Genomic DNA, 57,671 nt, shown 5'->3' with positions numbered 1-57,671 from the left:
GGTCCGCCTCCCTTATGGCGGGGACTTCCTGCACAATCAGGCTACGCTGGGTCATTTCAGACCAGAGACGGATGGCAATACCGGGAGCCTGACGCCCCGCACGGCCTGCCCTCTGTTCCGCCGTTGCCCGGGAAATGCGCCGTGTATGAAGGCGGGGCAGCCCCGTACCGGCATCACGCTGGGGCAGACGCCGCCAGCCACCATCCACCACCACACGCACACCGGGAACCGTCACGGACGTTTCAGCAATGGATGTCGCCAGCACGATACGCCGCCCGGACTCCGGAGCCAGCGCACGGGCCTGATCCTCCACCGACTGCTCCCCGTACAGAGGATGGACAGGCACCCGGTCCCCAAGAAGTCCCTGAAGACTGGCCTGCGCCCTGCGGATTTCTCCCACCCCGGGCAGGAACGCCAGAATGGAGCCCTCTTCCTCCCGCCAGGCCTGTGCCACGGCCTGGACACAGCTCTCCGGCAGATCACGCAGATGGGCAATGTCCCGCCGGTAGCGGACCTCCACCGGGTGCTGCCGTCCGTCACTCTCGATCAGCGGGGCCTGAAGGGCGGTCGTGAAAATGCCCGCATCCAGCGTGGCCGACATGGCCACGAGCCGCAGCTCCGGCCGCAGGCTCTGCTGCATGTCCCGGCAGAACCCCAGAGCCGTGTCGCCATCCAGTGACCGCTCATGCACTTCATCAAACAGGACGGCAGATACGCCATCCAGCAGGGGGTCTGCCAGCAGACGGCGGACCAGCAGACCCTCCGTGACGACCTCAATGCGGGTCCGGGCCGAAACGGCACTGTCGATGCGGGTGCGATAGCCGATCACCCCGCCGGGGGCTTCACCCCGCAAGGCCGCCATGCGCTGGGCCGCTCCCCGCACGGCCACACGCCGTGGCTCCACAAGCAGGATACGGCCATCCCCCAGCCAGCCAGGCGCAGCCTCCAGCAGAAAAGGCGGCACGGCCGTAGTCTTTCCGGCACCCGGCGGCGCCACAAGCACAGCATTGGAGCCAGCAGCCAGTGCCTCCAGCAAAGCCGGCAGGACCGCCGTCACGGGCAGGGAATCCGACATCATGCTGCCTCCTGTAGGCCCTGTCCCGGCTCAGTCCTCGTATGTCAGAAGGGACGTGACCGGCACGTCAACCTTTCCACGGCCTCCCAGAGCCAGCAGCTCGATCATCACGGAAGCTCCGACAACCTCGGCCCCAGCCTTGCGCAGAAGGTCGATGGAAGCAGCCAGCGTACCGCCGGTTGCCAGAAGATCATCCAGCACCACCACACGCTGGCCGGGACGGACGGCATCCGCCTGGATGTGCAGCTCATCCTCACCATATTCGAGGCTGTATCTGTGGGAAATGGTCTTGCCCGGCAGCTTGCCCGGCTTGCGCAGCATGGTGAAACCACAGCCGAGGCGGGTTGCCAGCGGAGCTGCCGTGAGGAAGCCACGGCTCTCGATCCCTGCCAGAAGGTCTGGCTGGAAGCGGGCCACCGCCTGCGCCAGACGCCCCGTAGCCACCTGCCACGCTTCCGGATTCCGGATCAGGGTGGAAATGTCATAAAACAGGATGCCCGGTTTCGGAAAATCCGGAACTTCACGGATATACTGTTTCAAATCCAACGGAGCAGGGTCTTCAAAGGACATGGCAGGCCTTCACATTGCAGGTCATGATATGCACGAAGCCCCCCTTATAGGCCCTTGTGCCGTCCTTTTGAAAGGGAAGGCTCTCCTTGCTGCCATCAGGGAGCCATGCGGGCAAACAGGATCATGAGGAGGAAAGCCGCCAGCAGCATTCCCCCCATCGGGATCGCCGTACCCACCGGCAGCCATGAGAACATGACACTGGCCAGAATACCGAACACATACTGCCCCGTCCCCGCCAGAGCGGTAGCAACACCGGCATTGCGCCCCTGTGTCAGCAGGGCACCGGCCATGGCATTGGGGCCAATGCATCCCCCCGGCCCCAGCGCACAGAGCATCGCCCCGAACAGTGGCCAGAGATAGATGTGCCTGAGATGCCCTGCCGCATCGACATCCAGTGCAGACCAGATGGCCAGCCCCAGCAGCACGACCGCCCCGACGCAGCTGATGGCAAGCCCGGCCCGAAGAAGGGTCCGGCTGTGATAGTAGTTCAGCAACCAGGCATTGATCTGGGACGAACCGATCATGCACACCGCCATCACACCAAACAGCACGCCATACTGGAACGGCGTGAACGCATACACGCTCTCGAAGAGGAAGGGTGCAGCCGTCAGGTAGGTGAAAATGACGAATCCCTGCACCATCCAGATGAGCGCATTGAAGCGGTAGTTCCTGTCCTTCAGGGTCTGCCCATACCGGACGATAATGGGCCAGAGACGCATGGGGTGACGGTCTTCGCCATCCAGTGTTTCTGGCAGGAAAAGGAAGACCGCCAGCAGCCCCACTACACCATAAAGGGACGTTGCCCAGAAAATGTCCCGCCAGCTGATGAACTGGAGAGCAAAACCACCCAGAGCCGGCGCCAGAATGGGCACGACACCCTGTATGAGAATAAGGCGGGACATCATCTTCGCCGTGGCGTCACCGACTGTCAGGTCCCTGACGCAGGCATTGGGCACCACGAGGCTGGCAGCCCCCATCAGGGCAGCAAAAGCCCGGAAGAAACAGAGCATGGGCATGGAGGTCGAAAGGGCACAGCCTGCTGCGGCCAGAGCATAGAACAGGGTACCCACAAGCAGCGGACGACGACGACCAAAGCGGTCCGTCACCGGCCCGACAATGATCTGCCCGATGGCCAGCCCCGCCACCCAGGCCGCCATCGTCAGGCTGCCCGTTCCCGGTGCGGAACCAAGCTGCTGCTCCATCTCTGGCAGGGCCGGCAGATAGATATCTGTCGAGACAGGGCCAACCGCCGTCAGCGTTCCCAGAAGGATCGGCAGCCAGAAAGGCATCTTCCCACCCTTGATAAGCGGTTTGCCAATCAGGGCATGTTCAAAAAAGCCATGCTGTGACGTCTTCATGCTCCGCTATCCTGCCTTTCCCATCTCATCTCTTTGTGAAACCCGCGTAATACCCAGCCTCCCAACACGGCGGAAAGAAGTGCCAGCACGGCGGCGGTAACCAGTGCCCAGCCATGGCGTAGTTCTACACTCCTGCCAGCCAGAAGAAAAACCAGATTCTGGGGCAACCCTCCCAGCATGGTCGCCAGCAGGAACCGGCCAACTGCAAGCCCCGCCATGCCAGACGAGACCGATACCAGGAGGGCAGACCCGACCGGCAGCAGCCGGGCACAGGCCACCATGCGGAATGGAGCCCGCTGTCCAGCCCGGATGAACCACGGCACGTAAACCGCCCTGACCGGGCATTTCCACCGCCAGAGCCGCCCCCAGCCATAGCCCAGCAGGGCACCGGCCCCATAGGCCAGGCTGGCCTCCACCACCCCGATGCCAATGCCAAACCCCGCTCCCAGCACGAAACAGAGTGCCTGCCGGGGCAGACCAAAAGCACAATACAGCACGGCCAGCGGCAGGACCCGCAGGGCCGCATAAGGCTGCCCGGCCCACTCCCGCATCAGTCCCAGCCCATGCTGGATGGCCGGAATCCGCCACAAAAGCAGCGGCCCTCCCACCAGAAGCAGGACCAGAAGAGCGGGGCGGACTGCCGCCCGCAACGGAACGGGACTCCTCAGAGCAGACCCCGGGCCCGTATCTGGGCATAGGCGGCCAGCGTAACCATGCAGGTCATCTCCCCTTCCACGATCATGCGCTCAAACTCGGCAAGCGGGATGTCTTTCACCTTCATGTCGGCTTCCGTCGCTTCCCGCTCGGCCTCACCACGGACAAGATTCCGGGCCAGAAAAACATGCCCCATCTGCGTGGAGTATCCAGCTCCCTGATACAGTGTCCCTGCATGGATCAACTCACCGGCACGCAGGCCCGTTTCCTCCCGCAGCTCACCAAGGGCAAGCTCCGTGGCATCTGCATCCGGCCGTGTCTCCCACATGCCCATGGGGAACTCCCAGAGCCGCTTTCCCACCGGGTAGCGGAACTGCTGGACCAGTGTCAGGCGACCATCAGCATGCATGGGCATGATGACGGCAAACGTCCCCCGTTCGACAACGCCGTACAGACCCTTCCTGCCACCAGGATGGATGATCCTGTCTTCCCGCACCGCAGTCCATGGGTTTTCATAAACCATCTCGGAAGAAAGAATCTGGTAGCCTGCATCCTCACAGGCTTTCTTTACCGCATCATCAATCATCATCGGCTCCTTCGCAGCAATGGCCGGTCGCTCATCATCGTGATCAGGCCGCCCTGTATCATGGTGAAGAAGAAAAAGTGAAACGCTTTACCCCAACCAGCCAGATATCATCCTACTGATATCCCTGCATGGCAGCCATTCATAACTATGCAAGCTGGGCAAATCATTGCCCCGTGACGCAAAAGGCTTTCTCACCTATGGTCGATAACCAAGAAAGGCTGTGCCGGTTACAGTTACCAGGTGGGCACGGCTTGCGGAAACTGCAAAGGGGACGCCCATGTCTGATGAAGACGCAACCTATACGTGCTCGCCGACCATGCGGGTCATGCCCGTAGTCCTGTTCAACCTCCTTGTCTATTTTGTCATCGGGCTGCCCAATGCCATCATTGGTGCCCAGTTCGTGCACAACACGCTGGGTTTCAGCACAGCCATTGCCGCCAGCACCATCTCCCTGCAGTACATCGGTACCGCCATGGGGCGTGTGATCGTCGGTCATCGCATTGACGTGCATGGCCCCAAGGCCATTCTGCGGTATGGTCTCATCTTCTGCACCATCTCCGGCCTGCTGATGTGCCTTGCGGCTCTGATCCCCAGCTTCATGGGCCTGAATGACACGTCCCGCTATGTGGCCCTGGGCATTGCCCTCATCAGCCGTCTCTTCATCGGCTGGTCCGAGAGCTGCACCTCCACCTCCGTCACGACATGGAACCTGCGCCGCGTCGGCCCTGCGCACTCCTCCGTCGCCATCTCCTGGAACGGTGTCACCTCCTACGGTGGTATCGCCGTTGGCGTGACCGTCGGCCAGTTCCTCAGCGGCCTCCTGCCGAACATCCGGCTGCTGCCCGTCGGCATTTTTGCCACCCTGCTGGGTATTGGCGGCATCATCCTGCTGACCTTCTACAAAGCCATCAAGCCGCTGCCGAGCAAAGGCAAGCCGATGTCCTTCGCCCTCGCCGTCAAGAAAGTGCTGCCGTATGGTGCCGCTCTGGCTGCCGGGTCTGTCGGCTTTGGTACGGTCAACAGCTTCCTGGCCCTGTATTACACGGATAACCACTGGACTGGCCTGGGTGTGGCCTTCGGCGTTTTCGCTGCCTGCTTCATCTTCATGCGTATTTTCGTCTCCGGCCAGATCGACAAGCATGGCGGTGTGCCGATCGCTTACATGTCCCTGGTGACGGAAGCCATTGCCATGGCCGTCTTCTGCCTGGTGCACAACCCCACGGGTGGCCTGATCGGTGCTGCACTGACGGGTGCGGGCTTCTCCCTGCTCTTCCCCGCCATGGGCACCATGGCCGTCCGTACCGATGGGCCGGAGTTCCACGGTATCCTGATCGCCGCCTACTCCATCTTCACCGACCTGACCATCGTGATTTCCAGCTGGTTCATGGGCGGTCTGCGTGACCACATGGGCTGGGGTGTCATGTTTGCCGTGGCTGGTGTGCTCTGCGTCAGTGGTATCGCCTTCAGTGCCATCTTCTCCCGTATTCCGGGATGTGGTGTGCCGAAAAACGCTGCCTGACCAACAGCCACCTGCTGGGTGGGGGCCTTTCCCGGTTCCTCCCCAGCGGGGCTGCCAGTTGCCAGAATGCCGGGCACAGTCTTCTCTGCCCGGCATTTTTCTGTTCGGAGGAAACAGTCCATCATGACCATCCGCTCCTGCTCCGTCTTCTGCGGGTCACGCCCCGGGCACGATCCGGCCCACATGCAGGTAGCCCGTGCCCTCGGAACAGCCCTGGGGGAAGCGGGTCTCACTCTCGTCTATGGGGGCGGGACTGCTGGCCTGATGGGCGCCGTGGCCGATGCTACCCTGCTGGCCGGCGGTACCGTAAAAGGCATCATTCCCCGCTTCCTGGAAGCGCAGGAAATCCTGCATGAAGGCGTCACAGACCTAGAAGTGACAGAAGACATGCCCAGCCGGAAAGCCCGGCTATTCGAAGAAGCTGACGCTTATGTCATCCTCCCCGGAGGGTTTGGCACATTCGACGAATTCATGGAGGTTCTCGTGAACCGCCAGCTGGGGCTGAGCCAGCGGCCCATCATCATTCTCAACACCAATGGCTGGGCCGACCCGCTCATCGCCCTGCTGCAGGCCACGCAGGCACAGGGTTTCGCCGATGCAGGGGCAGAAACCCTCTACGAGGTCGTAACGGACGTGCCCAGCGTCATGCGGCGTCTGAAGAAACCTTCACGCGCCTGATCTTGGCCCCGCAGGCGGAGAGCTTCTTCTCCACATGCTCATACCCACGGTCGAGATGATAGACACGGCTCAGTTCCGTCTCACCCTCGGCCACGAGGCCAGCCAGGATCAGTGAAAAAGATGCCCTCAGATCCGTGGCCATCACCTTGGCACCAGAGAGGCGTTCCACCCCACGGATCACGGCTGACCGCCCCTGGATGGTGATGTTGGCCCCCATGCGGTTCAGTTCCGGCACATGCATGAAACGGTTCTCGAAGATCGTTTCCGTGATCATGGACGCTCCCTCCGCTACAGAGAGCATGGCCATGAACTGCGCCTGCATGTCGGTCGGGAAACCGGGGTAAGGTTCGGTTGTCAGGTCCAGCCCCCGCAGCTTTCCCTCACTCCGTATCCGCAAGCCCTCAGCCTCTTCCGTAACATCCACACCAACCTGCTGGAGAGCATAGACAACCGCTTCCTGATCTACCATGCGGCCACCTTCCAGCAGGACATCCCCACCCGTCATGCCCACAGCGCAGGCATAGGTGCCACACTCGATGCGGTCTGGCATGACGGAGTAACGAGCACCATGAAGCTGCTCCACCCCCTCTACCATGATGGTGCCGGAATGTGCCCCGGTGATCTTCGCCCCCATGGCATTGAGGCAGTTGGCAAGGTCCAGAATTTCCGGCTCCCGGGCAGCATTGACGATCTCCGTCGTGCCACGGGCCAGCGTGGCTGCCATGAGAACATTCTCCGTCGCCCCCACACTGGGGAATGGCAGCACGACACGCCCGCCCTTCAGGCCATTGGGCGCTCTGGCATTGATGTAACCCCCCTCCAGCGTGATCTCGGCGCCCAGGGCCTCCAGTCCTTTGAGATGAAGGTCCACCGGGCGTGTCCCGATGGCACACCCACCCGGCAGGGAGACACGGGCTTCTCCCATACGGGTCAGCAGAGGTCCCAGAACAAGAATGGAGGCCCGCATCCGGGACACGATGTCGTAAGGAGCCTCTACCGACTGGATGGTTCCACCAAGGCTGAGCTGCCGGGGACCATCAATCTCCACCACGTCATAACCCAGCTGCCCCAGCAGGGTCCGCATGGTACGGATATCCGCAATATCGGGAATATTGGAAAGAATGAGAGGCCCTTCGGAAAGCAGGGCGGCCACCATCAGTTTCAGGCCCGAATTCTTGGCCCCACCAACAGAAATGCGCCCCTCAAGACGGTGGCCACCTTCGATCAGGAAATAATCCATCTGTCTCTCTCCATACCTCATCCCATCACCGTGCCTCACAGGCTGGATGAGGTTCTCTGCTTGTCTGAATTTTAAAGCCGCGGGGGCGTTACACCGGACTGGCGCATATACTTTCCGGCACGGTCAGCATAGCTGACTTCACAAGGACTGGCTCCCTGAAAAAACAGAAACTGGCAGATGCCCTCATTGGCATAGATACGGGCTGGCAGGGGGTGGTATTGCTGATCTCGATGGTCACCTGCCCCTCCCATTCCGGCTCCAGCGGTGTGACATTGACGATGATCCCACAGCGGGCATAGGTGGACTTGCCAAGGCACACGACCAGCGTATCACGGGGGATGCGGAAATATTCCACCGTATGGGCCAGTGCAAAACTATTGGGCGGGATGATGATGTCCCCGCGGCGTGTCACGAAACTGTCAGCAGAGAAATTCTTGGGGTCCACCACGGCACTGTCAACATCTGTGAAGATGTGAAATTCATCAGCGACACGAGCATCATACCCATAGGAGGACAACCCGTAGGAAATGACCTTCTCACGCTTCTGCGCCTCGACAAACGGCTCTATCATGCCGTGTTCCTGCGCCATGTGGCGTATCCAGTGGTCAGGCATGATCGACATGGCCGTTCTCCCTTGTGGATGGTGATGTCTTACTGAAAATCGACAAAAACCTGACAGGGACAGACCGCCCCCGGACAGAGACAGACCCGACCAGCCGGGCCTGCCCTGTCATATCATCTGTCTGCCCCGGCGCAAAGCGGAGGAACGGCCCGGAGGGGGTCAATCCCCCGATGAACCACGGATCACCAGCTCAGACATGCTGAGCCGACGGCGACGCTTCCTCTCCGAAGGCAGTTCACGCACAGCACCACCACGCAACGTCCGACGGAAGCGGGGCCAGCGGGGTTTTACCTCACTGGCCAGCACACCAGCCACAATGAAACCAGCCCCAATGAGCGTGGTCATCGTCAACACGTCACCCGTCACCCAGCCAACCAGCCCCCCCCAGATCGGCTCACTGGAATAGATGAGGGTCGCCTTGGTGGGAGAGACCGTTTTCTGCGCCCAGTTGAGCACCAGCTGGGTAGCCGCACTCACAATGCCCATCACCAGCGCACACCCCATCCAGCCCCAGCTGAAGGCGGGCACATGCTCTCCCATTACCGGCATGGCACAGAAAGCAAAAAGTCCACCCGCCACAAGCTGGACAAACGCCATGCGGCGGCTATCCGTGTGAAGAGCGAACAGCCCGACGCAGATGATCTCAAAAGCGTAAGAAAAAGTCCCCAGCAGGGTCAGGCCGTCACCCGTGCTCATGGTCAGGCCGGTCTTCCACGGCTCGGCCAGCAGAACCAGCCCAACGAAGGCAAGAAAAATGCCGGCAATCCCACTCCTGCTCGGAGCCTTGCGCAGGATGATCCACTGAAGCAGTGGCACCAATGGCACATAGAGAGCTGTCAGAAAGGCAGAACGGCTGCTGGTGATGCTCATCAGCCCGATCGTCTGACAGATGTAACCGAAAGCCAGCACGATACCGATCAGCCCGCCACGCCATATCTCCGAACGTGGAATCCCCTGCATGATATGCTTGCGCCCGACAAAACAGACCACAAACAGGGCAGCGATGAGGAACCGGACCCCGATGAAAAACAGAGGACCGCTAGTCTTCAGCGCCATCTGGATGATGTAGTAGGTCCCCCCCCACAACACCGTGATGATGCCGAGGGCAACCTCCTGCCGCGATGGCAGTGGCAGACGCGGGCTGGTCACTCAGCGATCCCCCTGGCTGGCAGAGGCTGTTACACGCCCAGACACGGCCGGACGGCTGCGCTGCTGCTGTTTGCGACGCAGAAGGTTGGCCCGCAGGGCCTGGGCTTCCCGCAGCTGGCGCTCCTGCCGTGCTGTCATGGGGGCTTCGCCGGTCTTTCTCTCCTGTTCAGGCTTCATGAACCTGCATCCCTCTCCTCATGAAAGCGCACAAACGCTTCCCGCAAGCCAGCAGGAAGCAGCTCATCATACACGCCCAGTGTCGCCCGCTGCATGTGCTGCTTGGTATAATGGGCAAGAGCATGGGCACGGATCTCGTCCTGCCGCTCTGCCATAAGTTCTGGTGGCACGTCCAGCACTTCCCTCAGGGCACCGGCCAGCGCCCGATGGTCCCCCGCCGGAACAAGCGTCCCGCTTTCACCATGCTGTATGGTTTCTTTCAGGCCGCCACGGGCCGAGCCGATCACCCAGCAGCCCATCATCTGTGCTTCCACCGGCACCCGCCCGAAGGGCTCAGGCCGGAGAGAAGGCACCGTCACAACATGCGCCAGCCGGTAGGCCGCTGCCATGTCCCGGCAGGGACCAGCAAAACGCAGACGAGTCGCTATGCCCCGCTCCTCGGCCATCCTGTGCAGCATCCGGGCATAGCTGCTGTCCTCCCCTGGCCCGACCATGACGCAGACCCAGTCCAGCCCCGGATGATGGGTGGCCAGATAGCCAAGAGCCTCGATCAGACATTCCTGTCCTTTCCAGCGGGTCATGCGGCCGGGCATGAGAATGATGCGGCTTTCCTCACCAATCCGCCAGCGCTCCAGCAGCGTCTGCATCTGGAGGCCTTTCACCGCCCCCGGGGAAAAAATCTCCGGATCACTGCCACGGGGGATGATGCGCAGCCTGTCCTCCCCAACCCTGTAATCATGCCGCAGTCTCTCGCCGATATGCTCGGAAACGGCAATGACACGCTGCCCCCGTACCAGAGCGGAATTATAGAACTTCTTGAGCCAGAAATTCGTCTGGTGGTCACCGTGCCAGGTCGTCACCAACGGCACTTTCTCCCGACGGCAGGCCACAACCGCCACAAGAGCCGGATACCGGGACCGGGCATGGACAAGATCGACCCCCTCCTGCCGGATCAGCATCTGCAAGGCCTTCACCCGGCTGAAAAAATACCGCAGGGACATCCTCTTGCGAAACGCCAGCTCCACATGCTCACCACCGACATACCGCAGACGGGACAGCAGAGCTCCACTCTCCGCCGCCACGAGCGCCCGGCCACCGGCCTGACTTATGGCTTCGGCCATGTCGATGGCGCCACGCTCAAGGCCGCCAATACCCAATGCCGGCAGAATCTGAAGGATCACCGGTTTCTTCTTCATGACCATTTTTCCGCTATGTCCACACCCATCCCGTGCCCGGTCACCCTGCCGGAATCGTCACGACGGCACCGCCGCCATGACTGGTTGCCGCAAGGGTACTGAGGACCTGCACCATGGTGAATGCCTCCTTGCTACGGAAATCCGTATCGGAAATCCAGTACCAGCACTTTTTATAGAAAACGGAAACATAGCTTTCCCCAGGTTCATTCCTGCCGGAATGAATGGCAACCTCAGGGCGGCTCTCGATGCCAACCTGCCCGATGGTCGGCAGGGTCCTGCCGGAGCGGACATCCTTCTCCGGCACTTCCATCTCATAGGAAAGCTGGGTCAGCATGGCGAGCATGGACCGTGTGAGAATGGCGATCTGCCCCTGTTTCTTCGGATATGGCCCATAGACGATCTCCGCCTCCGCCGTATTGGGCTCCAGATGCAGCAGGCGGCGTACCTCCCCCTGTATGGCCTGAAGATTGCTGTCCGCCGTGGTTGTCAGCACAAGATAGATATGCTCGCCAGACGTATTGCCTGATCCCCCGCCACCATTGCCGGACCCGGCATTGCCATTCCCCTGACCGGTTGCACTGCTGGCACCCGATTTCCCCCCCTTGCCGGAGGCAGCCGGGTCATCGGTAGAAATACGTACCGTCATCGCCCCGGCCAGCTGAAGCTGGCGCAGGTCATGCAGAAGCAGGTAGAACCGCACGGACCCACCCCCGAATGGCCCGACACCCCGCACATTGGACAATCCATCAATGGACTGTGCCGTCAGCCGCAGGAGAGTATCGATGGCCATGCCACCAAGACTGAGCGGCATGATGGCCGTGGGCGAAATGGGACGCACCACATTTTCCGCATACTGCTCACCTGTCAGAGGCTGATAGGTGATGGTCGGATTTTCCGCCTGGGAAAGTGTCCCCGTTCCAAACAGGTAATTGCTGACAGCAGAAGCCGGATAGCCATAGTACCCCCCCGAAACACTGCGGGAGAAGTTGTAACCGGCAATCACCTGTGTCGTGTCAAGAAACGCAGGCGGCTCGCCATAACGCAGCCGCACGATATTGAGCAGCATCTCACGCTTCTGCACTTCCCCCAGTGCCCGGGAATAAGCCAGCTGATCATTCTGGAGATGTTCCGGCCCTATGGGCTGGCAGGCACACAGCAGCAGAAAAGCAGCAGACGGCAGAAAAAGAACCGAACACCAGGTCGGGCCCCGCCCCAGCTCGGAAAACAGGGGCAGAAGACGGCCCGCCTTGCGGAACAGGGAAAACAGACAGGACAGAAGACAGGCTCCCATGGATGAAACCGGTTGCAGGGTAAAGGTGGGACCTTACCCGAAAAAGAAGACCTTGACCAAAAAGAAACTCCTCACACCTCCAGCAGGACACTGTAAATCTTTTCCATTCCTGCTCTTGAAACACAAGACACCCCTCCCCAGATCGAACAGCAAGGGTGTTGCAGGCCTTGGCCTGCCCCCAGACCTGATAACGTCGCAATAGGGCTTCTCCCAATGCCTTGAGGGGTTGTGGGAAGCCGCTGAAAAGGGACAGATATCCATGGGCAAGATTATTGGTATTGACCTCGGGACCACCAACTCCTGCGTTGCAGTCCGCGAGGGTAACGAGAACAGGGTGATCGAGAACAGCGAAGGTGCCCGCACCACGCCGTCTGTCGTTGCCTTTACAGATAGCGGTGAGCGTCTGGTCGGTCAGGCCGCCAAGCGTCAGGCCGTCACCAACCCCACCAACACGCTTTATGCCGTCAAGCGTCTGATCGGTCGCCGCTACGATGACCCGACCGTCGCCAAGGACCAGAAGACCGTTCCCTACGAAATCGTGAAGGGTGACAACGGCGATGCATGGGTGCGTGCCCGTGGTGAGAACTACGCTCCGTCCCAGATTTCCGCCTTCGTTCTCGGCAAGATGAAAGAGACGGCAGAGGCCTATCTGGGCGAGAAGGTGACCGAAGCCGTCATCACCGTTCCGGCCTACTTCAACGATGCACAGCGTCAGGCCACCCGTGATGCGGGCCGCATCGCTGGTCTGGACGTCAAGCGCATCATCAACGAGCCGACCGCCGCCGCTCTCGCTTACGGGCTCGAGAAGGGCGATTCCGGCAACGTGGCCGTGTATGACCTTGGTGGTGGTACGTTCGACATCTCCATCCTCGAAATCTCCGATGGCGTGATCGAGGTGAAGTCCACCAATGGTGATACCTTCCTCGGTGGTGAAGACTTCGACAACAAGCTGATCGACTATCTGGCTGACGAGTTCAAGCGTGAGCAGGGTCTGGACCTGCGCACGGACAAGATGGCCCTCCAGCGCCTGAAGGAAGCCGCCGAGAAGGCCAAGATCGAGCTGTCCTCCGCCAAGGAAACGGAAGTCAACCTGCCCTTCATCACGGCAGATGCCTCCGGTCCGAAGCATCTGGTCGTCAAGGTGACCCGTGCGAAGCTGGAAAGCCTCGTTGAAGACCTCATCAAGCGCTCTCTGGAGCCCTGCCGCAAGGCCCTCAAGGATGCTGATCTGACACCGGCTGACATCAAGGAAGTCATCCTTGTCGGTGGCCAGACCCGTATGCCGAAGGTCGTGGAAAGCGTGAAGGAGTTCTTCGGCAAGGAACCCGCCCGCAACGTGAACCCGGACGAAGTGGTTGCCATCGGTGCCGCCGTGCAGGGTGGCGTGCTCCAGGGTGACGTGAAGGACGTGCTGCTGCTGGACGTGACCCCGCTGTCCCTCGGTATCGAGACGCTGGGTGGTGTCTTCACCCGTCTGATCGACCGCAACACGACGATCCCGACCAAGAAGAGCCAGACCTTCTCCACAGCCGAAGACAACCAGCCTGCCGTGACCATCAAGGTCTTCCAGGGTGAGCGCGAAATGGCTGCGGACAACAAGCTGCTCGGCAACTTCGACCTGACAGGCATCGCTCCGGCTCCCCGTGGTGTGCCGCAGATTGAAGTGACCTTCGACATTGACGCCAACGGTATCGTGAACGTCTCCGCCAAGGACAAGGCCACAGGCAAGGAGCAGAACATCTCCATCAAGAGCGATGGTGGTCTCTCCGATGCCGACATTGATCGCATGGTCAAGGAAGCTGAGGAGAACGCCTCTGCTGACAAGGCCCGCCGTGAGCTGGTGGACCTGCGTAACAGCACCGAAGCCATGATCCATCAGACGGAGAAGACCCTCTCCGAAAATGGTGACAAGGTTCCGGCCGCTGACAAGACCGAAGCCGAGGAAGCCATCAAGAAGGCCCGCGAGGCTCTGGAAGGCGACAATGCCGAGACCATCAAGAGCGCCAGCGAGAATCTGACACAGGTTGCCATGAAGGTTGGTCAGGCCGTCCATCAGGCCGGTGCCTCCGCCGGTGAGGAACATCAGGCCGGTGGCAAGACTGACGAAGATGTCGTCGATGCTGAATTCGAAGATGTTGACGACAAGAAAAAGAAATAATCGCTGAAAAGGGACGGAGTCCGTGCCGGCAGGCCGGGCTCCTTTCCTGCGGTTGGCGTCTTGTTTCCCTCTCTCTGCGGGGAACAGGCGCCCTTTTTACATTGAGGGCCTTGCACCTGTCCGGCTCCGGCAGGCCACACCCCGCACGCCTTGTCCGGGTGTCCGCTCTCCTGCGTGACTGAGGATCACTATGGCTACACAGATGGATTATTACGAGACACTCAGTGTCTCCCGCTCCGCAAGCGGTGAAGAGATCAAAAAGGCCTATCGCAAGCTGGCCATGCGCTACCATCCCGACCGCAATCCGGGGGACGAAAAGGCCGAGCTGAAATTCAAGGAAGTCAATGCCGCTTACGAAGTGCTGAAAGACGACCAGAAACGGGCCGCCTATGACCGTTTCGGCCATGATGCCTTCCAGAACGGTATGGGCGGCAGCGGTGGAGCCGGTGGTTTTGGTGGCGGCTTCGGCGGTTTTGATGCTGGCGGTCTGGGCGACATTTTCGAGCAGATGTTCAATATGGGCGGACGTCGTGGCCGCCAGCAGCGTCAGGCCGAGGATGTACAGGTCCAGGTCGACATTTCCCTGACGGAAGCCTTCTCAGGCATCAGCAGGGAGATCGAGATCGCCACACGCAAGGCATGTTCCAGCTGTCATGGTTCAGGTTCGGCCGATCCCAACGCCAGCCGGCAGACCTGCCAGACCTGTCACGGGCAGGGTGCCGTGCGGGTACAGCAGGGCTTCTTCGTGGTGGAGCGCCCCTGCCCCACCTGTAACGGCGCAGGCCAGACTGTCAGCAATCCATGCCACAGCTGCCACGGCAGCGGTACGGAAGCCGCCAGAGAGACCGTAAAAATCGACATCCCGGCTGGGATCGAAGATGGCACCCGCATCCGTGTGGCAGGCAAGGGCGAAGCCGGAGGTGAAGGTGTCCAGCCCGGGGACCTTTATGTTCTGGTCACAGTGGACAGTCACAGCATCTTCGAGCGTGAAGGAGCCAATATCCACTGCCGTGTGCCCCTGCGCATGACACAGGCCGCTCTGGGCGACGAGATCGAAGTGCCGCTGATTGATGGTGGCCGGACAATGGTGAAAATCCCTGCCGGGACACAGACAGGCGACAATTTCCGCCTGCGTGGCAAGGGCTTCTCCGTCCTGCACTCCAAGGCACGAGGTGACATGTATATCCGCATCACCGTGGAAACACCCAGCCATCTGACCAAGCGCCAGCGTGAGCTGCTGGAGGAGTTTGAGGCCGAAAGCGGTGACCACAGCAAAGGCAGCCCGGAACATACCGGCTTCTTTGCCCGTGTCAAAAAGCTCCTTGACCGGTAAAGGACACCAACGATGAGCAACACCTCCCCCAGCATCGGCATTGCTGGCATCACAGGGCGTCTTGGCCATCTCTGCGCCGAGGAGGCCGGGGCCCTTCTGGCTGGCGGCCTGTCCCGCACGGCAGACCCTGCCCGCAACATCGTCTCCAGCGCATCAGAACTGGCCAGCCGATGCGATGTCATCATTGATGTCAGCCATGCCAGTCTTGTCCCCGCCCATGCCAAAGCCTTCGCTGCGGCAGGCTGTGCCTGGGTTCTGGGCACAACAGGGCTGGACGGAGCAGCCCAGCAGGCCGTGCATGAAGCCGCCGGACAGGTAGCCGTTCTACAGGCGGCCAATTTCTCCCCGGCCCTGACGATGCTGCTTTCCCTGGCCCGTCAGCTCGGTGCCGCCCTGCCGGACTACGATGCTGAAATTCTGGAAGTCCATCACCGCCAGAAGCTGGATGCACCTTCTGGCACGGCACTGGCCATCGGTCGAGCCGTAGCCGCAGGCCGGGATGATGACTTCGAGGCTGTCAGGCGGCTGGATCAGAACGGGAAACGGCCTGATGGTGCCATCGGCTTTGCCTCCCTGCGAGGCGGGCAGGTTGTTGGCGAGCATGATCTGCGCTTCTTTGCCGCTGATGAGGAAATCTCCCTCTCCCACCGGGCGCTGGACCGCCGTGTCTTCGCCCGTGGGGCACTGAAAGCCGCCCTCTGGCTGGCTGATCCCCGCCGCACCCCCGGCCTTTACGGGATGCAGGACGTACTGAACACACCCTGAGCCCCCTGCATCATGTGGGAGCTGCCAACAGGCAGGTCCCACATGCCATCCCGTCCTTTCTGGTCGTGTATCCTTACCTTTTGTCCACCAGATACAGATTCTCTGTTACATATCTGTCCCTGTCAGACAGATTCCGGCAGCCACGGAACGTGTTGTAACACGTATCCATGACACTCACCTTCCCCAAGGACCAGAGTTCCGATATAAAACGGTCACGCTTGATGAACCCTTCGGAATTATAGGAAATAAGCACGAAATCGGCTTTCACATTGTCAATGGCATCAAAGAGACATGTCTCTGCATGTCGTGCCTTGTTGTAGAAAGATCTGTTCCACTCCTTCGGGATGCCGGAAACCCGACTGATATCAAGCGGTCTCCTGTAATCACATAAGATATTCAGCATGAAATAGTTCGATCCATAAGGATGCTGATTGTAAGGGGGATCAAAATAGGCAATGTCCACCTTCCCAACATCCCTTACAACGTCATTCGCATCGCCCTTATGAATGAACGACTCACAGGAAAAATGGCTCAGAACCGGCGCAACCACCTCAATATTCCGCATGATGCGGGACAAGGCATTGCGGGAATCTCCTCCAAACTGACCAAATCCGGCCCGATTCTTGTAAAATCCCTTGAAAACACCAGATGTATTCGTGTGCACGGAAGCTTGGGCAATGACCGGAGCAAGAACATACGGTTTCAGATGATCCGGTGTCTTGGCAAGAGCTCTACAAAAACTGTCCAGAAAAATGGCATTCCGTCTCGTGTAAAAAACTCTTTCTCCGTATTTTATGGTGCGATCATCCTGCGGAGCATATAATTTCGCAATGAAGCCCGGCTCGAAATTAGTTTCAACATCCTGTCTGATCCGCCGGATTTCATGATCCAGCTCATGAATATCAAGAGCCCCCCTGTTCGTCTGGTAGCAGGTATTCGTAACGAAGCTGTACTCTTCAAGATCATTGCAGTGGATACATCTGGCATGGCGTCTGGCCATGCGGGCCACGACGCCTGTTCCTGAAAAAAGGTCAAGAAAATCAATGTGATCCTTGCCAAGCCTTGTTTTCACATCGACGATGGCTGCCTCGATGAAATCCAGAAGCGCCCTTTTATTTCCCAGATAGGTAATCAGCTGGGTTCTGAGAAAATCCTCTTCTTCCCGGAACAGGATTTCATTTTCCCCTGCACATCCAGTCACTCTGAAACCTATCCTCTCATATTCATCATGCCCCTCCCATACAGCACATCCCGGCCATGCAGTAAGCCCGCTCTTGACCTCGAGGGTATTTTCAGCCAAGCGGTAGAACTCTTACTTCCTGTCACTTGTGCCTTTCGGGGGGCAGGGGCAGCCTCTTTTCACCACTCATTCCCTGTGAGGTCCCTGAGTGCGCAATCACGGCGATTTTCTCTTTACGTCTGAATCCGTTTCCGAAGGTCATCCCGACAAGGTGGCAGACCGTATCTCCGATACCGTCCTCGATGCTTACCTTGAAGCCGACCCGGAAGCCCGTGTAGCCTGTGAAACGCTGGTTACCACCAACCGTGTCATTCTGGCCGGTGAAGTCCGTGGCCCCAAGGCTGTGGAGGACACCCTGATCGACCGTGCCCGTCAGGCCATCAAGGACATCGGCTACGACCAGGAAGGCTTCTCCTGGAAAAAGGCCGAGATCACCTCCTTCCTCCATGCCCAGTCCGCTGACATTGCCGTCGGCGTGGACAGCGCAGGCGACAAGGATGAAGGGGCCGGTGACCAGGGCATCATGTTCGGTTTCGCTACACGTGAAACAGAAGAGCTGATGCCTGCTCCCCTGTTCTATGCCCAGAACATCCTCGAGCGCATCCGGGACTACCGCAAGCAGGGTGATGCCCGTGGCGTCGGCCTGCTGCCAGATGCCAAGAGCCAGGTCACGCTGCGCTATGTGGATGGCAAGCCGGTCGGCGCAACTTCCGTCGTCGTTTCCACGCAGCATGTCGAAGGAATGCGGCAGAACACCATCCGTGAGATGGTGCGTGAGACCGTGCGTGAAGTCCTGCCGGAAGGCTGGATGTGCCCGGAACACGAATTCTACGTCAACCCGACGGGCAACTTCGTCATCGGTGGGCCGGATGGTGATGCCGGTCTGACAGGCCGCAAGATCATCGTGGACACCTATGGCGGTGCCGCCCCTCACGGTGGCGGGGCTTTCTCCGGCAAGGACCCCACCAAGGTGGACCGTTCCGCCGCCTATGCCGCCCGCTACCTCGCCAAGAACGTGGTAGCTGCCGGTCTGGCCGACCGCTGCACCATCCAGCTCAGCTACGCCATCGGCGTCTCCCGTCCGCTTTCCGTCTATGTCGATCTCGACGGCTCCGGCAAGGATGTGGATGAGGTCCGCCTCGGCTCCCTGCTGAACGAGATGGTGGACCTTTCTCCCCGTGGCATCCGTGAACGCCTGCGCCTGAACCGCCCCATCTACGCCAAGACGGCTGCCTACGGGCATTTTGGCCGTATTCCAGACCCCACTCTGGACAACTTCACATGGGAGAACACCGACCTGGCCGAGCAGCTCAAGAGCGCGCTCAACCGCTGAGTCTGTCTCCATGGAGGGGGCTGTCCCCCTCCACCCTTCAGGCCCCTTCTCCCGACCCGCATGGACCATGCGTTGAGGGTGGGGGCTTTTTGCCATTTTCAGACTGTGTATCGACCGTTGCCTGACGACATCAAACCCCAGCCCGAACGTCTCTATGGCCGCCAGCGTGGCCATCCTCTCCGCCCCCGCCAGCAGCGCCTGCTGGATGAGGCCCTGCCCCGTGTGCATTTCCGCAACATGGCCGACCCGCTGAAGGGCTTCGGGAAGCCGGTTTCAAAGCTCTATCTGGAAATCGGATTCGGTGGCGGTGAACATGCCTTCGATCAGGCGGCCCGGAACCCCGAGACAGGCTACATCGCCTCGGAAGTGTTCGATAACGGCGTCTGCTCCCTCCTCTCCCGCATCATTCCCGAAGGCGAAGAGGCCACGGCCACCGGTCCTGACAACCTGCGCCTCTGGGCGGAAGATGGCCGCCAGCTGCTGAAGGGCCTGCCCAATGGCTGCCTGGACCGGGCCTACCTCATGTTCCCGGACCCGTGGCCGAAAGCACGCCATGCCAAACGGCGTTTCATCCATCCCGAAAACATCCGGCAGATGGCCAGACTCCTCAAGCCCGGTGCCCACTGGCGAGTGGCCAGCGACCATCCCGTCTATCAGGAGTGGGTCACAGAAGTGATGGGCCAGCAGGACCTCTTCGAGGCGCCAGCCCCTGCACTGGAACGGCCTGAGGGCTGGTCCCCCACCCGTTATGAGGCCAAGGCCTTCCGTGAAGGACGGCAGCCTTTTTACTGGACCTTCACACGGAAAGGGTGAGATACGTCCCCCGTACAGCTTCATGTTTCAGGCAGCCAGCAGGAGTACGCCATGACGCAGCCACAGAGCGATAACACCGCCATTGAACGGGAAGAAATGGCTTTTGATGTTGTCATCGTGGGTGGGGGGCCTGCCGGACTGACGGCGGCCATCCGGCTGAAACAGGAAAATCCGGACCTCTCCGTCTGTCTGCTGGAAAAAGGAAGCGAAGTCGGCGCCCATATCGTCTCTGGTGCCGTACTGGAGCCCACAACGCTGGCCGAACTCTTCCCGGACTGGAAAGAACGGGGGGCCCCGCTGGATACGCCCGTCAGCAGTGAAAAGCTGCTGTTCCTGACCAGAAAGGCCGCTCTCCCCGTCCCGGCCCTGCATCTGCTCATGCCGCAGATGGACAACCGGGGAAATTACGTCATCTCTCTCGGAGCCTTCTGCCGCTGGCTGGGAGAACAGGCCGAGGCTCTGGGAGTCGAAATCTATCCCGGTTTCGCCGGAGCTGACCTCTTCATCGAGAATGGCAGGGTCTGCGGTATCATCACCGGGGACATGGGCGTGAACCGGAAGGGAGAAGAAAAACCGGACTACATGCCGGGCATGATCCTGCGGGCCAGCCAGACCATTCTGGCCGAAGGTGCCCGTGGCTCCCTGAGCAAGAAGGCCATGAACACCTTCGACCTCCGCAAGGGGGCCGACCCGCAGACCTTCGGCCTTGGCATCAAGGAAGTCTGGGAAATTCCGGCAGAAAAACACCGCCCCGGCTTCGTGCAGCACAGCTTCGGCTGGCCGCTGGACACACACACCTACGGCGGGGCCTTCCTCTACCATTTCGGGAAAAATCTCGTCTCCTACGGCTTCATCACGGCCCTGGATTACCGCAACCCGTGGCTGTCACCGTTCGAGGAAATGCAGCGCACCAAGCAGCACCCGGCCTTCCGGGAGCATTTCGAGGGTGGCCGGCGCATCATCTACGGGGCACGGGCCATCTCTGAGGGAGGCGTGCAGTCCCTGCCCCATCCGGTCTTCCCCGGAGGGGTGCTGACAGGCGATTGTGCCGGCTTCCTCAACATGCCCAAGATCAAGGGCATCCATACCTCCATGAAATCCGGCATCATCGCTGCCGAGGCGGTGATGGACGCCATCCAGAATGAGCAGGCCGAAGCGTCTTCCTACATGGACCGCCTCAAAAGCTCGTGGCTGTGGAAGGAACTGCACGCCGCCCGCAACATCCGTCCGGCCTTCTCGCACTGGGGGATGCTGGGCGGGGCCCTCTATAGCGGAATCGACAGCATGATCTTCCGCGGGCAGGCCCCGTGGACGCTGCGCCATCGCCATGCCGACAACGAGACGATGATCCCGGCAGAAAAGGCCCCAAAAATCAGCTACCCCAAGGCGGACGGGACACTGACCTTCAACCGGGCCGAGTCCGTCTTCCTCAGCAATCTGAGCCATGATGAGGACCAGCCCGTACACCTGAAAGTGCAGGACATGGCCACATGGAAAGAGGTCAACCTGACCCGCTTCGCCGCACCGGAGAGCCGCTACTGCCCGGCTGGTGTCTATGAGACCAGCGAAACGGACGAGCTGGTCATCAATGCCCAGAACTGTGTGCACTGCAAGAGCTGCGACATCAAAGACCCGGACCAGAACATCACCTGGTGCACGCCAGAGGGCAGCAGCGGGCCCAACTATCCTTCCGGGATGTGACTTTTGAGACAAAAGGGGATAATCTGAAGACAGTTTCACTTTGAGCCGCGACAGCAACAAAGGATGACCATGAAGGTTCTTGTCCCCGTCAAAAGGGTTGTTGATTACAACATCAAGCCGCGTGTCGCGGCTGATGGTAGTGGTGTCGAAACGCAGGGCGTGAAAATGTCCATGAATCCGTTCGACGAAATTGCACTGGAGGAGGCCCTCCGCCTTCGTGAGAAAGGCCAGGCTGACGAGGTGGTTGCTGTTACCATCGGGGCACAGGTCGCTCAGGATGTTCTGCGCACGGCCATGGCCATGGGTGCCGACAGGGCCATCCTCATCCAGACCGATGCCGAAGTCGAACCCCGTGCCGTCTCCAGCCTTCTCAAGGCCGTTGTGGAGAAAGAACAGCCGGGTCTTGTCTCCATGGGCAAACAGGCCATTGATGACGACATGAACGCCACAGGCCAGATGCTGGCCGCCCGTCTGGGCTGGCCGCAGGGGACCTTCGCCAGCAAGGTGGAAATTGCCGATGGCAGGGTCGAGGTCGCCCGTGAGGTCGATGGCGGAACGGAAACCGTCTCCCTGAGCCTGCCAGCCGTCATCACGGCGGACCTGCGCCTCAACGAGCCACGCTATGCTTCCCTGCCCAACATCATGAAGGCCCGCAAGAAACCGCTGGAAACGATCGAGGCCGGTTCCCTCGGCGTGGATCTGACGCCGCACCTGGAGATCGTCAGCGTGGCGGAGCCGCCGGAACGCAAGGCCGGTGTCATTGTGGAAACGGTGGAAGAGCTGGTCGAAAAGCTCAAGACGGAAGCGAAGGTGATCTGATGACCGCACTTGTTCTGATTGAAGCCGAAAACGGCAGGATCCGTCAGGGCTCCCGCTCCGCCATTGCCGCTGCCTCCCGCTTTGGCGATGTCGATGCCCTGCTTCTGGGCAAGGCAGGAACAGAGGCCGCCAGCAAACTGCCGGGCATCCGCAAGGTCCTGCATGTCCCCGCACTGGACCATGCTCTGGCCGAACCTGCGGCTGCCCTGCTGGCCAGCCTGGCAGAGTCTTACAGCCATATCCTCTCCGCAGCGTCCTCCACTGGCAAAAACATCCTGCCCCGCCTCGCTGGTCTGCTGGACGCCCAGCCGATCTCCGACGTCGTGGCCATCAAGGATGATGCCACCTTTGTGCGGCCCATCTATGCGGGCAATGCACTGGCTACCGTGCAGTCCAGCGACAGCATCAAAATCATGACTGTCCGCTCCTCCAGCTTCGACCCCGTGGAAGAAGAAGGTGGCAGTGCCCCCATCGACGTGCTGGACGCTCCGGCAGATGACGGCAAAAGCGGCTTCGTAAAACTGGAGCAGAGCCAGTCTGACCGGCCGGAGCTGGAAGTGGCCCGTGTGGTCATCTCTGGCGGCAAGGGCCTCAAGGATGCCAGCAACTTCCATACCCTGCTGGAACCAGTGGCCGACAAGCTGGGCGCTGCCATCGGGGCCTCCCGTGCGGCTGTTGATTCCGGCTTTGCGCCCAATGAGATGCAGGTCGGACAGACCGGCAAGGTCGTGGCTCCCGAACTCTATATCGCCACCGGCCTCTCTGGGGCCATCCAGCATCTCGCCGGGATGAAGGACAGCCGTGTGATCGTTGCCATCAACATCGACCCTGAAGCACCGATCTTCAAAGTGGCCGATTATGGCATGATCGGGGATCTCTTCGAGCTTCTCCCCGCTCTGGAAAAAGCCCTCTGAGGCACCCGGCAGGCGAGGCAGACACGCCCCTTTGCCCGGTTCTTTGCAAAAAACCCGCTCTTCCTTCTGGAAGGCGGGTTTTTTTGCGTGTCATGCCCATTTCTGTAAAGAAGGCTTCATTTTTCTATAAAAACAGTCCGTTTGCCCCTTGCGCCTTTCCCTGATGAAGGGTAGGAATAGCCCCACAAAGTCGGAGTGTAGCTCAGCCTGGTAGAGCACTGTGTTCGGGACGCAGGGGCCGGAGGTTCGAATCCTCTCACTCCGACCATTTCATCCCCTGACAATTCCATTTTCTTTCGTTGGCCAGGCAGGTTGTCTTTCCCGGCGTGGTCCCTTTGTCATGTTGGCGCTCCCCATAGTGTGATCGTATCATTAAAGTAAAGATTAACCTTTAGCATCCTTTCCAGCCCTGTCCCTCTCCCCATATCATGAAGGGGCAATGGACGCTCTCTCCATTATGAGCAATAAGAGGGCGTGCCTTTCATCATGATGGCCGAAACCGGACGCCACTCATCCATGACCAACAGGCCAGTCTCATTTTTCTGCAAGGATCGGATCATGACCCGCAAGATTTACTCTCTCATCGCTGCTGCCGTGCTGGCCGGTTCTGCTGCTCCAGCCATGGCCGAGCCGGGTGGTTGCCTGAAATATGGTGCCGCCGGGGCCGTAGCTGGCCATGTTGCCCATAAGCATGGCGTAATCGGTGCTGTAGGCGGCTGCGCCGTCGGCATGTATCAGCGCCACAAATACCGCAAGAGCATCGCCGAGAAAGCTGCCCTGTGGGAGAAGGAACATCCTGTCGACAGCAAGCAGAATGGTTCCGGCTGGTGGCAGAACAACCATTCTGCTGCTGCGACAAACCAGAAGGCCCAGTGGTACGATGCCGAACATCCGGAAAGTGACGCACAGCCTGCGGCTCACTGATGCCTGACCGTTCCTGTGTGAACAGAAAAACCCGGCCAGAAATGGCCGGGTTTTTTCATGCCTGAACGGAATGTTCCTTCACCCAGTCAGAACTGGAACCCTTTCATGGCCTGCCGGGAGAGGGTCTCCAGCAACGTGACAGCCTCTGGCGCATCATTCAGGCAGGGAATGAAAGCAAATTCCTCACCACCTGCTTCCATGAATTCCTCACGCACCTCACGACCAATTTCATCCAGCGTTTCGATGCAGTCCGCCATGAAACCGGGCATGATGACGGCAATCTTCGTGATCCCCTGTTTCGGCAGGGCCGAGATGTAAGGGGCCGTATAAGGCTGCAACCATTCCATGGGGCCGAAGCGTGACTGGAAGGTCAGCGGAACCTCCTCCTCGCTCAGACCCAGAGCCGCCGCCAGAGCTTTCGTCGTGCGGACACATTCATCCCGGTAGGAGTCGCCCTTCTCCACGAACTCTTTCGGCAGGCCATGATAGGAGGCCACCAGACGCTGCGGCGTGAAAGACAGTCCCTCATAAACCCGGCGCACGGAAGCCACCAGGGCCTCAATGAACTGTGGATGATCCGGGAAGGAAGGAACCGTCAGCACGGAAGGCTGACGCCGCAGGCGCATCAGGGCACGGAACAGCTGGTCATTGGCCGTTGCGGTCGTCGTGGCGGAATATTGCGGATAGAGAGGAATGCTGACGATACGGTCACAACCCTGGTCCATCAGCTCTGCCACGGCCTGCTTCACAGAGGGCTGGCCATAGCGCATCCCCCAGGCCACCGGGATTCCATCCGGGGCCAGACGCTCGGCCAGCCCTTCCGCCTGCTTGCGGGTGAAGACACGCAGAGGGGAGGCATTCTCCTCCCTGTCCCAGATGCGGGCATAGTTGGCCCCACTGGCCGAGGGCCGACGGGCCAGCACCAGCGTGTTGAGGATCGGCTGCCAGATGAGGGGATGGGCCTCAATCACCCGCCTGTCTGAAAGAAACTCCCTCAGATAGCGGCGGACGGAGAAATACCCCGTATCATCCGGCGTGCCGAGATTGACGAGAAGAACACCAACCCGCCCCCCGGAGGGAACAGGCGTGCGAGGAGGCGTGTAAGTGAAATAAGACATAGCTCATCCACTATGGAGACAGCACCACCTTTTGGGAAGAGGATTTCACTTACACTCTTTTACAGGCATAACTTATGAAAAGGTTCCACCAGAAAGGCAGAACCTTTTCCAGAAAGTAACGCCTTTTACGCCGGCTCTTCCGGGCGGGCAACCGGCTGCCAGAGCGGCGAGTTCTTGCCGATCAGATGCTGCTCATGCAGGCTTTCGGCAATCTGCACGGCATTGAGGGCTGCTCCCTTGCGGAGATTGTCCGACACGCACCAGAAGGCCAGACCATTCTCCACGGTCGGGTCAATGCGCAGGCGGGACACATAGGTGTCATCCTCACCCACACATTCGATCGGAGTGACGTAACCGCCATCTTCCCGCTCGTCCCGCAGCACGACGCCCGGAGCCTTCCGCAGGGCGGCACGGGCCTTCTCCAGATCGACCGGCTTCTCACACTCGATGCTGATGGCCTCGGAATGACCGATGAAGACCGGCACACGCACGCAGGTGGCCAGAACCTTGATGTCTGGGTCCAGAATCTTGCGGGTCTCGACCGCCATCTTCCATTCTTCCTTGGTGGAACCATCCTCCATGAAGCGGTCGATATGCGGGATCAGGTTGAAGGCGATCTGCTTGGTGAACTGGGCAATGGTCGGTGCGTCATTCACGAAGCTGCCCTTCGTCTGGCTGAACAGCTCATCCATGCCAGACTTCCCGGCTCCCGACACGGCCTGATAGGTGGACACCACCACACGCCTGATGCGGAACAGGTCATGCAGCGGCTTCAGGGCCACCATCATCTGGGCGGTGGAGCAGTTGGGGTTGGCGATGATGCCCTTGCGGGCCTTCTTCAGGGCAGCTGCATTGACCTCCGGCACCACGAGCGGCACGCCCGGCTCCATGCGGAAATGGGACGTGTTGTCCACGACCAGACATTTCGCTGCCGCAGCCTTGGGGGCATACTTTGCAGATACCGCCCCACCGGGAGAAAACAGGGCGATATCCCAGCCCGTGAAATCGAACGTCTCCAGATTCTGGACCTTCAGGACCTTCTTCTCACCAAAGGACACCTCACGCCCGGCAGACCGGGCGGAGGCCAGTGCCACGATGTCATCCACCGGGAACTGACGCTCCGCCAGTGTCTTCAGAATCTCACGCCCAACAGCCCCTGTCGCTCCAACGACGGCAACCCTGTAACCCATTCTCTCATTCTCCCTCAGGCAGGGCCCAACCCCGCCCCGTTTCATTCAGAAACCCATCCGGGCCTCATTATAAGAGCTGTCTCTACCCGAAAAAAGGCAACCGCTTGCAGAAGGCGGACACATGATGGCGCACCAGCTCATACCGGGCACGGCCATCCTGCGCCATGTAATTGAGCTGGACCGTGTGGCGTGCCCCCACATAGGGGCGGTGGCCGTGCCATGTGTCCGGCCCATTGGGGAAAATGACCAGCGTGCCACCAACAGGCGGAATCTCGCTGGCATAATCCTCCACATCGTCAGGCCCGTTGAGAAAACGCAGGCACCCCCCCTTGTGATCCCAATCCTTTTCCGGGTCATTGAGATAGAGCAGGATGGTCACACGCTTGGAGGCACTGTCCCTGTGTATGCGGCCATCCTTGGCCCGTGTCTGGCCCCGCATGGTCACCATGCTGGGCGCAGAACGGACATCCAGCCCGAATTTCTCAGAGACGATCTCTTTCAGCCGGGGCCCGGCAAAGTCTTCCATCATGGCCTTGAGCTCGGGATGGAGCTCCAGCGCCCCGATGGGGAAAGACCCGCCCGCCCGTATCTCCGGCAGCAGGGACACGGCCCGGGCCAGCGACGGCCCCGCAAGGAAATCCGGCACCACAATGTGCGGACATGGCACCCGGCTGACCACGGCCCGCCTGACAGCCTCGTAATTGATAGAAATCGTACTCATGGTGACAGTCACGCTACCGTCCTCCGGCAGGGCAGGCAAGCCGTCCCGGCCCCTCTGACGACAAGGTGAGGGAAGATTTTGCCTTCCCGGCACGATCGGTTAAAAATACCCTCCCAGCGAGGCAAGAAGGGAAGATGCCATCATGACGGGCTCACCGAACCACCAGAATGCGATCAATGGCGAAAACATCGCCTATCTCGGTGAGCTGTACACCCAGTGGCTGGAGGACCCGGCCTCCGTCCCTTCCGACTATGACACGCTGTTCGCCACCATGGGCGACCCTGCCAGACATGAGACAGGCCCGCACGCCACGGTCCCGGACGTCAGCCTGCGGGATGAACGGCTGAAGGAGGCCTTCCGCCTCTGCGGGCATCTCCAGGCAGAGCTGGACCCGCTGGGCCTGCGCCCTGCCCGCCAGATCGATGCCCTCACCCCCGACAGCCAGACCGACCCCACCCTGCTGGCCCGCCTGAAACGGACCTATTGCGGGCCGATCGGGGCGGAGTTCATGCATCTTCAGGACAGCCAGCAGCGGCAGTGGTGGATCGACCATCTGGAAGAAAAACCGGCCACCGCCCTGCCCCTCTCGCAGGAGCGCATCCTGAGCCTGCTCACCCGTGCCGAAGGCTTCGAGACCTTCTGCCAGCAGCGTTTCACCGGGATGCGCCGTTTCGGCCTTGAAGGCGGAGAAAGCCTCATCGTCGCCCTTCAGGCCCTGCTGAATGAGGCGGCACGGGACGGCGTGCGCTCCATCTCGCTCGGCATGCCCCATCGGGGGCGGCTGAATGTCATGGCCAACATCCTGCGCAAGCCTTATGCCGCCATCTTCAGCGAATTCGCAGGCAAGGCCTTCTACCCGGAAGGCATCCGGGTCTCCGGGGACGTGAAGTACCATCTGGGCACCACGACCACCATCCGGCAGGGCCGCCACGAGATCCGCATCTCCCTCCTCCCCAACCCGTCCCATCTGGAGGCGGTGGACCCGGTCGTGCTGGGCCGTGTCCGGGCCGACCAGGACAGGGACAGGGATGAGGACCGCCAGAAGCATCTGGGAATTCTCGTCCACGGGGACGCCGCCTTCGCCGGGCAGGGCGTGGTGTATGAAACACTCCAGCTGTCCCGGCTGGAAGGATACCGTACCGGCGGCACGGTGCATCTCATCATCAACAATCAGGTGGGCTTCACCACCAGCCCGGACTCGGCCCATTCCGGCATCTGGAACACCGACATCGCCAAGACCGTGCAGGCCCCCATCCTGCACGTGAATGGCGACAACCCCGAGGCCGTGGCCCGCTGTGCCGCCCTTGCCCATGAATGGCGGAAGACCTTTGCCAGCGACATCGTGGTGGACATCATCAGCTACCGCCGCCACGGCCATAACGAGACGGACGACCCCGCCTTCACGCAGCCTGCGATGGTGCAGACCATCAGCCAGCACCCGACACTCCGCCGCCTCTATGCCGGGAAGGTTCTGGCCGAGACGGACATCCACCCTGCCGAGGTGGAGGCCCTGTGGGATGATGTGCAGGCCCAGCTCCATCAGGCCTTCGAGGATGCCGACACCTACCAGCCGAACCCGACCGACTGGCTGGATTACAGCCCGCAGGACCCCACCCGCCTGCTGGACACGCCCGAACGCATCCAGCCCATGACGGGCGTGCCCCTACCCCGGCTCCAGCAGGTTGGGGAAGCGATGACAGCCATTCCGGCGGATTTCACCGTCCATCCCCGTCTGGCCCGGCAGCTTCGGGCGAAGCAGGCCACGCTGGCCGAGGGCGGCCCGGTGGACTGGGCCACGGCAGAGGCCCTTGCCTTTGGCACGCTGGCCCTTGATGGCCACGCCATACGCCTCTCCGGGCAGGATTGCGGCCGGGGAACCTTCAGCCAGCGCCATGCCGTGCTGACGGACCAGCATACGGGCCATCACTACACGCCGCTGGCCCATATCGCCCCCCGGCAGGCCCCCGTGAACGTGTGGAACTCTCCCCTCTCCGAATATGGCGTGATGGGGTTCGAGTATGGCTATTCTCTGGGCAACCCGGATGCGCTGGTGCTGTGGGAAGGCCAGTTTGGCGACTTCGCCAACGGGGCGCAGATCATCATCGACCAGTTCCTTGCAGCCGGAGAAACGAAATGGCTGCGGACATCCGGCCTGACCCTGCTCCTGCCCCACGGCTATGAGGGAGCCGGGCCGGAACATTCCTCCGCCCGGCCGGAGCGCTTCCTCCAGCTCTGTGCCGAGAACAACATGCGGGTCTGCATGCCCTCCAGCCCGGCGAGCTTCTTCCATCTGCTCCGGCGGCAGATCGCCCGCCGCTGCCGCAAGCCGCTGGTCGTGTTCAGCCCCAAGTCGCTCCTGCGGCACAAGCAGGCCGTCTCCCTGCTCAGCGAGATGGGACCGCAGACACGCTTTGCGCCCGTCATTGCCGATGCCACCTGCGCCGGTGGCGCACGGCGGGTCATCCTGTGCAGTGGCAAGGTCTATTACGACCTCCTCCAGCAAAGGGAAGACGCCGGACTGAAACACTGCGCCATCATCCGGCTGGAGCAGCTCTATCCTTTCCCCCATCATGCCCTGGCCGAAGAGCTGGGCCATCACCCCCAGGCAGAAGACGTCATCTGGTGTCAGGAAGAGCCGGAAAATGGCGGGGCCTGGCAGTTCGTGGACCGGCGCATCGAAGCCTGCCTGCGGGAGATCGGCCATGCCTGCACCCGCCCGCATTATGCCGGGCGCAAGGCCTCCGCCTCACCCGCCACCGGGCTGCCCGGCATCCACCAGGCCGAGCAGGAAACGCTCATCCGGCAGGCCTTGGGGCTGGAGGCCGCCTCCCCATCCATCGACTGATCCTTCATTCAAGACGTAAAGACACACATCATGCCAGTAGACAAACCCATCACCAGCCAGCTCAATTCCCTTCGCACCGGACCGGATGAACGGGGGCATTTCGGAATCCACGGCGGGCGTTTCGTGGCCGAAACCCTCATGCCCCTGATGCTGGAACTGGAAAAAGCCTACAACCACGCCAAGACTGACCCGCAGTTTCAGGAAGAGCTGGATTATTACCTCCGCCACTATGTGGGCCGTCCCAGCCCGCTCTGGCACGCCAGACGGCTGAGCGAGACGCTCGGCGGAGCGCAGATCTACCTCAAGCGGGAAGAGCTGAACCACACGGGCTCCCACAAGCTGAACAACGTGATGGGCCAGATTCTTCTGGCCCGCCGCATGGGCAAGACCCGCATCGTGGCCGAGACCGGGGCCGGACAGCACGGCGTGGCCACGGCCACCGTCTGTGCCCTCTTCGGGCTGGACTGCGAAATCTACATGGGGGCCACCGATGTGGAGCGGCAGAAGCCCAATGTCTTCCGCATGCACCTGCTGGGAGCCAAGGTCCATCCCGTCACGGCGGGAGCCGGCACGCTGAAGGATGCCATGAACGAGGCCATGCGGGACTGGGTGGCCAATGTGGAGAACACCTACTTCCTTGTCGGCACGGTGGCAGGGCCACATCCTTACCCGGCCATGGTGCGGGACTTCCAGTCCGTCATCGGGACGGAAGCCCGTGAGCAGATACAGGAACAGACAGGCCGCCTGCCGGATGCCGTCATCGCCGCCATCGGGGGCGGGTCCAACGCCATGGGGATTTTTCACCCCTTCCTCGATGATGCCGATGTCCCGCTTTACGGCGTGGAGGCCGCCGGGCTGGGGCTGGACAGCGGCAAGACGGCAGCGTCCATCGCCCGTGGCAGGCCCGGCGTCCTGCATGGCAACCGCACCTACCTGCTACAGGACGAACACGGGCAGATCACGGAGGCCCACTCCATCAGTGCGGGGCTGGACTATCCCGGCATCGGGCCGGAACATTCATGGCTCAAGGATATTGGCCGGGTGAACTACGTCAGCGCCACGGACGATCAGGCCCTCGACGCCTTCCAAACCCTCACGAAGCTGGAGGGCATCATCCCGGCGCTGGAAAGTGCCCATGCCGTGGCCCATGCCATCGTCATGGCCCCGACCATGACCAGAGACCAGACCATCATCGTCAACCTGTCCGGCCGGGGTGACAAGGACGTACCCACCGTTGCGGCCCATCTGGGCGTGAAACTGTAAGGAGAGCCACCATGAGCCGCATCAAGACCTGTTTCGACCGCCTGAAAAAAGAGGGCCGTGGTGCCCTGCTGCCCTATCTGGAAGCCTTCGACCCGGACAGGGAGACATCCCTGGCCCTGCTGCGCCAGATGCCCGAGGCCGGGGCCGATCTCATCGAAGTCGGCGTGCCCTTCTCCGACCCCTCCGCCGATGGCCCGACCATCCAGCTAGCCGCACGGCGTGGCCTGAAGGCCGGGGCCACCCTGAAGGGAACGCTGGAGCTCATCCGGGACTTCCGCAAGGAGAATGACCATACGCCGATCATCCTGATGGGCTATTACAACCCGATCGACAGTTACGGTGTGGAGCGATTCTGCAAGGATGCCCGCTCCGCCGGTGTGGATGGGCTGATCGTGGTGGACCTGCCGCCTGAGGAGTCCGAGGAGCTGGCCCCCCACGCCAGAGCGGAAGGGCTGGACATGATCACCCTGACCGCCCCCACCACCCCGGATGACCGGCTGAAGACCATCCTCAGGAAGGCCAGCGGGTTCGTCTATCATGTGAGCATCACGGGCATCACAGGCACACGCAGCGCCACGGAAGAACAGCTGAAAGCCGCCATGACCCGCCTTCGGGCCGCCACGGACCTTCCCGTCGTGGCCGGTTTTGGCATCAGCACGCCGGAGCAGGCCCGCACGGCCTCCCGCATCAGCGACGGGGCCGTCGTGGCATCCGCCATCATCAAGGAGATGGCCGCCACCTATGATGAACACGGCCACGCCACGGCCAGAAGCATCCCCACGGCACTGGAGAAAATCCGCTCCCTTGCCAGGGCGGTGCGAGAATAATCTTCTAGTCTATTTTTTCCATATCGAGCTGCTGAATGCACAAGGAACCTTGTCATGATTAGAAACATAACAATCGCAGACGTAGCAACATATCCTAAAGAAGGAATAAAGATAGATAATTTGGAAACAGTGAATTACTTTTTTGGATATAATGGATGTGGAAAAACGACCATATCACGCATCATAGAAAACATAGGCCCGTATGATGCATGCAAAATAAAATGGACAAATGATAAAAAATTACAAACTCTTGTGTATAATTCAGACTTCATAAACAAAAATATTTCTGAAAGGATCGCAGGAATATTTACTATCGGAGAAAACAATATAGATGCTAAAAATAATATAGATTCCATAAAAGAAAAAATATATTGCTTAGAAAGTAATTCTACATGCATAAAAGACGATATAGAGGAAATATACCGTGAATTAGAGAATAATAATAAAAAATTCCATGAAAAGATGTGGGATGAAAAGAAAAATTTCAATAAATACGAAAAATCATTTAAAGGATACAATGGAAGTAAAGAGAAGTTTGCCAATAAAGTCATAGAAGAATATAATAATAAAAATATAGAAAATATTGATGAAGAAGAATTTAGAAAAAATTATAATATAGTTTTTTCAAAAGAAACTAAAACTTATACTGAAATAAGATTTGATACAACAGTTTACAGTAAAGAAATTTTGTTCACATGTGAAAACTCCCCCCTTTTAGGGAGAAGTATTGTAGGAAGAAACGATACAATCGTATCCCAATTTATCAACGCAATGGGCAATTCCGATTGGGTACACCAAGGACTTAACTTTCTCGACGAAGGGGCAAGCAAGTGCCCTTTTTGTCAACAAACCATCAATGATAATATAAAATCTCAGTTAGAAAAATTTTTTGATACAACATACGAGAAATCACTTGAGGAAATTAAAGATATAAATACAAAATACATGGAGGCTCAAAGATATGTAATTTCCTTCATAGACAGCATAATAAATAAAATACAATCTTCATTGGACGTAGAGGGAATTCAAGATAAATACGAAAGAATAAAAAACATAAAGCCAAAAATATCAGAAAAATTCAATGAAAATTCTCATGTTTTCGAAAAAAAGATGAACAACCCGAGCATTGTAATAAATGAATACGAGATAAAATACACAGCTGAAATTTTACGTTTAATTGAAAGAGATGTCTCTGATATCAACGCTCTAATAATAAAACATAATGCACTAGTAACAAGAAAAGACTCTCTTGAAAGTGAATTAGACAAAAAAATATGGTCATTATTCATCAATAAAAATATGAAAGACATAAAATATCATCTCTCCGAGAAAATAAAAAATGAAAAACTTATAGAAGAAAAAAATAATGAACTTGTAGAAATGCACGGTAAAATAGAATCAAGAAATAAGGAAATAAATAATTTAGAAAAATCTCTAGTTAGCGTACAGCCAACCATCGGAAAAATAAATAACCTGCTAAAAACATATGGGTTTAAAAATTTTTACATAAAAAATATTAACAGAACAAACCAGTATACCATTGTTCGCCCTAATGGAAATGACGCCATCAACACTCTGAGTGAAGGTGAAAAATCATTTATATCATTTTTATACTTTTATTTCTTAATACATGGTGGAATAAGTGAAAATGATATAAACCAAGAAAAAGTCATCGTAATAGATGATCCTGTCTCAAGCATGGATTTTAATACATCATTCATTATCAGTGCACTTATAAAGGAAATTATTGAAAAACCCCACGATAAAACCGGAAACAATCCACAAAAAATAAGACAGATTTTCCTTTTATCTCATAATGCTTATTTCTTTAACGAAGTTACATACCAGAAACATACCAAGGGCAAATCTTTCTGGCTCATAACAAAAAAAGAAAATATTTCATCTATAAAACGCTGTGAAAGCAACCCTGTCAAGAAATCCTATGATTTACTCTGGGATGAAATTCGCAGTGCAAAAAAGAATCCTAACGAACACTCTATCGGCATACAAAACATATGCAGAAGGATACTAGAAAATTATTTCTATTTTGTAGGAGACATTGATCTTAAAGACCTTCCTAAAAAATTTCAAGATGATGACAGACTAATATGCCAATCATTAATAAACTGGACACATGATGGTTCACACAATATTCAAGATAGTATTATCACTGATATTAGTAACAACAATGTTGAGGCATATTTAGACATATTCGAACAAATTTTCATAAAAATGGATCACAAAAAACATTACGATAAGATGATGGAAAACTAGGCATATTCCCTTCCTTTTACGAAAAACCCCCAGCCACAGGACTGGGGGTTTTCCGATTGCATCTTTTTGCAGAACTGGCTCTGAAGGCTTACTTCTTCAGCCAGCGGCCAATGGCACACAGGCCAGCCAGAGCGGCCACAATGGCACCACTCCACAGCAGCGTCTGACCAACACACTGGCAACGGCTCCTGGGCTTCAGGTCCTTGCTGATGGACTGGAATGCCTCCTGGGCACGGCTGGCATATTCCTCAGCCTTGGCTTTCAGTTCATCGGGGTTGACGATTTCCTCAGCCTTGGACTTGAGCTCATCAACATTGATAGCGTCCGCCATGGATATTCCTCCCTGAATCCGCCACTGTACCGGAACAACCGGTCTGGCGGATCAAATCTTGCATTTGCGCCAGAAAATTACTGACTGCCGGTAAACATACCACTGATCATTTTACCATTCAGCAAATTTCTCTCATGGGAGCCTCGTCTTTTCTGCATATGTCCGTCTAACTCCCATGCAGAAAAACGTTTTTTCTTCACCCATGCCCAGCAAATGCTACTTTTGTTCCACATGCTACTGCACGATATACCAGCCTGACACCACCATACAGGGGAGCCCCATGCCTGCTTCACCATCATCCCAGACGCTTCCCATAGAAGGGATGAGCTGCGCCTCCTGCTCCGCACGGGTGGAGAAAGCCCTCCGGGCCGTTCCAGGCGTTGAACAGGCCAGCGTCAATCTGGCAACTGCCACGGCCCATGTCACAGGCACAGCCTCCCGCACGGCTCTCATCCAGGCTGTCGAACAGGCCGGGTATAATGTCCCGTCCCCGCCCATCACATTACGCATTGAAGGGATGAGCTGCGCTGCCTGTTCCACACGGGTGGAGAAGAGCCTTCAGGACGTCATCGGCGTCAGGATGGCCAGCGTCAATCTGGCAACCGCCACCGCACAGGTAACCGGGACAGCCACACATCAGGCGCTCATCAGCGCCATCCAGAAAATGGGATTCGCCGCCTCGCTGCTGGAGGGAGAGACAGGGCTGGAAAATGCCCTGACACAGAAAGAACGCATGAAGCAGGCCATGAAAACCCAGTGGCGGGACCTGATGATGTCTGCCCTGCTGTGGCTGGCCATCCTGTTCATGACAATGGGACACGGGTTTGGTCTCATTCCACCTGCCATACAGCCCCTGCTGCAATGGGCACTGGCCAGTGTCGCCCTGCTGGGACCGGGCCGGCGCTTCTACCAGGCCGGGATACCGGCCCTGCTGCGCCGGGCACCAAACATGAACTCACTGGTCGCACTGGGGACCGGGGCCGCCTATCTGTACTCCAGCCTCGTGGTGTTCTGCCCCACCCTGATGCCAGCCGGTACACAGCATCTCTACTTTGACACCATCCTAGCCATCCTGACGCTCGTTCTTCTGGGACGCATGATGGAGGCCAGAGCAAAAGGCCGCACATCCGCAGCGCTGGAAAAACTGACCCATCTGCAACCGCAGCATGCCCATCTGCTGACTGAAGGAACATGCCGCATTGTCCCTGTCGCCCAGATACAGACGGGCGACAGGCTCCTTGTCCGCCCCGGCGAGCGGGTTCCGCTGGATGGAATCGTACTGGAAGGGGAAAGCCATCTGGATGAATCCCTGCTGACAGGCGAGCCCATGCCAGCCCTCCGGCAGGTCGGCGATACCGTCATCGGCGGGACCATCAACCAGGAAGGAACACTGACGGTCCAGGCCACGGCCACCGGAGCCGACACCATGCTGGCCCGCATCATCAGCATGGTCGCACAGGCCCAGGGTGGCAAACTGCCCATCCAGTCCCTCGTGGACAAAGTGACCCTGTGGTTTGTCCCAGCCATCATTCTGCTGGCCGTGCTGACATTCCTCATCTGGCTGTTTCTGGGCCCTGCCCCGGCGCTGGGCCATGCTCTCGTCAATGCCATTGCCGTACTGATCGCCGCCTGTCCCTGTGCCATGGGCCTCGCCACGCCAACAGCCATCATGGTCGGTACGGGCAAAGCGGCGGAAATGGGCATCCTCTTCCGCAAGGGCGAAGCCCTCCAGACGCTGGAATCCACCACTCTGGTTGCCTTCGACAAGACCGGCACCCTGACGGCCGGCCAGCCCCGGATGACAGAATTCTACCTGCTGGACAAGAACACCTCCGACCATCCTGAGCAGACCGAGAACACCCTGCTGGCCTTTGCCGCCTCGGTCGAAACGCAGTCCGACCACCCTGTCAGCCGGGCCATCGTCACAGCTGCGCAGGAACGGGACCTGCCTTCCGTAAAGACCCGTCATGCCCGCATCATGCCCGGACTGGGCATAGAAGCGCAGGATGAAGACGGGCAGAGCATCCATCTTGGCAGTCAGGCCTGCATGAGGGCTCTGGGCTTCCATAATGCAGAAGCCAACCGGCTTGCTGCAGAGCTGAGCCAGAAAGGCACGTCCCCCCTCTTCATGGCCCATGGGGGGCAGATCGTGGCCCTCATGGGCGTGGCGGACCCCATCCGCCCATCCGCCATGAAAGCCGTTGCAGCCCTGCGGGCCCAGAATATACGGACAGCCATGATTACCGGGGACATCGAACCTACAGCCCGGCATATCGCCCGCCTGGCCGGAATCGAGGAAGTCATCGCCCAGGTCCTGCCGCATGAAAAAGGTGAGGCCATACGGACCCTTCAGAAGACACACGGTTCCGTGGCCTTCGTGGGCGATGGCATCAATGACGCCCCGGCATTGGCACAGGCTGACACCGGGCTTGCCATCAGCCATGGAACAGATATCGCCATAGAGGCCGCAGACCTCGTCCTGACGGGCGAGAGCCTGATGACCGTGCCCAATGCCCTTGCCCTGTCCCGGGCCACGATGACCATCATACGGCAGAATCTCTTCTGGGCTTTCGCCTACAACATCGTGCTGCTGCCGATTGCCGCAGGGGTGCTCTACCCATTCACTGGCACGCTGCTGTCCCCCCTTTCGCCGCAGGGGCCATGGCGCTCTCCAGCATCTTCGTGCTCTGCAACACGTTACGGCTGCGACGCCTCCGCACGGTCGTGGAAACCGAGACCAGCACGGAAGTCTGAGACCCTGGCCGGGGGCGGGCCTTCATGCCCTGCCCCCGGCCTCTCCTCCTCACACACCAGCCAGAACGGCGGCCAGAGCCTCCACAACAGGCGGCAGGTTGTGCTCATTCAGCCCCGCCATGCAGACACGGCCACTGCGAAGAACATAGACACCATGCTCCTCCCGCAGACGGTCCACCTGAGCGGGTGACAGCTTCATCATGCTGAACATGCCACGCTGCTTCAGCAGGTACCGGAAATCCTGCCCCAGTAAACGGGCGGAAAGCTGCTCATGAAGCCTCTGGCGCATCACACGGATGCGGGCCCCCATGGCTGCCACTTCCTCCCGCCAGAGCTGCGCCAAGGCCTGATCTCCCAGAACGGCATCCACAAGCTGCGCCCCACGGACGGGCGGACTGGAATAGTTCCGCCGCACCGTGACCTTGAGCTGGCTCAGCACCCGCTCTGCCGCATCACCATCCCGACAGACGACCGACAGGGCCCCGATGCGGTCCCCATACAGGGAAAATATCTTGGAGAACGAATTGCTGAGCAGGAACTCCAGCCCCGCATCCACCATGGCCCGCACGGCATACACGTCTGCCTCCAGCCCATGACCCAGCCCCTGATAGGCAAGGTCCAGAAACGGGATCAGCTTCCGGTCCTTCAGGACAGGGATCAGCTCATCCCACTGGTCAGCCGTCAGATCGGCCCCTGTCGGATTATGGCAGCAGGGATGAAGCAGGACGACATGATGTTCCGGAATCTGGCGGATGCAGGCCATCATGGCCTCAAAATTCACACTGCCCGTTGCCGGGTCAAAATAGGGATAGGCCTGTGTCCTGAAACCGGCCCCGGCAAAAATGGAAATGTGATTTTCCCATGTCGGATCACTGACCCACAGTTCGGCCTGAGGAAAATAGCGGTGCAGGAAATCTGCCCCGACCTTCAGCGCGCCAGACCCACCAAGACTCTGGACCGTGGCGATGCGGCCGGTCTGCACCGGCTCGCTGCCACAGCCAAACAGCAGGTGCTGGACAGCCTGCCTGTAGGAAGCCAGACCTTCCATCGGCAGGTAGAGGTCCGGCCTGTCCTGCTGGGTGGCCAGCCTTTCATGCGCCTTGCGGATGCAGGCCAGCTGCGGGACATGACCTGCCTCATCATAATACAGGCCAATGCTGAGATTGACCTTCTTCGCCCGGTCATCCCGCTTGAAGTCCTCCACCAGCGACAGGATGGGATCTCCCGGAGACAGTTCAACAGACTGGAACATGGACTGCTTCATCCTTTTTTCACACTGGTCTTCATACTGGCATTGTGCGGGCCCTGCGGGCCGTAATCATAATCCGCCACGACCATGCCAAATCTCTTCAGGGCATCCGGAGCATCCATCTCCGGCAGAAGGACCTCGATGAACACGGCACGGTCGGCCTGTTCTGCCTGTTTCAGGACCTGCTCCAGATCGCTGACCGTTTCCACCACGAGGGACAGGGCCCTGTCCTCCCGGTCGAACGCCCGGGGCAGGTCAGCATAACGCCAGTTGGCAATGTCATTGTACCGGGAATGTTCCCCCAGAATCAGGCGCTCGATCGTATAGCCCCTGTTGTTGAGCAGGAAGATGATGGGCTTCTGGTCATGCCGCAGGATGGTGGAGAGCTCCTGCGCTGTCAGCTGGAAGGAACCATCACCGATGAAGAGCAGGTGCCGCCGGTCCGGGCTGCCAAGCTGGGAGCCGAACAGGGCTGGCAGGGTATAGCCGATGGCCCCCCAGATGGGCTGGGAAATGTAATGGCTGTTCCGGGGGAAAGGCGTGCCCAGCAGGGCGGTGTTGCTCGTCCCCGCCTCACCGACCACGACATCCCCTTCCTTCAGGAAACGGGCCACACGGGGCCAGAGGGTCGCATGGGTCAGCCGGTCCGCCGCCTCACCGGGCAGGGACGCAGCAGAATCCGCCGGACGGGCAGGCAGCGTGCGGGAAGACGGCGTCACCTGCGCCAGCAGGGCCTCCAGCACGGCCCCGACAGGGGCAGCCGGAATGGACCGGCCTGCAAGGCTCACATCATGGGCCTGAAGATTGATGAACGCCTCCGGGCGGATCTCATGCGTGAAGAAGCCCGTGTTGAGCTCCGTGAAACGCAGGCCGACCCCGATCACGCAGTCTGACTGGCTGACCAGCTCCCTGATGTCCGGGCGGCTGGCCCCACCCACATAGCCACCCAGATAGTAGGGGGCTGTCTCATCCAGCACGGCCTTGGCCGGAGCCGCCGCCACACAGGGGATTGCACAGCGTTCCGCCAGCACAGCAATCTGCCCGGCCACGCCGAAGCGGTCGGCATCGGAATCGAGAATCATCACCGGCGAGCGGGCCGCAGCCAGACGTGTGGCGATGTGCCCGGCCGCCAGGGCCACCTGTTCCGCATCACCCTGCGGAAGGGCAAAACGGAACGGCTCTTCGGGCACCTCGATGTTCAGATGGGTGATGTCGGATGGCAGCTGGAGATGGACAGGCCGCCGCTCCCGCCAGCAGGTCTGGAGGACACGGTCGATTTCTTCCACGGCATTTTCCGGCGTCAGGCGGGCCTGGGCGACCGTATATTCCGCCATGCACCGCCCGATGTTGCCATACCCGCCATCACCCAGCGTATGATGCAGCAGGGCACGCCCCTCGACCGCATGAAGCGGTGGAATCCCGGTGATGTGCACGAACGGAACACGCTCGGCATAGGCCCCGGCAATGCCACTGATGGCCCCGAGGTCACCCACGCCAAAGGTCGTCACCAGGCCGCACAGGCCGGAGGTGCGGGCATAGCCATCGGCGGCATAGGCGGCATTCAGCTCGTTGCAGTTCCCCACGAAGGTCAGGGACGCATCAGCCTCCACCTGCTCCAGAAAAGAAAGGTTGAAATCCCCCGGAACACCGAAAAGATGGCTGATTCCTGCCTCGACGAGGCGGCGGGCCAGATAGGCCCCGATCTGCATGCGCATGAACAAATTCCTAAAACCTGTGAAGAGGGCGTACTCCCGTACAGGCAGAATACCCGCCTCGCACGAAACCCCGTTCGGCCCTCGATCATACTGCAATATATATGCAATCTGTGTGCAAATATGATCTATCATGCCCCCTTCTCCGCACGGATCACGCATGAAAGCGCACATCATGGACCATCTTGACTGGAAGCTCCTGTCCGCCCTGCACCGCAACGGGCGTCTGACCAACCGGGAGCTGGGCGAGGCCATCGGCCTCTCACCGTCCCAGTGTTCCCGCCGCCGACTCCTGCTGGAGAAGGCCGGTGTCATCCGGGGGTACAGTGTCACGCTGGACCAGCAGGCCATGGGGCTGGGCGTGATGGCCTTCGTCCAGGTCATCATGAAGGGCCATGCTGCCGGGGCCTTCGAACGCTTCCAGGCCCTCATAAACAGTACCTCCATGATCCAGGAAGCCCATGCCGTCAGCGGTGATGCCGATTACATCCTCAAGGTCGTGACGAAAGACCTGCCGAGCCTCTCCACTTTCGTTACAGACCAGTTGCTGGCGCATGACACGATCGGCCACGTGAAATCCTACATCGCCCTCCGCCCCCTGAAGACAGACAGCCCTCTACCGCCATTCCAGCCCTGAAAACCCTCCCGCTGGGCAGGAAGTCACGCAGCCGGTGAAGAGAAAGCTGGCATCTTCAGGCAAGCCCGGATAAAGTCGCCCGACCATGAAGCCCCCCTTCCGGCCAGTGCCATGGTGCCCCCGTACCGGGATGCACCACTCCGATGGCCCTCCGGCAGGCCCGGGTCCGCCTGATGATGCACCACTGCTGGAGAGTGAACAGAACACCATGAGCTGGCTGACCGAACATGTCCGTCCCAAACTGCGGAGCCTGTTACAGAGGGATGTGCCAGACAATCTCTGGACCAACTGTGAATCATGCTCGCAGATGATGCTCACCAAGGAGCTGGTCCGCAAGAAGAAGGTCTGCCCCCATTGCGGGCACCATATGCGTGCCACAGCCCATGAGCGGATGAAATGGACCTTCGATGATGGCCAGTATACCACCATCGACCTGCCCGCCGTCCCGGCCGACCCGCTGCATTTCCGGGACTCCAAACGCTATACGGACCGCCTGAAAACTGCCCGCTCCAAGGCGGGTCTTGATGATTCCCTGCTTGTCGCCCATGGCAGGATCGACGGGCGGGAAGCCGTCGTGGCCGTCATGGCCTTCGAGTTCATGGCAGGGACGATGGGCAGCGCCCTTGGGGAGGCTTTCCTGACAGCCTGCCGGGAGGCCATCCAGCGCAAGGCACCGCTCATCATCTTCACGGCCTCCGGTGGGGCCCGGATGCAGGAGGGGGTTGTCAGCCTGATGCAGATGCCCCGTACCACCATCGGCGTGGAAATGCTGCGTGAGGCCGGGCTGCCCTATCTGGTAGTCCTCACCAACCCGACGACGGGTGGCGTGTCCGCCTCCTTCGCCATGCTGGGCGACATCCACATCGCTGAACCCAATGCCCTGATCGCCTTCGCCGGCCCCCGTGTCATCCGTGACACGGTGCGTGAGGAACTGCCGGAAGGCTTCCAGCGTTCCGAATATCTGAAAGACCACGGCATGGTGGACATCATTGCCAGCCGTGCCGAACTCCCCGCCCTTCTGGGGCGTCTGATCGGGATGCTGTCCCCCGCCGCCAACGGGGACGCCAAGGCTGCCCGGGCCTCCTGAACGTGTCCCTGCCCTGCTGCCCCGCGGCTGACAGCAGGGCGGGACGATGCCTCTCTCCTGCCGTCCCCCCCTGAGACAACCGGATTACGCAATCATGGCAACAGGCCAGCAGACCAGCACCCCGCAAAGTGAATTCCACGGGCGGACCGGGGCGGTAGTACGCCGCCTCCAGGAACTGCACCCCAAGCTGATCGACCTCTCTCTGGACCGGCTGGAAGTCCTGCTCGCCCGCCTCGGCCATCCTGAACGGTCCCTGCCACCGACCATCCATGTTGCCGGGACCAACGGCAAAGGCAGCACCTGTGCCAATCTGCGAGCCATTGGAGAAGCTGCGGGACTGAAGGTCCATGTCATGACCAGCCCGCACCTGCTGGACGTGACGGAGCGCTTCCGTCTGGCCGGACAGCTTGTCAGTGAAGATCAGCTCGTGGCCACTCTGGAAGAAATTGAACAGGTCAATGATGGAGCCCCCATCACCGTCTTCGAGGTACTGACAGCCGCCGGGTTCCTCCTCTTTTCCCGTGTTCCGGCTGACCTTCTGGTTCTGGAGGTCGGGCTTGGTGGCCGGTTTGATGCCACGAACGTGATCCCCACGGCCCGGGCCTGCATCATTACCTCCATCAGCCTGGACCATCAGGCCTTTCTGGGCGATGATCTGGCAGGCATTGCCCGGGAAAAGGCCGGAATCATCAAGCGGGGCGTGCCGGTCTTCGTGGCTCCACAGCCGGATGATGTCATGGCAGCCATCACAGAGATTGCCAGAACCCACGAAGCCCCACTTTACCGGCTGGGCCATGAATTCACCATCACGCCGCGACAGGACGGCCTGCTCTATCAGGACGAGGCCGGAAAGCTGACACTGCCTGCTCCAGCCCTGCATGGTCCCCATCAGGCACAGAATTCGGCCCTGGCCGTGGCAGCTCTCCGCCATGCCGGCCTGAACCTGCCAGACACGGCCTTTGCCGGTATTGCCAGCACATGCTGGCCTGCCCGCCTCCAGACGCTGCATGGCACCCTTACCCATGACATGCCCCCAGGCTGGGAACTGCTGCTGGATGGTGGCCACAACCCCGGGGCCGGTACCGTTCTGGCCGATGTTCTCAAAACATGGCAGGACCGGCCCCTGCATCTCATCGTCGGGCTGAAGGACAGCAAGGACGTGCAGGGGTTCCTGCGCCCCCTGATCCCCCATGCCACCTCCATACAGGCTGTGGCGGAAGACGGACAGCACCTGGCCATGCCTGTCCAGACCATTCTGGAAGCCGCAGCGGCGGCAGGCGGCACAGCCCTGCCCGGGCCGGACATACGCACCGCCCTGAAACGCCTGCGTGACAACGCCAGCCCCACGGGCAGACCAGCCCGAGTCCTGATCTGCGGCAGCCTCTATCTGGCAGGCTGCGCCCTGGCGCTGGATGGCGCCTCCCCACACTGAAAGGGGATCACACTTTTCCCCTTCCCCGTCCGCACCCTGCCACTGTGTGGACACACCCCAATGACAGAGCGAAACGGACCAGCATGAGCGACCAGTCCCCTGCCCCCCAGCCCAGCCCCGCAGCGGAACCCGGCGGAAGCCTCCATGAAATGCTCCAGCGTGTTCCACCTGCCAACCTGCCAGCGGAGCAGGCCCTTCTGGGGGCCATCCTGACCAACAACAAGGCTTATGAGAGCGTCTCGGACTTCCTGCACCCCTCCCATTTTGCCGATGCCGTCAATGCCCACATCTATGAGATGATCACGCAACGCATCGAGCGTAATGGCGGCAAGGGAGGCGTCGACATCATCACGATGCGGGGCGACTTCGAGGCCAGCCCCATTCTGGCTGCGGCCGGAGGGGCCGACTATGTGGCCAAACTGCTCAATGCCATGGTGGGCATCGTCAATGCCCGTGATTATGGCAAGGTCATCCATGACTGCTGGGTCCGCCGCCAGCTGATCGGCATCGGCACGGACATCGTCAATAACGCTCACGGTGCCCGACCTGATCTGGACGGGCCGGAACAGATTTCCGCTTCGGAAGAAGCCCTCTTCAACCTGGCAACGGACAAGGGACAGGAAGGCGGCTTTCTCGTATTTTCCCAGGCCCTGAAGAAGGCTCTCGACATTGCCGACCAGGCCTACCAGCATACGGGCGACATTGTCGGGCTGACCTCTGGCCTGCGGGATTTCGACAAGAAAACCGGTGGCCTGCACCCGTCCGACCTGCTGATCCTCGCTGGCCGTCCTGCCATGGGCAAGACCGCCCTTGCTACAAAAATCGCCTTCTCCGCAGCGCAGTCCCTCTTGCGGGAGGCAGAAGAAAAAGGTGAGCCACCTCGTGGCAGTGTGGCCATTTTCTCACTGGAAATGTCCTCCGAGCAGCTGGCCGCCCGTATCCTCTCCGAACAGGCCGAGGTATCAGGCGAGCGCATCCGCCGTGGCGATGTGGGGCCGAAGGAGTTCGACCGGTTCGTCCGTGTTGCCACGGAGCTGCAACGCCTGCCCCTGCATATTGACGACACACCAGCCATCTCCCTCTCCGCCATGCGGACACGCTGCCGCCGGCTGGCCCGCACACATGGGCTGAACCTCGTGGTGGTGGACTATCTCCAGCTCATGCGCCCGGCCATTGGCACAAGACCGGACAGTCGCGTGCTGGAAATCTCGATGATCACGCAGGGCCTCAAAGCCATCGCCAAAGAGCTGGAAGTGCCCGTCATTGCGCTCTCCCAGCTCTCCCGTCAGGTCGAATCCCGTGACGACAAGCGCCCGATGCTCTCCGACCTGCGTGAATCCGGCTCCATCGAGCAGGATGCCGATGCTGTCATGTTCGTCTATCGTGACGAATATTACCTGCAACAGCGCAAACCCAAGGAAGCCTCCTTCCCCAGTCCGGACAAATACCAGATCGCCCTGGAAGAATGGCAGCGGAAGATGTCGCTCGTCCACAACAAGGCCGAGCTGATTCTGGAGAAGCAGCGCCACGGGCCGACCGGCACTGTCCATCTCTACTTTGAAGGTGAATTCACCCGCTTTGGAGACCTGGATCTTTATCACGATGATTACCAACACAATCACAGCAGCCCGCAAGCACTCTCACATCAACCGAATACCCCTTCGCAATCAGCTGTCATCACAAAACAGAAACGCCCAACAATTCCTAGGTAACCCCCCCCCTCACTCGTGGGGCTTGTCCTCAAGCGGCGGGGTGATGACGGCGGCAGGAGTGGCGGCAATGACCTCCGGTGTAGGCTTGCGCCGCCACCACCAGCCACGATGCAGCATCTTCTCGAAACGGATCTTCTGCCGCAGCCAGTTCAACATTCCGGACAGGGTGACGACGGCAATGCCTATACCATCCCACATGTCCACGGGCTGGTTGAAAATGAAGTAGCTGAAAGCCACGATCCAGGCCATCTGGCTGTATTGCGGCAGGGCCACACGATTGGCCGGGGCAATGGAGGCGGCCAGCATGAGCAGCAGCTGCCCGGCTGCGGCCAGAAACCCGTAGCCAAACAGCAGCAGCCATTCATTCACCCCATGTGGCACGACAAAATGCTGCACCATCAGGATGCCATCCCCCACCAGCGGCCCGCACAGGCTGGAGCCGTACAGCGTCAGGCGGGATGTTTCCTTGCCCGCAAAACGGTAGGCAATCACGCTGACAGCCGAAGCCATGGCCACCACAATGGCACAGAGATGCCCGAACTGAAGCGCCTTCACACCGGGGCGCAGCACGATCATCACACCTGCAAAACCCAGCAGGACAGACAGCCACGCCCATCCCGTCACCTGTTCCTTGAGGAACAGCACGGAGACGATGGTGACGAAAAACGGCATCAGGAACATCAGGGAGAGGGCTTCTGGCATGGGCAGAAGCATGAAGGCCTCCACACTTCCTGCCGTGGCCACGAAGACCGCCGCCGCCCGCACGAGCCAGAGCCACGGATGACTGGACAACACCAGCGCCCGATAAGACTCATTCGGGCGCTTCAGCAGCGGAACGATCAACAGGCCGAACACACCGCCGAAAAACGCTACCTCGAACGGGTCCAGCCGCCCGGCCAACCCCTTGGAACAGGCATCACTGATGGAAAAAAACGCATACCCCAGAAAGGCCAGTACGATGCCCGATGTAAAAAGTATCTTCCTCATGCAATCCCTGTCCCTGACACTCCGGCCGCTATGGCGTCATGCCAAGGGTAAGGGCTAACCCACCAAAAAGAAACCACCCAACCATATCTCTACAGGATGGCAGCCCTGTGATGATGTTCCATCGTCACAGGGACAAGGCAACGCCCCCCATCACGCTGCGCCGCAGACCATATTGCGGGGCACCAACACCGACCCCACTGCCATCACGCAACATGTATCGCCGGTCGAACAGGTTGATGACATCCAGCCGCAGCTGCATGGTGTGTCCGCCCAGCCAGGGCATATGCCGTAAAGCCTGCACCAGCCCCAGATTGAAGGTGACATATTGCGGCACATGCGCCCCATTGGGGATGGTACCTCCGGCTGTTTCCCTGTCCTTCCGCAGGCCGCTGCCATAAATCATGGTGCCCGAAAACTGGAGGGGATGATTCGTCCTGTGGAAAAAAGCATAGGAGCCACCGGCAGAGGCCGTGATCAGCTGGTCATGATCCAGATGGACCCAGTGATTCCTCATGTAGTGGAGGTCGTCACTGTCAAAATTCCACTGGGCTGACGTAATCTCCTTGCCCGTGGCCCGTGACACCGCCAGATTGCCGTAGAGGGTCAGGGGGCCCGTGCTGTAATCAGTCGTCAGCTCCACACCACGGACACGGCCCCGGTGATAATTGAACGCTGTCAGAATGACAGGGGCGCCGAACTGCCCTTCATCAATCAGGTTTTTCGCCTGCTTCCAGTACGCATCCAGCCCGACATGCCAATGGCGTGTCAGCTGCTGCATGAAGCCGACATCATAATAATTGTCCTGCTCCGCCTTCACACGATCATTCTGATAGTTGGCCGGTGCGGCGGATGTCCCCTCAAAACGGTCCAGAGATGTCGTGCCAATCGTCTCGAAAGGCGGAGGTGTCAGATAACGTGCATATCCCACATGGAACCGCCCGCCATGCCATGGTGTCCAGACCAGCGACACACGGGGGCTGAGCTGGTGGGCATGAACATATTCCTCCACACCATCAAACCGTACCCCTCCATTGAAGACAAGAGACCGTGCAAGGTGCCATTCATCCTGGAGATAGACCCCGTACAAAGCACCCGTCTTGCCCGATGAATCATGCACTTTCACGGTCTGGGGGCTGACAGTCCCTTCTTCATCAACCGGATAGACCAGTGAGCTGCTCTTGCTCACAGCACGCTCGCCATAAGCCTGCACACCTCCCCGCACGGTATGCGTGCGATTGACGTGCCATGTCACATCACTCTGCACACCGCTGGAAAACACCGACCGGGCTGCCTGCTGGGCAAGGCCGTTATAGACAAGGTCCCCCACCCAGTCGGGTGAGTAGCGCATGGAACTGTACCGCAGGATGGCGGATGTCTGGGCACTGACCTTCTCATGGTCTTCCTGCCAGGAGAGGATGGCGAAATCCGTGATCTGCTGCTGGTGTTCATCCAGATGGCTGCTGTCTGGCGCATCCTCCTGCACAGGCCGATTGTCCGCCTTGAAAAGCGGCGTGGCAAACTGGTGCTGCTGGCCGGGATTGTTGGGCAGCTGATACCAGGCATTGGAAAGCCCCGCCGTCAGGCTGAAGCGTGTTTCCGGCCGGAGAGTATACCGCAGATGCCCCAGAACATGATACTGGTTGGAGAGGTCGTGAATGGCATTGTAACTGGGGGTCGTGTTCTCGATCCCCACCCGATTGTGAACGGCATCTGCCGTGATGAAGCCATCCCACTGCCCCCAATGCCCGCCATACTGGATGGCAGGCTGCACATAGTCCCGCACGCCACCATAACCAGAGAGGGTTCCGCCTTCATCCGACACGCCGTTCTTCGTCTGGATGTCGATCACACCGGCCTGCCGGAAGCCGTACTCCGCTGGCAGGACACCGGTCGTCAGGCTCATGGAATGGGCAAAGCGGGTCATCAGAGCCTGCCCAAAAACGCTCACACCTTCCGGCAGGGCCACACCATCCAGCCGAAACTGGACATCATTATGATCTCCCCGGATGTGAATCTGCCCGTAACTGTCCTGCGCCACGCCGGGAGCCTGCAACAGGATGCTGTTCAGCGGGGCATTGTCGGCACCGGGATTGGCCTCGATGGCCTTGCGGGAAAAATTCGTCTGCGTGGCCCCGATGGCAGGCTGAAGAGCCGCACGGGCCTGATCCAGCCGCCGGGCCGTGACGTGAATATGCTCCTCCCTGCTGTCCACCTTACGGACAGACCCATCCCCCCCATTCTGGGGCTGGTCTCCCGTGGATGTGACTGACGGCTTCCCGCCTGTCTCCACATCACCAGCCTGGGCTGCCTGAGACAGCGTGCCAGACGCCACCAGGGCCAACACCGCATAAATGGCTCCACCCCGTCCCATCATCACCATGATGTTCTCCAGTCCTCGTCATGCTGGTCTGATTGTTCATCGCAAGTTATGTTATAACATAACATATGTGAAGCCATTCTTTTCCGGTGCCCATAAAAAAGGCCGGGACATGTCCCGGCCTTTCCTCAGATCATCTTCACGCCAATCAGCAACAACAGAGTTCCCAGAATGAGCCGCTGCCAGCGTTCCGGGCATCGCCCGGCGCAATGGGTACCAAGCCAGATGCCCGGTAGGGAGCCACTCAGCAGGAGCAGCAGGGTCGGCACCATGACGTCCCCTTCCACCCAGTGGCCTGCCCCGGCAATCAGTGTCAGGGGAATGGCATGGGCAATGTCGATGGCCACGAGTTCACGCAGGGGCAGGGTCGGATACAGCATCACCAGCACGGCCATGCCGATGGCCCCGGCCCCGACGGAGGACAGGCTGACCATGCAGCCCAGCACGAAACCCAGCACGACCGTCAGAACCCGTGACTGTACCGGTCCCCCCAGCTGATGCCGCAGCACCCACGCTTTAAGCGTCGGACGGAACAGGATGGCCGGGGCCGTCACCAGCAGGCAGATGCCCAGCGACAGGCGGATGACATGCGCCATCTCCTGCGGCGACCCCAGATGCCGCAGCCAGAGCAGAGCCACCGCCACACCGGGGAGGCTGCCTGCCATCATCCACAGCACAATGGACCAGCGTACCGGCCCGCACCGCCTGTGCAGGACTGTCCCGAACAGTTTCGTCACGGCGGCATAGACGAGGTCCGTCCCCACGGCAGCCTTGGGGTGGATCCCACACAGCAGGATGAGCAGCGGCGTCATCAGCGATCCGCCACCCACGCCTGTCATGCCGACCAGAAACCCGACCAATGCGCCGGAGATGACATAAGCCAGATGCCCCATCACCTTATCCTTCTCCCAGAACGGAAAGAGCCTTTTTCAGACAAAGCCTCCCCCACCGGCATTTTCCTGCTGGAAAAACCGGGTTCCTGTTCCATGTTCTTTCAGAAACCGGGGCCCGCCGGGCCTCACCTCATGGAGGAAGGCCCGGCAGAACCGTCTGTCAGCGCACGACCTTATGAACGGCGTCCGTCAGGTGCCGTACGCTCCGGGCCACGTCACCATCACCGGGGACGACAACATCCGGCTTTTCCGGTGCTTCATAAGCCGAAGACACACCCGTAAACTCGGCAATCCGGCCTTCTTCCGCCTGAGCATACAGGCCCTTCGGGTCACGGCGGCGGCACAGTTCGGGGGCCGTATCCACAAAGACCTCGTGCCAGTCTTCCCCGATGATCGCCTTGGCCATCGCCCGGTCCCGGATGAGCGGAGAGACCAGAGCCACCAGCACGATCTGCCCGGCATCCGCCAGAATACGGGCCACATGGGCCACACGGCGGATATTCTCCCGCCGGTCTTCCGGCGAGAAGCCAAGATCGCTGCACAGGCCGGAGCGAACCGTATCGCCATCCAGCACGGTGACATGCAGCCCCTCACGGCTGAGGGCCTCCTCGGCATGGCGGGCGATGGTGCTCTTTCCGGCACCGGGCAGACCGGTCATCCAGAACACGGCCCGACCATGCCCCCGCAGACCAGCCCGGACGGCATCACTCACGCCGCTGGCTGTCGGATGGATGGCCTTGGCTCCCTCCGGCAGGGCCGCCGGACCGATCAGCGGGGCACCGCCAACGATCTTCTGATGACGGTCCACCAGAACACCACGCCCGTCCGGCATTCCCGGCGCAAAGGGATCGAAGAGGATGTTGCGGGCCACGGCGAGGGTGATCTCGGCAAAGCCGTCCGGTGGCACCTCATCCGCCGGACTCAGGCTGAGATCATCAAGGTCCACCACGGCATCAATGGAAGCCACGGTGACATCATGTTCTGCCGTGGCCAGACGCAGCCGGAAACTCTCCCCCACACGCAGCGGCTCACCACGCAGCCAGAACAGCCGTGTCCTGAGACGGGCGGCCTTCAGCGGGGCTGCGGCTTCATCACCGGCAGGGAACAGCAGGTCCCCACGATCCGGCACCAGATCAGGCTCCAGCCGCAGGGCGATGGATTCACCAGCTCCGGCCACAGGATGATGCGGAGCATGCCAGCGGCAGACCTCGGCCACGGTGGCCTCCTGCCCCTGCCCGCCAATTTCCAGCCGGTCTCCTTCCCGCACCGTGCCACGCTCGATGCGTCCCGCCACATAGCGGATGCCCTCGAAACGATACACGTCCTGCACCGGCATACGGAATGGCAGGGCATGACGGGATGCCGGAGGCTGGATGAGAGACAGGGCCTCCAGCAGGGTCGGCCCCCTGTACCAGTCGGCCTTTTCAGAACGTGTGGCGATATTGTCGCCATCCCGTGCCGAGGCCGGAATGACCTGGTTGACGTTGATCTCCAGCCGCCCCAGCAGCTGACGGATGTCACCTTCCACCTGCTTCAGTCTGGCTTCATCAAACCCGATGCTGTCGGCCTTGTTCAGCAGGACGATCACATGATTGATGCCGATGAGCCGCAGCAGCATGGCGTGGCGGCGTGTCTGCTCCCGCACACCCTCGGCGGCATCCACCACCAGCACGGCGGCCTCGGCATCGGCAGCACCGGTAATCATGTTGCGCAGGAACTGCCGATGGCCCGGCGCATCCACGATGACGAAATCCCGGCCATCCAGCTGGAACGGAATGCGGGTGGAATCCACCGTCACACCCTGATCCCGCTCGATCTGGAGGGAATCAAGCAGGAAGCTCCACTCCACGGCCAGACCACGCTTCCGGCTGCTTTCCACGATCTGGACGAGGCGGCCATCCGGCAGGCTGTCCGTATCATACAGAAGGCGGCCAATCAGGGTGGATTTGCCGTGATCCACATGGCCCACGATCACGATCGGCGTGCTGACACCGTGACGGACCTGCGATGATGGTGAATGAGTCTGTGTCATCGAAAAAGTCCCCTCACAGATAACCGGCAACACGGAGACGCTCGAAGGCATCTTCCGATTCATGATCCATGGCACGGCCCGCACGCTCGGAGGTACGGCTTGTCTCCAGCTCGGCAATCACTTCCGCCACGGTGGAGGCATTGCTCTCGATCGGGCTGGTGATGTCCTGATCGCCCAGTGAGCGATAACGCTTGCCATCCTTTGCAAAATAGAGGTCCACGAGCGGAATCTTCTCACGCTCGATGTACCGCCAGATGTCCAGCTCCCGCCACGCCAGCAGCGGATGGACACGGACATGCATCCCCTCCTCGTAAGGCGTGGCGTACTGGTCCCAGAATTCCGGTGGCTGGTTGCGGACATCCCACTGGTGACCGGCACCACGGGGACTGAAGACACGCTCCTTGGCACGGGTGGCCTGCTCATCACGCCGGATGCCCGCAACAACACCCCGGAATTTGTGCTGGTCGATCAGGTTTGCCAGACCAGCCGTCTTGCGGGCCGCAGACCGGGCCGCCGGTGGCAGGGAGGGGTCCATGTCCTCGACCGGGGGACACTCCCCGAGAACAAGGTCCAGATTCCACTTTTTGACGTACTCATCCCGGAAGGCATACATCTCCGGAAATTTCTTGCCCGTGTCCACATGCATGACAGGAAAAGGCACATGCCCCATGAAGGCCTTGCGGGCCAGCCAGACCATCACGTTGCTGTCCTTGCCCAGTGACCAGAGCAGGGCCAGGGGCTTCAGCTTGCGGTAGGCCTCCCGCAGGATGAAAATGCTCTGGGCCTCAAGCTGGTCCAGACCATCCATGATATGTGCGTCTTCCAGAGCCATGACTGCTCCCTTTCCTTCCTGATGGGCCATGCGGCCCGGTCTTATCGTGCGGGCCGCTCTGCAATCAGGGCAGCAGCTGAGATTTCTTCCACATTGGCGTCGGGCGGTGTGGAAACAGGCCGATGCAGGCCACATTCCGTCTTGGCCAGTCCGGCCCAACGTCCGGCACGGCTGTCCTCTCCCGCTCCCACGGGCCTCGTACAGGGTTCACAGCCGATGGAGCGGTAACCCTGCGCCACCAGCGGATGCGGCGGGAGGGCTTTCTCCTCCATGAAACGGGCGATCTGCGCCTCGCTCCAGCCAGCCAGAGGATTCAGCTTCACACTGCCATCCTCCTGCCGTTCCGCCACGGGCAGGGCCGCCCGGGTGGCCGCCTGCATCCGCTTGCGGCCTGTCACCCAGATGTCGAACTCCGGCAGAACCACCTCCAGCGGTTCCACCTTCCGCAGGGCGCAGCAGGCATCGGGGTCGAAAGCCACAAGCTGGCCCTCCGGGTCCCGATACTCCACCTCGGCACGGGCAGGGCGCAGGGTGCGGACATCCTCCAGCCCCAGATGACGGGTCAGCTCATCCCGATAGGCCAGCGTTTCCGGGAAATGCCGCTCCGTATCGAGAAAAAAGACAGGCACGGCTCTGTCCTGTGCCGCCACCTGCGCCAGCAGCACGGCAGACTCGGCACCGAAAGAAGAAATCACCGCCACACGGCCCGGAAAACGGGCCAGAACGGAGGACAGCACACGGCCCGTTTCCTCCTCCGAGGCAGCCACGTCTTCCTGCCGGGGCAGGGCCTGGAACTCATCGTCCGATATTGCCATGTGATCTGCTCCCTTCGGAAAATACGATAAGAAAGAAACTAATTACATATTTAACGGGCTTCAATGATGATTTTTGATAAATCATCAATTTTTCAGGATATAAGAATGTCATTATGAGCTTTCCAAAGAATCAGGAAGCCTGACCTCCGGCAGGAAACGGCGGAAAATCGCCTCTGAGACCGCCATTCTTTTTCACAATACAAAATCGTATTTATCAGAAGGCTCAGAAACGCAGCGTGAGGGTCGAGAGCATGTAGGTCCCGTTCTTCCCCCCGGCCTGCCTCATGCGATGTGTCAGCAGAATCGCTCCCCCATCAATCTGCCAGTTGACGTGCTGCTGAAGCTGGAACTGCACCTGCCCCTGCGGCTGCAACCCCACGGCCCGCCCGGCCTGCCGCAGCTTCGGCCCTGAAAGGAAAGAAAAGGGCGATGATGAATTATACAGCCCGTCATTCATGCTCTCCCTCCAGAGGTAAGGCACCCGGATACGGATGTTCATGAAAGGCCGGGGTGCGATGCTGGCCAGCGGGCCGGCACTCACGATGTTGGCCCTCGCAATGGTGCGTGTCAGGTCGAACGTTCCATTACGGGGTGAGAACGGAGCCGAGAACGTGCCCACGGTTCCCTCTTTCCGGCGATTGTCTCCTCCGCTGTAAGCCTCCGCCTGCACGCCCAGAAAGGGATGCAGAAAGGATGAGGAATGACGCCAGCCCAGCACGCCCCGCACGGCCCAGGCACTCACGGGACGGCTGGCAATGGATGACGTGCCGGGATGGAACCGTCCCCCCTGATACACGCCCCCCAGCTCATATTCGAAGGACGGTGCCGAACCATACCAGCGGAAGCCACCATTCTGTCGTGTCTGCGTTCCCGCCTCCGACCCTTTGTAACGGGCCACGGCTGCCGTTTTCCCCTCATCACGGAAACCCATCCAGAAGAGGTCCAGAAAGGAATGGACCTGCTCCCCCCAATGGAAAAGGGCCGCAGGGCGATCCCGACATTCCCCCCATAAAGGCGGGTGCCATCATCAAACCCGCCCCCCATGATGGTATCCCTCGTCACCTGTGTAGCGACAAAATTGTACAGGTCCAGCCTGATCCGGTTCCACAGCGCATAGCCACGGACACCATTCCACGAAAGCGGGACGTTGGGAGTTTCCCGCATGTAGACGAGCCATGAAGGAGCATCGAGAAACTGCTGCCGCCCGACCATCACGCCGGTCTTTGCACCGAACAGTTTACGCTCATACCCGACAAAGAGCTGCTGCACCCCCAGCCTGCGCCGCCATGTCGCATTATAGCCGTAATAGTTCCATCCGGCCGCCTCACCATTGTTCAGCTGCCCGAATATCCGCCAGTGCGGGCCAAGGTGAAGGTCCGCCCCCAGCAGGTTGCGTACCGTAAACCGGCCGGAATGACGCCTGTTCACCGTCCCCAGCATGGGGCTCGACTCATACCAGTTGCGTATCCGGGATTCACCGGAAAGCGACAGCCAGATGCTGCCCGACTCATTGAGGCGGATGGCCTTCAGGGGATCAAGAAAATCCGTGTAATTCCTGGGGTCTTTCTTGCTGCTCCAGTCCTCGGCCCAGGGGGCGACCCCGTAGACACCAACCGGCCCGAACCCGGCAAATTCACCATTCCCCCAGTTGAAGGCTCCCCAGTCTCCCTGATGCCGCTTGCGGGACCGGTTCTCCTCCAGCGTGACACGGCGTGGCTGGCCGATCACCCCGGCTCCCGGCATGGTCTCCACGGCAGGGGGAACCTTTTCAGTAACCTGCGCTTCCGCCTGTCCCAGCCCTGCAGCAACAGACAGTACGGCAAGAACTACCGGGGACCGCAAAAACCTGCCCGTCCGCCCCAACAGGCTGACACACCTCAGAGACAGGTCCGGTCTTTCCTGCATCGTCACTCGCCACGATGGCCTGCCTGTCTGCATGAGCGGCTCACTTATTACTTTAAATAATAGTTATTTTTATTAAATCTCATTTTATTACCCATGTGAAGACGTGAATTAACTTTTCTCTCATCCATCACGTTCCCATGGCCAAAAAAAAGATGGGCACAGCCACCAATGGTGCCGTACCCATCCCCTACACACAGCCACTATTACAATCAGGCTACGCACTCTTTCAGAAACTGCTGCATCGCCTGCCCACGATGGCTGAAGCGGTTTTTCTCCGTTTCGGCCATCTCGGCAAACGTGCGGCTTTCTCCTTCAGGAATGAAGATGGGGTCATAACCATGCCCATGCGTCCCCCTCGGTGGCCATGAGACCTGCCCCCGACACTCACCCCGTACGAAGCGATGCGTCCCATCCGGCCATGCCAGACACAGCACCACCACAAACGACGCTGCCTTGTCAGCCGACCCGCTGGCCTGCATCTCCTCATGCACACGGTTCATCGCCAGTATCATGTCCCGCTGCGGGCCTGCCCAGCGGGCAGAATAGACGCCCGGTCTGCCATCCAATGCCGCCACGCAGAAGCCGGAATCATCGGCCAGTGCCGGCAGGCCCGTTGCCCTGGCAGCGGCTTCCGCCTTGATGAGCGCATTGCCCTCAAAGTCGGCAGCCGTCTCTTCAGGCTCTGGCAGGTTCAGTTCGGCAGCCGAGCGGACCGTGATGCCGCTCTCTGCCAGCAGGAGAGAAAATTCCCGCAGCTTGCCTTCATTGTGACTTGCCAGAACAATCTCGCTGCCACGCTCCAGACGGCGGCCAGAATCCTGCCCGCTCATCATGCACCTTTCTTCCTGCGGGCCAGGGCCTCCTTCTGTACGGCGAACAGCTCCTTTGTACCTTTCTGGGCCAGACCAAACAGAATCTGGAATTCTTCAGGCCGGAAGGGTCGTTCTTCTGCCGTACCCTGAATTTCCACGATGCCGCCATCAGCGGTCAGAACGAAATTGGTATCAGCCTGTGCCGTGCTGTCTTCCGCATAATCAAGGTCCAGCACCGGCCCGGCATCCGTCAGCCCGCAGGACACGGCAGCCACCTGCCCCGTCAGCGCCTTCGACTTGCCCATGCCTTCCAGAGCGATGGCCAGAGCCACCCACGCCCCGGTAATGGAGGCACAGCGTGTGCCGCCATCGGCGTTCAGCACGTCACAGTCCAGCGTGATCATGCACTCGCCCAGAGCCTTGAGGTCCACACAGGCCCGCAGGGAACGGCCGATGAGACGCTGGATCTCCTGCGTGCGGCCGGACTGCTTGCCACGGGCGGCCTCGCGGGAACCACGGGTGTGGGTGGCACGGGGCAGCATCCCATATTCCGCCGTGACCCAGCCCTGGCCCTGCCCCCGCAGGAACGGCGGCACCCGTGTCTCGACGGAAGCGGTGCAGAGCACCTCCGTCCCGCCGACACGGATCAGGGCGGACCCTTCCGCATGAGTGGAAAAACCGGTCTCGATGGTAACCGGGCGAAGGGCGTCGTCAGTACGGCCGGAGGGACGTTCGAACATGAAACAGCTTCCTCGAATCTCTTCAGAAAATCCACATGGGCGGGACTGGACCAGCCACCCCATGACAGGGCACCACCATAGGCAGCCCCCGTCCCCTCGGCCATACCCACCCATAAAAAACAGGCAACACTCTGCTTCTTCCCGTTCTTTTGCAGGCCATGTTATAGGGAGGGCATGAAGCGTTCCCCCATGCTGCCAGACAGCCCGCCCTCACCATCCCAGAAGCCCCGTTTCCGCCGCTGGCGGTTTCTGCTGGGGGCTGCCCTTGGCATCGGTACGTTTGGCGTTTCTGCCGTCATTCTCACAGGGGTGGGACTGTATGCCCATCTCAGCGCCAATCTGCCCAGCGTGGACGCTCTCCAGCATTACAAGCCGCCCGTGGTCAGCCGACTGTACACGGCCGATGACCAGCTCATGGCGGAGCTGTCCCACGAGCGGCGCATCTATGTGCCCATCCGGGCCATTCCCCCGCTCGTCCGCAATGCCTTCATAGCGGCGGAGGACCAGAATTTCTATTCCCATGGCGGCGTGGACCCGCTGGCCATGCTGCGGGCGGGCGTGACGGACATCTTCAGCATCCTCACCCATCAGGGCAAACGGCCTCTGGGGGCCTCGACCATCACCCAGCAGGTGGCCAAGGTCATGCTGCTGAACAACAACAGCCTGACCATCGAACGGAAGGTGCGGGAAGCCCTGCTCGCCATGCGGATCGAGCACACGCTTTCCAAGGACCGGATTCTGGAAATCTACCTGAACGGCATCTATCTGGGGAACGGAGCCTACGGGGTCGAGGCGGCGGCGCAGACCTACTTCAACAAGACGCTGGACCAGCTGAGCGATGCCGAGGCGGCGATGCTCGCCAGCATGCCCAAATCCCCCAGCAACTATAATCCGTTCCTCCACCCCAAAGCGGCCATGTGGCGGCGCAACTGGGTGCTGGACCGGATGGGCGAAACCCACGCCATCCCTGCCGATGAAGCCCAGCAGGCCAAGCAGGACCCGCTCGTGCCG

The 57,671-nt window shown here is 59.8% G+C and carries 46 protein-coding genes, 1 tRNA gene and 3 pseudogenes (2 of these 50 cut by a window edge); 22 read left to right on the top strand and 28 right to left on the bottom strand.

Translation table 11 applies throughout. The annotated features are described in order from the left end of the window. From hrpB to DTQ13_RS05700, 5 genes are all read right to left on the bottom strand, one after another. A protein-coding gene (gene hrpB / locus DTQ13_RS05720; protein WP_248461230.1) for an ATP-dependent helicase HrpB crosses the window boundary here: on the bottom strand, positions 1-1,075 show its beginning. The gene continues 1,412 nt to the left of window position 1, outside the view; the window shows 1,075 of its 2,487 coding nt (coding positions 1-1,075); the start codon lies at positions 1,073-1,075; its stop codon lies beyond the left edge, outside the window. 30 nt (positions 1,076-1,105) lie between these two features. After that, on the bottom strand, positions 1,106-1,645 hold the full coding sequence (locus DTQ13_RS05715) for an adenine phosphoribosyltransferase (protein ID WP_043558665.1): 540 nt from the start codon (positions 1,643-1,645) through the stop codon (positions 1,106-1,108). Positions 1,646-1,740: 95 nt separating this feature from the next. Beyond that, positions 1,741-3,003 (bottom strand): multidrug effflux MFS transporter, encoded by a 1,263-nt coding sequence (locus tag DTQ13_RS05710; RefSeq protein ID WP_081847659.1) that lies wholly within the window; start codon positions 3,001-3,003, stop codon positions 1,741-1,743. Beyond that, positions 3,000-3,653, bottom strand: coding sequence for a TVP38/TMEM64 family protein (locus DTQ13_RS05705; RefSeq protein WP_248460308.1), 654 nt, complete (start codon positions 3,651-3,653; stop codon positions 3,000-3,002). The genes DTQ13_RS05710 and DTQ13_RS05705 overlap by 4 nt, the downstream gene beginning before the upstream one ends. Before the next feature lie 14 nt (positions 3,654-3,667). Continuing rightward, a complete protein-coding gene (locus DTQ13_RS05700) occupies positions 3,668-4,246 on the bottom strand; it encodes an NUDIX hydrolase (protein ID WP_043558668.1) in 579 nt (192 codons plus the stop codon). 274 nt (positions 4,247-4,520) lie between these two features. Between DTQ13_RS05700 and DTQ13_RS05695 the strand changes: the two genes are divergently transcribed. Then, the gene (locus tag DTQ13_RS05695; RefSeq protein WP_086441434.1) at positions 4,521-5,762 is read left to right on the top strand and encodes an MFS transporter; all 1,242 of its coding nucleotides are present in this window, start codon (positions 4,521-4,523) and stop codon (positions 5,760-5,762) included. A gap of 123 nt (positions 5,763-5,885) precedes the next feature. Continuing rightward, positions 5,886-6,440: a TIGR00730 family Rossman fold protein gene (locus tag DTQ13_RS05690; RefSeq protein WP_248460307.1), complete on the top strand. Its 555-nt coding sequence runs from the start codon at positions 5,886-5,888 to the stop codon at positions 6,438-6,440. Here the strand turns inward: DTQ13_RS05690 and murA are convergent. From murA to DTQ13_RS05660, 6 genes and pseudogenes are all read right to left on the bottom strand, one after another. After that, positions 6,406-7,680 carry a UDP-N-acetylglucosamine 1-carboxyvinyltransferase gene (murA, locus tag DTQ13_RS05685; RefSeq protein WP_248460306.1) on the bottom strand — a complete coding sequence of 425 codons (1,275 nt, stop codon included), beginning with the start codon at positions 7,678-7,680 and terminating at the stop codon, positions 6,406-6,408. The two genes, DTQ13_RS05690 and murA, sit on opposite strands and share 35 nt — an antisense overlap. Before the next feature lie 71 nt (positions 7,681-7,751). Beyond that, positions 7,752-8,302 (bottom strand): annotated as a pseudogene (gene dcd, locus DTQ13_RS05680) (dCTP deaminase). 159 nt (positions 8,303-8,461) lie between these two features. Beyond that, positions 8,462-9,451: a DMT family transporter gene (locus DTQ13_RS05675; RefSeq protein ID WP_227431401.1), complete on the bottom strand. Its 990-nt coding sequence runs from the start codon at positions 9,449-9,451 to the stop codon at positions 8,462-8,464. After that, positions 9,452-9,628, bottom strand: a complete 177-nt coding sequence (locus DTQ13_RS05670; RefSeq protein WP_166651588.1) for a hypothetical protein — start codon at positions 9,626-9,628, stop codon at positions 9,452-9,454. After that, complete coding sequence (locus DTQ13_RS05665; RefSeq protein ID WP_248460305.1) at positions 9,625-10,824, bottom strand: glycosyltransferase family 4 protein; 1,200 nt, start codon at positions 10,822-10,824, stop codon at positions 9,625-9,627. Before DTQ13_RS05665 ends, DTQ13_RS05670 begins: the two co-directional genes overlap by 4 nt. Positions 10,825-10,864: 40 nt before the next feature. After that, positions 10,865-11,890, bottom strand: a complete 1,026-nt coding sequence (locus tag DTQ13_RS05660; RefSeq protein WP_043558785.1) for a hypothetical protein — start codon at positions 11,888-11,890, stop codon at positions 10,865-10,867. Positions 11,891-12,374: 484 nt separating this feature from the next. Here DTQ13_RS05660 and dnaK point away from each other — a divergent pair, with 484 nt between their 5' ends. From dnaK to dapB, 3 genes are all read left to right on the top strand, one after another. Then, positions 12,375-14,273, top strand: coding sequence for a molecular chaperone DnaK (gene dnaK, locus DTQ13_RS05655; RefSeq protein WP_248460303.1), 1,899 nt, complete (start codon positions 12,375-12,377; stop codon positions 14,271-14,273). Between the two features lie 190 nt (positions 14,274-14,463). Continuing rightward, positions 14,464-15,606, top strand: a complete 1,143-nt coding sequence (gene dnaJ / locus DTQ13_RS05650) for a molecular chaperone DnaJ (RefSeq protein ID WP_103765762.1) — start codon at positions 14,464-14,466, stop codon at positions 15,604-15,606. Positions 15,607-15,618: 12 nt separating this feature from the next. Beyond that, positions 15,619-16,371: a 4-hydroxy-tetrahydrodipicolinate reductase gene (gene dapB / locus DTQ13_RS05645; protein ID WP_248460302.1), complete on the top strand. Its 753-nt coding sequence runs from the start codon at positions 15,619-15,621 to the stop codon at positions 16,369-16,371. A gap of 73 nt (positions 16,372-16,444) precedes the next feature. Here the strand turns inward: dapB and DTQ13_RS05640 are convergent, their stop codons facing one another. Further along, the gene (locus DTQ13_RS05640; RefSeq protein ID WP_248460301.1) at positions 16,445-17,572 is read right to left on the bottom strand and encodes a DNA adenine methylase; all 1,128 of its coding nucleotides are present in this window, start codon (positions 17,570-17,572) and stop codon (positions 16,445-16,447) included. A 187-nt stretch (positions 17,573-17,759) separates the two neighbouring features. Here DTQ13_RS05640 and metK point away from each other — a divergent pair, with 187 nt between their 5' ends. The 7 genes from metK to DTQ13_RS05605 all read left to right on the top strand — a co-directional run bounded on the left by metK (position 17,760) and on the right by DTQ13_RS05605 (position 24,115). Then, the gene (metK, locus tag DTQ13_RS05635; RefSeq protein ID WP_248460300.1) at positions 17,760-18,944 is read left to right on the top strand and encodes a methionine adenosyltransferase; all 1,185 of its coding nucleotides are present in this window, start codon (positions 17,760-17,762) and stop codon (positions 18,942-18,944) included. A 60-nt stretch (positions 18,945-19,004) separates the two neighbouring features. After that, the gene (locus DTQ13_RS05630) at positions 19,005-19,757 is read left to right on the top strand and encodes a tRNA (guanosine(46)-N(7))-methyltransferase TrmB (RefSeq protein ID WP_192848555.1); all 753 of its coding nucleotides are present in this window, start codon (positions 19,005-19,007) and stop codon (positions 19,755-19,757) included. Between the two features lie 51 nt (positions 19,758-19,808). Beyond that, complete coding sequence (locus DTQ13_RS05625) at positions 19,809-21,458, top strand: electron transfer flavoprotein-ubiquinone oxidoreductase (RefSeq protein ID WP_227449753.1); 1,650 nt, start codon at positions 19,809-19,811, stop codon at positions 21,456-21,458. Positions 21,459-21,527: 69 nt separating this feature from the next. Beyond that, a complete protein-coding gene (locus DTQ13_RS05620) occupies positions 21,528-22,277 on the top strand; it encodes an electron transfer flavoprotein subunit beta/FixA family protein (protein WP_248460299.1) in 750 nt (249 codons plus the stop codon). Beyond that, positions 22,277-23,191 carry an electron transfer flavoprotein subunit alpha/FixB family protein gene (locus DTQ13_RS05615; RefSeq protein ID WP_248460298.1) on the top strand — a complete coding sequence of 305 codons (915 nt, stop codon included), beginning with the start codon at positions 22,277-22,279 and terminating at the stop codon, positions 23,189-23,191. Before DTQ13_RS05620 ends, DTQ13_RS05615 begins: the two co-directional genes overlap by 1 nt. Before the next feature lie 191 nt (positions 23,192-23,382). Continuing rightward, a tRNA-Pro gene (locus DTQ13_RS05610) sits at positions 23,383-23,459 on the top strand. Positions 23,460-23,749: 290 nt separating this feature from the next. After that, positions 23,750-24,115, top strand: a complete 366-nt coding sequence (locus DTQ13_RS05605; protein WP_081563347.1) for a hypothetical protein — start codon at positions 23,750-23,752, stop codon at positions 24,113-24,115. 86 nt (positions 24,116-24,201) lie between these two features. On the opposite strand, the gene hemH is transcribed toward DTQ13_RS05605, so the two are convergent. The 3 genes from hemH to DTQ13_RS05590 all read right to left on the bottom strand — a co-directional run bounded on the left by hemH (position 24,202) and on the right by DTQ13_RS05590 (position 27,144). Continuing rightward, positions 24,202-25,233 carry a ferrochelatase gene (hemH, locus tag DTQ13_RS05600; protein WP_043558690.1) on the bottom strand — a complete coding sequence of 344 codons (1,032 nt, stop codon included), beginning with the start codon at positions 25,231-25,233 and terminating at the stop codon, positions 24,202-24,204. A gap of 125 nt (positions 25,234-25,358) precedes the next feature. Continuing rightward, positions 25,359-26,423, bottom strand: coding sequence for an aspartate-semialdehyde dehydrogenase (locus DTQ13_RS05595; RefSeq protein WP_103765759.1), 1,065 nt, complete (start codon positions 26,421-26,423; stop codon positions 25,359-25,361). A gap of 82 nt (positions 26,424-26,505) precedes the next feature. Then, complete coding sequence (locus tag DTQ13_RS05590; protein ID WP_248460297.1) at positions 26,506-27,144, bottom strand: 2OG-Fe(II) oxygenase; 639 nt, start codon at positions 27,142-27,144, stop codon at positions 26,506-26,508. 142 nt (positions 27,145-27,286) lie between these two features. Here DTQ13_RS05590 and DTQ13_RS05585 point away from each other — a divergent pair, with 142 nt between their 5' ends. The 4 genes from DTQ13_RS05585 to DTQ13_RS05570 are packed head-to-tail and all read left to right on the top strand — an operon-like array spanning position 27,287 to position 34,353. Beyond that, a complete protein-coding gene (locus DTQ13_RS05585; RefSeq protein WP_248460296.1) occupies positions 27,287-29,989 on the top strand; it encodes a 2-oxoglutarate dehydrogenase E1 component in 2,703 nt (900 codons plus the stop codon). 30 nt (positions 29,990-30,019) lie between these two features. Further along, positions 30,020-31,252, top strand: coding sequence for a tryptophan synthase subunit beta (gene trpB / locus DTQ13_RS05580; protein WP_043558701.1), 1,233 nt, complete (start codon positions 30,020-30,022; stop codon positions 31,250-31,252). Positions 31,253-31,263: 11 nt separating this feature from the next. Then, positions 31,264-32,079: a tryptophan synthase subunit alpha gene (gene trpA, locus DTQ13_RS05575; protein WP_248460295.1), complete on the top strand. Its 816-nt coding sequence runs from the start codon at positions 31,264-31,266 to the stop codon at positions 32,077-32,079. Positions 32,080-32,133: 54 nt separating this feature from the next. Further along, positions 32,134-34,353, top strand: a complete 2,220-nt coding sequence (locus DTQ13_RS05570; RefSeq protein WP_248460294.1) for an AAA family ATPase — start codon at positions 32,134-32,136, stop codon at positions 34,351-34,353. Between the two features lie 88 nt (positions 34,354-34,441). Here the strand turns inward: DTQ13_RS05570 and DTQ13_RS05565 are convergent, their stop codons facing one another. Continuing rightward, entirely contained in the window at positions 34,442-34,684 is a 243-nt protein-coding gene (locus tag DTQ13_RS05565; RefSeq protein ID WP_086431711.1) for a hypothetical protein, read from the bottom strand. 175 nt (positions 34,685-34,859) lie between these two features. On the opposite strand from DTQ13_RS05565, the pseudogene DTQ13_RS05560 reads away from it, so the two are divergent. Continuing rightward, a pseudogene (locus DTQ13_RS05560) lies at positions 34,860-37,271 on the top strand (heavy metal translocating P-type ATPase); the annotation flags it as partial. A 216-nt stretch (positions 37,272-37,487) separates the two neighbouring features. On the opposite strand, the gene DTQ13_RS05555 reads toward DTQ13_RS05560, so the two are convergent. Continuing rightward, complete coding sequence (locus tag DTQ13_RS05555) at positions 37,488-38,690, bottom strand: amino acid aminotransferase (protein ID WP_248460293.1); 1,203 nt, start codon at positions 38,688-38,690, stop codon at positions 37,488-37,490. 8 nt (positions 38,691-38,698) lie between these two features. Beyond that, positions 38,699-40,402 carry an alpha-keto acid decarboxylase family protein gene (locus DTQ13_RS05550; RefSeq protein WP_248460292.1) on the bottom strand — a complete coding sequence of 568 codons (1,704 nt, stop codon included), beginning with the start codon at positions 40,400-40,402 and terminating at the stop codon, positions 38,699-38,701. Positions 40,403-40,559: 157 nt separating this feature from the next. Between DTQ13_RS05550 and DTQ13_RS05545 the strand changes: the two genes are divergently transcribed. The 4 genes from DTQ13_RS05545 (at position 40,560) to DTQ13_RS05530 (ending at position 45,267) form a co-directional block, all read left to right on the top strand. Next, a complete protein-coding gene (locus DTQ13_RS05545; RefSeq protein ID WP_227431405.1) occupies positions 40,560-41,036 on the top strand; it encodes an Lrp/AsnC family transcriptional regulator in 477 nt (158 codons plus the stop codon). A gap of 208 nt (positions 41,037-41,244) precedes the next feature. Further along, complete coding sequence (accD, locus tag DTQ13_RS05540; protein WP_081563350.1) at positions 41,245-42,123, top strand: acetyl-CoA carboxylase, carboxyltransferase subunit beta; 879 nt, start codon at positions 41,245-41,247, stop codon at positions 42,121-42,123. Positions 42,124-42,217: 94 nt separating this feature from the next. Beyond that, positions 42,218-43,555, top strand: coding sequence for a folylpolyglutamate synthase/dihydrofolate synthase family protein (locus DTQ13_RS05535; RefSeq protein WP_248460291.1), 1,338 nt, complete (start codon positions 42,218-42,220; stop codon positions 43,553-43,555). Positions 43,556-43,704: 149 nt separating this feature from the next. Continuing rightward, the gene (locus tag DTQ13_RS05530) at positions 43,705-45,267 is read left to right on the top strand and encodes a replicative DNA helicase (protein ID WP_243831555.1); all 1,563 of its coding nucleotides are present in this window, start codon (positions 43,705-43,707) and stop codon (positions 45,265-45,267) included. 9 nt (positions 45,268-45,276) lie between these two features. On the opposite strand, the gene DTQ13_RS05525 is transcribed toward DTQ13_RS05530, so the two are convergent. The 10 genes and pseudogenes from DTQ13_RS05525 to rph form a co-directional block, all read right to left on the bottom strand. Continuing rightward, the gene (locus DTQ13_RS05525; RefSeq protein WP_052348948.1) at positions 45,277-46,254 is read right to left on the bottom strand and encodes a DMT family transporter; all 978 of its coding nucleotides are present in this window, start codon (positions 46,252-46,254) and stop codon (positions 45,277-45,279) included. A 124-nt stretch (positions 46,255-46,378) separates the two neighbouring features. Beyond that, positions 46,379-48,628 carry a TonB-dependent receptor gene (locus DTQ13_RS05520; RefSeq protein ID WP_408902125.1) on the bottom strand — a complete coding sequence of 750 codons (2,250 nt, stop codon included), beginning with the start codon at positions 48,626-48,628 and terminating at the stop codon, positions 46,379-46,381. A gap of 131 nt (positions 48,629-48,759) precedes the next feature. Further along, positions 48,760-49,524 (bottom strand): sulfite exporter TauE/SafE family protein, encoded by a 765-nt coding sequence (locus tag DTQ13_RS05515; RefSeq protein ID WP_043558721.1) that lies wholly within the window; start codon positions 49,522-49,524, stop codon positions 48,760-48,762. A gap of 160 nt (positions 49,525-49,684) precedes the next feature. Next, positions 49,685-51,556, bottom strand: a complete 1,872-nt coding sequence (gene cysC / locus DTQ13_RS05510) for an adenylyl-sulfate kinase (protein ID WP_043558723.1) — start codon at positions 51,554-51,556, stop codon at positions 49,685-49,687. Between the two features lie 13 nt (positions 51,557-51,569). Further along, positions 51,570-52,364 (bottom strand): sulfate adenylyltransferase subunit CysD, encoded by a 795-nt coding sequence (cysD, locus tag DTQ13_RS05505; RefSeq protein ID WP_043558821.1) that lies wholly within the window; start codon positions 52,362-52,364, stop codon positions 51,570-51,572. A 65-nt stretch (positions 52,365-52,429) separates the two neighbouring features. Further along, positions 52,430-53,203, bottom strand: a complete 774-nt coding sequence (locus DTQ13_RS05500; RefSeq protein ID WP_081847662.1) for a phosphoadenylyl-sulfate reductase — start codon at positions 53,201-53,203, stop codon at positions 52,430-52,432. A 223-nt stretch (positions 53,204-53,426) separates the two neighbouring features. Further along, positions 53,427-54,134 carry an alginate export family protein gene (locus DTQ13_RS05495; protein WP_248460289.1) on the bottom strand — a complete coding sequence of 236 codons (708 nt, stop codon included), beginning with the start codon at positions 54,132-54,134 and terminating at the stop codon, positions 53,427-53,429. A gap of 158 nt (positions 54,135-54,292) precedes the next feature. Beyond that, a pseudogene (locus DTQ13_RS09205) lies at positions 54,293-54,946 on the bottom strand (alginate export family protein); the annotation flags it as partial. 371 nt (positions 54,947-55,317) lie between these two features. Continuing rightward, entirely contained in the window at positions 55,318-55,938 is a 621-nt protein-coding gene (gene rdgB / locus DTQ13_RS05485; protein ID WP_154981003.1) for an RdgB/HAM1 family non-canonical purine NTP pyrophosphatase, read from the bottom strand. Continuing rightward, positions 55,938-56,660 (bottom strand): ribonuclease PH, encoded by a 723-nt coding sequence (rph, locus tag DTQ13_RS05480; protein ID WP_248460288.1) that lies wholly within the window; start codon positions 56,658-56,660, stop codon positions 55,938-55,940. The genes rdgB and rph overlap by 1 nt, the downstream gene beginning before the upstream one ends. Positions 56,661-56,834: 174 nt before the next feature. On the opposite strand from rph, the gene DTQ13_RS05475 reads away from it, so the two are divergent. Beyond that, positions 56,835-57,671, top strand: partial view of a penicillin-binding protein 1A gene (locus tag DTQ13_RS05475; RefSeq protein WP_248460287.1) — the start only. 1,722 nt of this gene lie beyond the right edge of the window; the window shows 837 of its 2,559 coding nt (coding positions 1-837); it begins with the start codon at positions 56,835-56,837; the stop codon falls past the right edge of the window.

It is taken from the genome of Parasaccharibacter sp. TMW 2.1888, assembly GCF_023167265.1.
Taxonomy (GTDB): domain Bacteria; phylum Pseudomonadota; class Alphaproteobacteria; order Acetobacterales; family Acetobacteraceae; genus Bombella; species Bombella apis.
The sequence above is the reverse complement of the archived record's forward strand: the minus strand, read 5'-3'. Positions and strand labels throughout refer to the sequence as shown.

Excerpts from the sequence above, each read along its gene's own strand:
- rph (WP_248460288.1), bottom strand. The coding sequence starts at position 56,660 with ATGTTCGAACGTCCCTCCGGCCGTACTGACGACGCCCTTCGCCCGGTT.
- DTQ13_RS05535 (WP_248460291.1), top strand. The coding sequence starts at position 42,218 with ATGGCAACAGGCCAGCAGACCAGCACCCCGCAAAGTGAATTCCACGGG.
- DTQ13_RS05545 (WP_227431405.1), top strand. The coding sequence starts at position 40,560 with ATGAAAGCGCACATCATGGACCATCTTGACTGGAAGCTCCTGTCCGCC.
- DTQ13_RS05530 (WP_243831555.1), top strand. The coding sequence starts at position 43,705 with ATGCTCCAGCGTGTTCCACCTGCCAACCTGCCAGCGGAGCAGGCCCTT.
- DTQ13_RS05500 (WP_081847662.1), bottom strand. The coding sequence starts at position 53,203 with ATGGCAATATCGGACGATGAGTTCCAGGCCCTGCCCCGGCAGGAAGAC.
- DTQ13_RS05555 (WP_248460293.1), bottom strand. The coding sequence starts at position 38,690 with ATGTTCCAGTCTGTTGAACTGTCTCCGGGAGATCCCATCCTGTCGCTG.
- DTQ13_RS05625 (WP_227449753.1), top strand. The coding sequence starts at position 19,809 with ATGACGCAGCCACAGAGCGATAACACCGCCATTGAACGGGAAGAAATG.
- DTQ13_RS05695 (WP_086441434.1), top strand. The coding sequence starts at position 4,521 with ATGTCTGATGAAGACGCAACCTATACGTGCTCGCCGACCATGCGGGTC.
- DTQ13_RS05550 (WP_248460292.1), bottom strand. The coding sequence starts at position 40,402 with ATGCGCATGCAGATCGGGGCCTATCTGGCCCGCCGCCTCGTCGAGGCA.
- dnaJ (WP_103765762.1), top strand. The coding sequence starts at position 14,464 with ATGGCTACACAGATGGATTATTACGAGACACTCAGTGTCTCCCGCTCC.
- hemH (WP_043558690.1), bottom strand. The coding sequence starts at position 25,233 with ATGTCTTATTTCACTTACACGCCTCCTCGCACGCCTGTTCCCTCCGGG.
- accD (WP_081563350.1), top strand. The coding sequence starts at position 41,245 with ATGAGCTGGCTGACCGAACATGTCCGTCCCAAACTGCGGAGCCTGTTA.
- DTQ13_RS05715 (WP_043558665.1), bottom strand. The coding sequence starts at position 1,645 with ATGTCCTTTGAAGACCCTGCTCCGTTGGATTTGAAACAGTATATCCGT.
- cysC (WP_043558723.1), bottom strand. The coding sequence starts at position 51,556 with ATGACACAGACTCATTCACCATCATCGCAGGTCCGTCACGGTGTCAGC.
- DTQ13_RS05630 (WP_192848555.1), top strand. The coding sequence starts at position 19,005 with ATGGACCATGCGTTGAGGGTGGGGGCTTTTTGCCATTTTCAGACTGTG.
- DTQ13_RS05615 (WP_248460298.1), top strand. The coding sequence starts at position 22,277 with ATGACCGCACTTGTTCTGATTGAAGCCGAAAACGGCAGGATCCGTCAG.
- DTQ13_RS05710 (WP_081847659.1), bottom strand. The coding sequence starts at position 3,003 with ATGAAGACGTCACAGCATGGCTTTTTTGAACATGCCCTGATTGGCAAA.
- DTQ13_RS05620 (WP_248460299.1), top strand. The coding sequence starts at position 21,528 with ATGAAGGTTCTTGTCCCCGTCAAAAGGGTTGTTGATTACAACATCAAG.
- rdgB (WP_154981003.1), bottom strand. The coding sequence starts at position 55,938 with ATGAGCGGGCAGGATTCTGGCCGCCGTCTGGAGCGTGGCAGCGAGATT.
- trpA (WP_248460295.1), top strand. The coding sequence starts at position 31,264 with ATGAGCCGCATCAAGACCTGTTTCGACCGCCTGAAAAAAGAGGGCCGT.
- dnaK (WP_248460303.1), top strand. The coding sequence starts at position 12,375 with ATGGGCAAGATTATTGGTATTGACCTCGGGACCACCAACTCCTGCGTT.
- DTQ13_RS05660 (WP_043558785.1), bottom strand. The coding sequence starts at position 11,890 with ATGCTGCTCAATATCGTGCGGCTGCGTTATGGCGAGCCGCCTGCGTTT.
- DTQ13_RS05525 (WP_052348948.1), bottom strand. The coding sequence starts at position 46,254 with ATGAGGAAGATACTTTTTACATCGGGCATCGTACTGGCCTTTCTGGGG.
- DTQ13_RS05665 (WP_248460305.1), bottom strand. The coding sequence starts at position 10,824 with ATGAAGAAGAAACCGGTGATCCTTCAGATTCTGCCGGCATTGGGTATT.
- DTQ13_RS05670 (WP_166651588.1), bottom strand. The coding sequence starts at position 9,628 with ATGAAGCCTGAACAGGAGAGAAAGACCGGCGAAGCCCCCATGACAGCA.
- DTQ13_RS05585 (WP_248460296.1), top strand. The coding sequence starts at position 27,287 with ATGACGGGCTCACCGAACCACCAGAATGCGATCAATGGCGAAAACATC.
- DTQ13_RS05595 (WP_103765759.1), bottom strand. The coding sequence starts at position 26,423 with ATGGGTTACAGGGTTGCCGTCGTTGGAGCGACAGGGGCTGTTGGGCGT.
- DTQ13_RS05590 (WP_248460297.1), bottom strand. The coding sequence starts at position 27,144 with ATGAGTACGATTTCTATCAATTACGAGGCTGTCAGGCGGGCCGTGGTC.
- DTQ13_RS05700 (WP_043558668.1), bottom strand. The coding sequence starts at position 4,246 with ATGATGATTGATGATGCGGTAAAGAAAGCCTGTGAGGATGCAGGCTAC.
- dapB (WP_248460302.1), top strand. The coding sequence starts at position 15,619 with ATGAGCAACACCTCCCCCAGCATCGGCATTGCTGGCATCACAGGGCGT.
- DTQ13_RS05570 (WP_248460294.1), top strand. The coding sequence starts at position 32,134 with ATGATTAGAAACATAACAATCGCAGACGTAGCAACATATCCTAAAGAA.
- DTQ13_RS05515 (WP_043558721.1), bottom strand. The coding sequence starts at position 49,524 with ATGGGGCATCTGGCTTATGTCATCTCCGGCGCATTGGTCGGGTTTCTG.
- DTQ13_RS05565 (WP_086431711.1), bottom strand. The coding sequence starts at position 34,684 with ATGGCGGACGCTATCAATGTTGATGAGCTCAAGTCCAAGGCTGAGGAA.
- cysD (WP_043558821.1), bottom strand. The coding sequence starts at position 52,364 with ATGGATGGTCTGGACCAGCTTGAGGCCCAGAGCATTTTCATCCTGCGG.
- DTQ13_RS05495 (WP_248460289.1), bottom strand. The coding sequence starts at position 54,134 with ATGGGTTTCCGTGATGAGGGGAAAACGGCAGCCGTGGCCCGTTACAAA.
- DTQ13_RS05605 (WP_081563347.1), top strand. The coding sequence starts at position 23,750 with ATGACCCGCAAGATTTACTCTCTCATCGCTGCTGCCGTGCTGGCCGGT.
- murA (WP_248460306.1), bottom strand. The coding sequence starts at position 7,680 with ATGGATTATTTCCTGATCGAAGGTGGCCACCGTCTTGAGGGGCGCATT.
- DTQ13_RS05690 (WP_248460307.1), top strand. The coding sequence starts at position 5,886 with ATGACCATCCGCTCCTGCTCCGTCTTCTGCGGGTCACGCCCCGGGCAC.
- DTQ13_RS05520 (WP_408902125.1), bottom strand. The coding sequence starts at position 48,628 with ATGATGGGACGGGGTGGAGCCATTTATGCGGTGTTGGCCCTGGTGGCG.
- trpB (WP_043558701.1), top strand. The coding sequence starts at position 30,020 with ATGCCAGTAGACAAACCCATCACCAGCCAGCTCAATTCCCTTCGCACC.